This window comes from Pelomonas candidula (assembly GCF_043555985.1).
Classification (GTDB): domain Bacteria; phylum Pseudomonadota; class Gammaproteobacteria; order Burkholderiales; family Burkholderiaceae_C; genus Pelomonas; species Pelomonas candidula.
Map to the genome: position 1 here is coordinate 333124 of NZ_JBIGIC010000003.1, position 53864 is coordinate 386987.

The following is a 53864-nucleotide window of genomic DNA, read 5'->3' on the forward strand; positions in this document are numbered from 1 at the left end:
CCAAGCAGACACAGGGCGCCGGCAACCGCTTCGTCGGCTGCCGCTCCTGGGAGAACTCCGACGACGGCTTCGACAGCCCCGAGCCCGTCACCATCGAGCAAAGCTGGGCCTTCCGCAACGGCCTCAACCTGTGGAGCGACAGCGCCTTCGCCGGCAACGGCAACGGCTTCAAGCTCGGCGGCAACAGCGCGCTGGAGCGCAACCGCATCACGCAGTCCGTCGCCTTCGGCCAGCCCAACAAGGGCTTTGACCAGAACAGCAACACCGGCGGCGTCACGCTGCTGAACAACACCAGCTACGGCAACGGCATCAACTACGGCTTCTGCGGCAGCGTCGCGTCGGGCGAGAAGCACGTCTTCCGCAACAACATCTCGCTGGCCGGCAAGGCGGCCGACAGCGTCTGCAACGCCACCGCCAGCAACAACAGCTGGAACGGCCTCACCGCCAGCAGCAGCGAGTTCGCCAGCCTGGACACCAGCCTCGCCACCGCCGCCCGCAACGCCGACGGCACGCTGCCCGCGAACGCGCTGTTCCGGCTGAGCAGCGGCAGCAAGCTGGTCGACAAGGGAGTCAATGTGGGGCTGCCGTATCTCGGCAGCGCGCCGGATCTGGGGGCGTTTGAGTTGCGGTGATTGACGCTTGATTTCCCCCTGGCATGAAGGCACAAACGAAATGCGGCCGCACCTGGGGCTCGCGGCAGACCAAGCCCCCAGCCCTCACCGCCCCAAGCGGCGTCTCGCAGAATCCGGGCTCACCCTGCCGCCATGAGCCCCCAGCCCGTCTCGACGCCCATCATCTGCCCCCTGTGCGAGCGCCCCATCCCGCCCGCGCAACGCGACGCCCACCACCTCGTGCCCAAGAGCCGCGGCGGGCGGCACACGGAGTACCTGCACCGCGTGTGCCATCGACAGATCCACGCACTGCTGAACGAGACCGAGCTGGCCCGCCAGTACGCCACCGTGGAGGCGCTGCTGGCGCATCCGCAGATCCGAACCTTCGTGGACTGGGTGCGCACCAAGCCCGACGACTTCTTCGTGGCCACGCGCAAGAGCACGCGGTTGCGCCGGCGCTGAGCCCGCAAGCCTGCCGGGGGCAGGGGCATCCGCGCTGGGCCACACTGCGCGGCATCCCAACCGCATCGCCCGAGTCAACATGCCCAAGGCCTACTGGATCGCCCGCGTCGACGTTCATGACGCCGAGCAATACAAGCTCTACGTGCAAGGCAACGACGCCGTGTTCGCCAAGTTCGGCGGCCGGTTCCTCGTCCGTGCCGGCCGGTTCGAGAACCCCGAGGGTACGAGCCGCGGGCGCAACGTGATGATCGAGTTCCCGAGCTACGAGGTGGCGCTGGCCTGCTACCGCTCGCCCGAGTACGCGAAGCAGATCGCGATCCGCCAGGCCGCCGCCGAGGCGGATGTCGTCATCGTCGAGGGCTACGACGGGCCACAGCCGGGCTGACCGGCGCGCGAAAGGGGCGCACGACGCCAAAACCAGCGCACCGACGACAGCGAATGCCCGCCGAAACGCGGGGTTCGCCCCGCACAGGCGCCTTTCCATAATCGCCCCCCAAATCTGCCCGGGGAACGCATGACCAAGAAGAACGTCGAGAACGAGTGGAAGAAGATGTTCCCGAGGGGCTTCTCCGATGGGCAGACGGTGGGCAGCAGCACCATGAAGTCGCTGGCCAAGAAGGGCCTGCTGGCGGGCAGTTCCTCGCTGAGCGTCGCGCAGTTGGCGACCCACACGCCCAGCGTGCTGGCCTTGACGCTGGGGGGCGCCGCCGCCTCGGCCACGGGCATCGGCCTGGTGGTGACCGGCGCGGCGGCCACGCTGACGCTGTCGACGCTGTCGGCGGTGTCCGCGCACAAGACGCTCAAGCACTGCGACGCGCTCGAGAAGATCGACGGCATGCAGGCCTGCTACACCTGCGGTCGCGTCGGGGGCGGCGCGGGCTCCGGCGACAAGGCGGCGCACCAGAAGTTGGGCGGACTGGTGCTCAGCTACATCCTGGCGCAGAAGGGCGAGAAGGCGCTGCGCAAGACGGTCGGCGCCGTGCCCGGCGTGGGGCTGACGGAGACGCTCTACTCCGTCGGGCGATACATGTTCAAGAGCAATCGGGGCGTGGTGCGCAACGAGATGGCCGGCCTGCTGGCCGAGCACCTGATCACGCACAACTGCGGCCTGGCCCAGGCCATCGTCGCGGAGCTGTACTCCTACGAGCAGATGCGCTGGATCATGTTCCAGGACTACGAGGCCGTGCAGTTGTGCCTGGCCGAGAAGATGAAGTCGCGCTGAGCGGAGTCGTCTGACGGCGCAGGCGCGGCGGAATACGGCGCGGTTCGCGCCCGTTTGACGGAAATCAAGCAGCTTGCTGCCCGTACCGCGCAACGATGGCATGCTCACGCCCTGACATCCGCAGTACGTCACCGCCATGCCACGCTCCGCCCCCGCCACCGACCGCCCCCAAACGCTGGGTGAAGAGATCGCCAACGCCATCAGCCACGGGCTGGGCGTTGCGCTGGCCATCGCCGCCCTGCCCATCCTCGTCATCCGCGCGATGCACCACGGCGGCGCGGCGGACGTGGCCGCGGCAGCCATCTTCGCAGCCACGGCCATCCTGCTGTACGGCGTCTCCACGCTTTACCACGCGCTGCCCGCCTCGCTGGCCAACGGCCGCGTGAAGGCCTGGCTGGTGCGGCTGGACCATGCCGCCATCTACGTCTTCATCGCCGGCAGCTACACGCCGTTCACGCTGGGCGTGCTGCACACCGGGCCGGGCGTGACGCTGCTCGTCGCCGTCTGGGCGGCGGCGGCCTTCGGCGTGACGATCAAGCTGCTGAACCGGCTGCGCCACCCCGTCGTGTCCACGCTGCTGTATCTGGCGATGGGCTGGGTCGTCGTGTTCGCCATCGGGCCGCTGGTGGAGCGCATGCCCGGCCCCGGACTGGCGCTGCTGGTGGCCGGCGGCCTGAGCTACACGCTGGGTGCGGTGGTGTTCCTGTTGGACAACCGGCTGCGCTACGCGCACTTCGTCTGGCACCTGTTCGTGCTGGGTGGCAGCGTCTGCCATTTCTTCGCGGCGCTCTGGTACGCCTACCGCTGAAAGCCCCGGCCGGGTGACTTGCTACCGGTAACGGGAGGCCTCGGCAAGCCCCGCCGGGAGCAGAGGACGCGCCGGCGTGTAAAATCCAGCCATAGATTCGCGCAAGACCGTTTTCTCAAGGTCTTATCTGCAGCCCCGCTGGCCATCCCCTGGCTTTTCTTGCGAGCGGCTCGCTTCAGCAACTCCCGGTGAGTGTTCTTGAGTGTTTCTGTCTCTGCACGGCATGTCGCTGGCGGAGGATTCGTTCCATCCAAATATCCCAGAAGGAAACACCATGACTATCGAAACCGGCACCGTGAAGTGGTTCGACGACGGCAAGGGCTTCGGCTTCATCACGCCGTCCAGCGGCGGCAAGGACCTGTTCGCCCACCACAGCGAAATCAAGAACAGCGGCGGCTTCCGCTCGCTGGCCGAAGGCGCGAAGGTGGAGTTCGAGACCAAGCAAGGCCCCAAGGGTCTGCAGGCCTCGAACATCCGCTCGCTCTGAGCAACCTGGGCGCCCTCGGGCTCTCAACACCGCAACGGCCCATCCGGGCCTGCGCGGCAAAAAGAAGAAGAAAATGAACAACAACAAGAACATCGAAGTGGGACGCTATGTCGTCTCCCCCATGACGCAGGCTCGGCACGACGGCGGCTTTGACGCCCTCGTGTCGATCCGGTCCGGCCAGGGTATGGCCAGCGTAGACCGCGTGATGCAGTTCACGCCATGCTTTCAAAGCCCCAAGGCGGCCTTGCGCTATGCCCGGGCCGAAGGCCTGGCTTGGGCGCATTGCCATTGAACTCGCGCGGTCCTTCGCGACCGCACTCGTCGCCGGCACGGCCACGTGCACGGCCTCCCGTCAATTTTTTCGCAACGGAGCCCCACACTTGGCCAAGGAAGAACTGATCGAAATGCAGGGCGTGGTCCACGAAGTCCTGCCCGACTCGCGCTTTCGCGTGACGCTGACCAACGGCCACGAGGTCATCGCCTACACCGGCGGCAAGATGCGCAAGCATCACATCCGCATCCTGGCCGGCGACAACGTGTCGCTGGAGATGTCGCCCTACGACCTGAGCAAGGGCCGCATCACCTTCCGCCACCTGGAAAACCGCGGCCCGCGCCCGACGCAAGGCGGCGGCGCACGGCGCTGAGCGCTCACGGTCACACGACCTGCCCCTGAAATCGGCCGCCATGGTTCGCCCTGGCGGCCGATTGCTTTTGGGCGAGCGCCTTCAGCGCCGGCCGCCGGCAGGCGCTGCCCGCAGCGCCTGCAGTTCGGCCTCCAGCGCCGCGATGCGCGCGTCGCGGGCGTCCAGCGCGGCCTGCACGTCAGCCGCGTCGAACTTCAGCGGGATGTGCTTGGGGCAGTTGGCGTCCCAGGCGCTGACCTCGAACACCAGCACACCCGCGGCGCGGGCCGCGTAGCCGGCCGGCATCAGCCGTTCGAGCAGTGCCGCATCGCCCTCGACGATGCGCGCCCGGCCCCAGACCTTGACGCGCCGGCGCGTGGCGTGGTCGATGAGGAACAGCTGCGCGCGCGGGTTCTCCTCCAGGTTGCCCTGGGTGATGAACTGGCGGTTGCCGTCGAACTCGGCGAAGGCCAGCGTGTGCGCGTCCAGCACGCGGATGAACCCGGCCGGGCCGCCGCGGTGCTGCACATAGGGCTGGCCGTCGGCGCTGGCGGTGGCCAGGAAGGCGCTGTCGCGTTCGGCCAGGAAGGCACGCAGGTCATCGTCGACCTCGGTACGCCAGCCGTGGCCGTCCTCCATGCGCGCATACGAGGCCCGCGAGCCCTTGCGGGCCTGCACAGCCTTCACGCGCGGGCTGAACGCGACGTCGCTGGCCGGCGGGTGGGCGGCGGCCATCACAGCCCCAGCGCCGACAGGCCCGGGTGGTCGTCGGGACGGCGGCCGGCGGGCCAGTGGTACAGCCGCTCGCTCTCGCGGATGGGCAGGTCGTTGATGCAGGCGAGGCGGGTGTGCATCAGCCCCTCGGCATCGAACGCCCAGTTCTCGTTGCCGTAGCTGCGGAACCACTGGCCGCTGTCGTCGTGCCACTCGTAGGCGAAGCGCACGGCAATGCGGTCGCCCTGCGTGGCCCAGAGCTCCTTGACGAGCCGGTAGTCCAGCTCGCGGCGCCACTTCAGCGTCAGGAAGGCCTCGATGGCCTCGCGGCCCTGCAGGAACTGGCTGCGGTTTCGCCAGCGGCTGTCGGGCGTGTAGGCCAGCGCGACGTGGGCCGGATCACGGCTGTTCCAGGCGTCTTCGGCCAGGCGCACCTTCTGCGCGGCGGTCTCGGGGGTGAAGGGCGGCAGGGGCGGGCGGGGCACGGCGTTCTCCTTGAAGACAAGCGAATGGCCGCACGTGGCGGCCCTGGTGGAAGGCGATCAGGCCGCGAGCGGCAGCGCGGCGGGGAAGTCGACGTCGGTGCGGGCGACGTTGTTCAGGTAGTTCGTCCAGGCGTTCAGCGCGACGTGCTGGACGATCTCGACGATCTGCGCGTCGTCGTAGCCGGCAGCGCGGACGGCGTCGAGCTCGGCATCGGCGACATGGCCGCGGTTCGTCGCGACGGCGACGGCGAAGCGCACGGCCGCGTTCGCCTTGGCGTCGGTGGAACCACCCCGGCGGTTGGCGACGATCTCGGCGGCGTCGAGCTTGGCCAGGTGGCTGCCCAGGTAGCTGTGGGCCGCCAGGCAGTAGTCGCAGCCGTTGATCTCGGACACGGCCAGCGCGATGCGCTCGCGGGTGGCGGCCGGCAGGCGGCCCTTGGCCAGCGCGCCGGACATGCCGAGGTAACCCTCCAGTGCCGCCGGGCTGCTGGCGACGGTGCGGAACAGGTTGGGCACGCTGCCGATCTGGGCTTCGACCGCCTTCAGCAGGGGCTGGGCGGCGGCGGGTGCGGTGTCGATGGCGGCGAAGGTGTGCAGGCGGGTGTTCATGGTGGCGTCCTTGAGGGGTTGGTGGGCCGGTTCAAGCCGGTGACTGAACTCTATGAACTCCCGACTTTCGACACTAGACTGCAAAACTGCGATTCACTCTCCCGAAATCTGGAAACATGGACCGCCTCGACGCGATGACCGTCTTTGTCGCTGCTGTCGACGAGGGCAGCCTGTCGGCCGCCGGCCGGCGACTGCAGATGCCGCTGGCCACGGTGAGCCGCAAGCTGGCCGAGCTGGAGTCCCACCTGGGCACGCGGCTGGTCACCCGCAGCACGCGGCAGCTGGCACTGACCGAGGCCGGGCGCGACTACCTCGTGGCGGCGCGCGAGATCCTGGAGCGCGTGGACGAGGCCGAGCGCGGCGCCGCCGGCGTGCAGGCTGCGCCACGCGGCGAGCTCATCGTGGCCGCGCCGCTGGTGTTCGGCCGGCTGCACGTGGTGCCCGTGGTGGCCGACTACCTGGCCCGCTTCGCCGACGTCAACGTGCGCCTGATGCTGAGCGACCGCAACGCCAACCTGCTGGAGGAGCACATCGACGTGGCGCTGCGCATCGGCACGCTGCCGGACAGCGGCCTCGTCGCGCTGCGCATCGGCGAGATCCGGCGCGTCACCTGCGCCAGCCCAGCCTACCTGGCCACGCGCGGCACACCCGCCGCGCCGGACGAGCTGCGCGGCCACTGCTGCGTGAACTTCGAGGGCCTGGGCGGCACGTCATCGTGGAGCTTCCCCGTGGGCGACACGATGCAGCGCGTGGCGGTGCGCACCCGCCTCAGCGTGACGACGGCCGATGCCGCCATCCGCGCGGCCGAGGCCGGCGCGGGCGTCACGCGGCTGCTGTCCTATCAGGTCGCCGACGCACTGCGCGAGGGCCGCCTCGTACGCCTGCTTCCCGAGCATGAGCCGGCGCCCGTGCCGGTCAGCCTGCTGTATTCGCGCCAGGGGCGGCTGCCGATGAAGACGCGCAGCTTCCTGGACTTCGCCACGCCGCGGCTGCAGGCCGCACTGCGCGAAGCCTTGCCCGGCGACTGAGTCAGCCGCCCGCCTGCGCAACGGCGGCGCGCCAGGCGGCCAGCGCCTCGTCGTCGGTCCAGTCGTCCGCCGCCTCGCCAATGACCACCTCTACCATCGCACCGCCCTCGATGCGATGCGAGGCCACTGCCCGCGCACCCAGCCAGAAGCCACGCTGCCGGGCGACGTCCAGCAGCGCCTCGCGCAGCCGCCCGGGCGCGGCCGGCAGGTGGAGCTGGAAGGAGTTGGTCTGCGGCGGCGCGGGCGCGACCTGCCAACCGGGCTCGGCGACCAGCTGCGCTGCCAGCGTCCGCGCCCGCTCGCGCCAGGCGCCCATGTGCGGCAGCCGCCGGCGCAGGCCGTCCAGCGCCGACAGCACCATCGGGTAAAGCGTGTAGACGTTGCCGGCCAGGCGCGTCTGCCAGGGAGCCGTCGCCGCGATGAAATTCTCGGACCCGACGAGCACGCTGCCGGCCAGCCCGCCCAGGCCCTTGTAGAACGACACGTAGACCGAATCCGCCAGCGCGGCGATCTCGGCCAGCGGACGGCCGTAGTGCGCCGCAGCCTCCCACAGCCGGGCGGCGTCGACATGCAACGGCACGCCTACCTGGCGGCACCAGCCGCTGATGAGGGTGAGGTCTTCCCAGCTCGGCAGCAAGAAGCCGCCACGGCGCAGCGGCAGCTCGACGACGACGACGGCCGGATGCTCCGGCTCCGCCATCAGGTCTTCGATGTTGGGCGCGTGGTCCACGCGGCCGATACGTAGCCCCCTCAATCCCATCAATTTCTCGAATGCCTCTGCCTCGTCGACGGCGATGTGGCTCTGCGGATGCAGCGCCACGGGGCCGTCGCCATCGCCGCAGTGCACGCGCAGCGCCGCCAGCTGCGCCGCCACGCCCTTGTGGAAGAAGCGCGCGGCCGGCTTGCCCAGCAGCTCGGCCACCTGGGCCTCCAGCGCCTGCATCGCCTCGCCTTCGCCGTAGACATCCAGCGCCTGCGCGGCCTCGGGCAGCTCGGCCAGCGCCAGCAGTGACTCGCGCATCGAGCGCAGCGGCCGGTGGCCGTTCAGCCAGCGGGTGCAGCGGTTGCGCAGCTCCATCTCGGCATGGGCGGGGCGGGTGGCGGGCACGTCAGTCTCCTGCGGGCCGAGCGCAGGGCCGCTCCCAAGCCGGCCCGCGCTGGCGATGTGCGTGTGGCTCGATGCCACACGCATCGCCGTCCCCCCGGGGGACCGACTGGGCACGCGCGCGTCCAGCGCAGCGAGACCGGGCGAGGGGCGTCATGATGGGCAGACGTGGATCTCGATGGTCGAGTGCACGATTTCCTCGTGCACCGCCAGCCATTCGCGCACCAGCTTCGGCGTCAGCGCGGCGTCGTGCGTGACGAGACTGAGCGCGCAGGAGTAGCTGCCCCGGCCCACGCGCCAGACGTGCAGGTCGGTGATGGCCGTCTCGCCGGCCGCGCCGCGCTCGGTGACGACCTCGCGGATCTCGTCGACGACGGGATGGTCCATCTCGCGGTCGAGCAGCACGACGGCGGTGTCGCGGATCAGCGTGCGGGCCCACAGCGCGACGACGACCGCACCGGCGATGCCCATGGCCGGGTCCAGCCAGTCCCAGCCCATCCACCAGCCGCCGGCAAGCGCCGCGATGGCAGCCACCGACGTGGCGGCGTCGGCGGCGACGTGGATGTAGGCGGACTTCAGGTTGAGGTCGTGGTGGTGATGTCCGTGGTCGTCGTGTCCGTGATCATGGTCATGGTCATGGTGGCCATGGTGGTCATGACCATGCCCGTGGTGGTGGGCGTCTCCCAGGATGAAGGCGCAGACAAGGTTGACGACCAGGCCGACGACGGCGACGGCCATCGCCTCGGGGTAATGGATGGCCTCCGGCTTGAGCAGCCGCTCGACCGAGCTGTAGACCATCAGCGCGACGACGCCCAGCAGCACGATGGCACTGGCGAAGCCGCCCAGGATCTCGATCTTCCAGGTGCCGAAGGCGTAGCGCGAGTCACCCGCGTGCCGGCGGGCGGCGGCGTAGGCCGCGACGCTGAGGCCGATGGCGATGGCGTGGCTGCTCATGTGGAAGCCATCGGCCAGCAGCGCCATCGAGTTGTAGAACCAGCCGGCCACGATCTCGATGACCATCATCGCGGCGGTGATCCACAGCACGCGCCGCGTGCCGCGCTCGCCGGCGGCGTTGCCGGCGTCGAAGGCGTGCTCGTGCCGCCAGGCGGCGAGATCGTGGGTGTGCATCTGGGGATTCCTGACTGCTGGAATCGCGGCATTCTCCGCCCGCTCCGTGACCGCCCTGGGGCCTGGTTCATCGGGGCTCACTAAAATCTCGCCCTTTTTGCTCGCGCGCCCGTGTGAGCGACATGCCCTCCATGCACACCCCCACGACGCAGCCCCACGCGCCCGAGCCCCTGGCCCGGCTGCTGCTGCAATGGGGCGTCGCACCGGTGCGCACGGCGCCGGTGGCCGAGCGGCTGGGCGCCGGGCTGGGCTGGGCGGACGCCATCGGCCTGTCGCAAGTGCTGGCCACGCCGCCGGCCACCGGCACCAACCCGGCAGCGCAACGCGAGGCCAAGGACTGGGCCACCGCCGCGCTGGACCGACTGCAGGCCGAGCTGGCCGCCGCCTTCGACGACGCCGAGCTGGCCGCCGATGCCGCCGCGCCCGCGCCGGAGGGCGTGGCGCTGGCCGACCTGCTGGCGCCGTTCCGGCTGCACCACGCCCAGCAGCAGCGCAGCATGGCCGCACGCATCGCCACGCTGCGCGAGCGGCTGCGCCCCCGGCTGACCGAGGCGTCCGGCGCGCTGGCGCGGCTGGCGCAGCTGGACGCCCTCTTCGAGCGCGCGCTGGCCACCCAGGAGCGCGAGCGCCTGGCCGGCCTGGCGGCGCTGCTGACGAAGCGCGCCGAAAGCCACCACGCAGCCGACCCGCGCCGCTGGCGCACCCGCTTCTGGGCCGACCTGCAGCGTGCGCTGCGGGCCGAGCTGGACCTCCGACTGCAACCGGTGCAGGGGCTTGTCGAAGCCCTGCATCACGCTGGACCCCGATGAACCGCTTCCTGAACGCCCTCTACCCCCTCGCCCTGGCCGCCGGCCTCGCAGGCATCGCCGGCGCCGCGCTGGCCGCCGCGCGACACCACCCGGTCGCCCTGGTGATGACGCTGCTGATCGCGGCCTTTTTCGTGGTCGGCGTGTGGGAGCTGACGGCCTTCCGCCGCGCAAGCCGCGAGCTGGAGGCTGCCCTGGAAAGTGACAACTTCGTCGCCCAGCTGCCCGCCACGCTTCGCGCCGCCGTGCAGCAGCGGCTGGACGGCCTGCGTGTGGCCCTGCCCGGCCTGGGGCTGGCGCCCGCGCTGGCCGGCCTGCTGGTGCTGCTGGGCATGCTGGGCACTTTCATCGGCCTCGTCATCACACTGGGCAGCACGGCCAGCGCCCTGGGCGCGTCCGCCGACCTGGCCGCGCTGCGCACGGCGCTGGGCGCGCCGGTGCAGGGTCTGGGTCTGGCCTTCAGCGCCAGCGTGGCCGGCGTGACCGGCTCGGCGATGCTGGGCCTGATGGTGGCGCTGGCGCGCCGTGAGCGCGTCGCCGTCGTCGCGCTGCTGGACACGGCCCTGCTGGGCAAGCTGCGCCCGCTGACCGCCGCGCATCGCCGCGAGCTGGAACAACAGGCCGCCGACGCCGCCGCCGCTGAAGCCGCGAAGCACAACCAGCTCGAACTCGTCGCCCAGCTGCAGCAGTTCGCGCAACAGATGGCCGACCAGCTCGCCGCGCAGAACGCGAAGTTCCATGGCGAGACCAGCAAGTCCTACGAGAAGCTGGCCGCCAGCGTGGACACGACGCTGCGCACCAGCCTGGCCGAGAGCGCCCGCCTGGCCGGCGCAGCCATCCAGCCCGCCGCCGAGGCCGCGATGGCCGGTATCGCCCGCGAGGCCGCGGCGCTGCACGAGCGCGTGGGCACACAGGTGGCCGAGCAGCTCGGCGCGCTGGGCCGCCGCTTCGAGGCCGGCGCCGCGCAGATCGCCCAGCAGGCCGACGCTGCCGCACACGCCCAGCGCGAGGGCCTGGCTGAACAACGCGCCGCCGCGCTGAAGCTGCTGGCCGACACCGGCGCGCTGACGCAGCAGGCCGTCGACCGCCTCGGCGCGCGCTGGGCCGCCGAGGCGCAGGCGCTGCTGGCCGCCGTGACCGATGCCGCCGCGCGCCAGCAGGCCACCCAGGCCGAGGCCGACACGGCCCGCGCCGCGACGCTGCAGGCGCAGGTCGACGCCCTCGCGGAGCAGCGCCACGCCGCCGGCCAGGCGCTGGCCGACGCCGCCGAACGCTTCGCCGCGCAGACGCAAGGCCTGGTCGACCGCCTGGCCGACGCACAGGCCCGCCAGCAGGCCGCCCAGGCCGAGCTGGACGCGCAGCGCCGCGACGAGGCCCGCGCCGAGGCCGACGCACTGGCCCAGCAACGCGCCGCCAACGAGCAGCTGCTGAACGCGCAGCGCGAAGCCGCCCAGCAACTGCTGGCCGACAGCGGCGCCCGTGCGCAGCAGGCGCTGGCCGAGCTGACCACCGGCTTCGCGGCGCAGACGAAAGACCTGCTGGACCGCATCGCCGACACGCAGACCCGCCACGCCGCGATGCAGGCCGAACTGGACGCCGAAGCCCGCGCCCAGGCCCGTGCCGAGGTCGAGGCGCTCAGCGCCCAGCGCGACGCGAACGAGCAGTTGCTCGCCGCCCAGCGCGAGGCCGCGCAACAGCTGCTGGCCGCCAGCGGCCAGCGCGCGCAGGACGCACTGACCGAGCTGACCGCCGGCTTCGCCGCGCAGACGCAGGGCGCCATCGCCGCGCTGGCCGAGGCGCACACGCAGCTGCAGTCGGCCCACGCGCACAACGACGCCGAGCGCCTGGCCGCGTGGCGCGCCGAGCTGCAGTCGGCCGGTGCCGCGCAGCTGGCGCAGCAGCAGGCGCTGGCCGACGCGCTGCTGCAGCACACGCGCGAACTCGTCGCGCAGAACGAGGCCCAGGCCAAGACGACGCTGACCGAGGCCGGCGAGCTGCTGAAGGCCGCCGGCGAGGCGCCGCGCGCGGCCGTGGAGGTCGTCGCCGCGCTGCGCGAGCAGCTGGCACAAAGCCAGGCCCAGGACCGCGCCGCGCTGGCCGAGCGCGCCCAGCTGATGCAGACCGTATCGACGCTGCTGGCCTCGCTGCAGCAGGCCGCCGGCGAACAGCGCGCCGCGCTGGACCGGCTGCTGGGCGGCGCCGGCTCGCAGGTCGACGCGCTGCTGGGCGGTGCGGCGACGCAGGTGAGCGCGCTGCTGGACGGCACGGCCGCGCACGTCAGCACGCTGGCCGCCAACGCCGCGTCGCAGGTCGAGGCGCTGGTGGGCAGCTCGGCCACGCAGCTCGAGGTGCTGGGCCAGCGCTTCACGGAACAGGCCGGCGCGACCGGCCGGGTGCTGGCCGACGCGGCCACCACCATCGCCGCCAGCGCCGCCGAGATGGGCAGCCTGGGCGAGGGCTTCGGCGCCGCGGTAGAGCAGTTCCAGGGCGCCAACGCGCAGCTGGTGCAGCACCTGGCCGCGCTGGAGGAGCGCCTGTCCGCCGCGATGAACCGCAGCGACGAGCAGCTGGGCTACTACGTGGCGCAGGCGCGCGAGGTCATCGACCTGTGCCTGGGCTCACAGAAGCAGGTGCTGGACGCGCTGCAGAACACGGCGGCCACGAATGGATGAGCCGCTGGAGATCGAACAGGAAGGTGTCGGTGCGCCGGCCTGGGCCGCCTTCGGCGACCTGATGGCCGGCGTGCTGGGCGCCTTCGTGCTGGTGCTGGCCGCGGCGCTCGTCGGGCAGCTGGACCTGGCCAACCAGCTCAAGGCCGAGATGGAGCAGCGCCAGGCCGAGCAGGCCCGCCGCGAGGCACTGGAGCGGGCGCTGGCCGGCCCGCTGGCGGATGGCCGCATCACGCTGGTCGAGGGCCGCATCGGCATCAGCGGCGCGGTGCTGTTCGCGGTCGGGTCGGACCAGCTCCACCCGGACGGCCGCGCCCTCATCAAGAGCCTGGCCGTGCCGCTGCGCACCTACCTCGCGCAGCGCGACGAGATCCTGATGGTCAGCGGCTTCACCGATGACCGCGGGCTGACGACGGCGAAGTTCGCCGACAACTGGGAGCTGTCGGCCCAGCGCGCGCTGACCGTCGCCCGCGCGCTGATGGCCGAGGGCCTGCCGCCGGACGCCGTGTTCGCCGCCGCCTTCGGGCCGCAGCAGCCGGTGGCGTCCAACGACGACGCGTCGGGCCGCGCGCTGAACCGCCGCGTCGAGATCGCGCCCACGCCCCGGCCGAAGCGGGCCGTGGCCGCCTCCGCGCCGTGACGATGGATACCGACGCGCTGGCCGACCCGCTGGCCTGGGTGAACGCCCACGCCGAGGGCGACCCGGTGCGCCTTCGCGTGCTGGAGGCGCTGGCGCGCCGCGCAGCCGCACAGCCGCCGGGCGCGTTGCGCGAGCGGCTGGTGGGCAGGCTGGTGCAGCGCGCCGACGCCGCGCCCGTCGCGCTGCCACGGCGTCGCCCCGAAACCCCACCCTGCCCGCTGGCCGGGCTGGTCGCCCAGCTGCAGACCGCCAGCCCCGAGCTGCGCAGCGTCGCCACGCACCGCCGCACATGGAGCGCGCTGCGCGTACAGCGCCGCTTGGCCGAGGTCGCGGCGCCCGTGCCCGAACACCTGGGCCCGCTGAACAGCCAGGTGCTGGTGACGCGCGCGCTGCAGCAGCTGCAGGGCCTCGCGCCGGACTACCTGCAGCGCCTGCTGACGCAGGTCGACACGCTGGCCGCGCTGGCGCCGCTGCAGGTCGCCGCCGACGCCGAGAAGCCGGCCCGCCCGGCTGCAAAAACAGCCGCCAGGAAGGCCTCGCCGCGCAAGCGCTGAGCCGCGTCATCGGCAGGCCGCACTGCGCGGGAAGCTTCATACGCCACCTGAATCAGGCTCAGGACAGCACTTATTGGAACAATGTTCCAAAACAACGAAATTCCGTTTCGTTTGGCGCAATACGAAGTTTTGGATACCCCGACCGTCAATGACCGACGGGCTGGAGCCGCTGTTCAACTCCCCCGCTTTGCCCTTGCCTGTCTCTCCAGGACAACGTTGTCGCGCTGGCGCCCCGCAGCCGGGCTCGCGGCTGCTGTGACTCGACAGCAAAGACTGGAGACAAGGAATGAACGGTAATTCGATGACGCGCCGCCTGTGGCGCGGTTTGGTGGCGCTGGCTCTCGTGGCCGTGGCCGGCACCGCCGCTGCGGCGCCGGGCGTGCGCACGGTGCCCGCGTGCACCAAGGTCAACATCAGCGCCACCATCGAGGTGGCCGCCGGCGAAACCTGGGACGGCGTGGCGAAGTACGGCAAGTGGGTCTGCCTGGTCGGCACGGCGTCCAACATGAAGGGCGACCAGAGCGAGAGCCAGATCCCGATCTTCAAGCTGAACAACGGCTCGACGGTCAAGAACGTCGTCATCGGCGACGGCTCGCTGGGCAGCGGCACCAACCTGGCCGCCGGTGGCGCCGACGGCGTGCACTGCTACGGCGTGTGCAACATCACCAACGTCTACTGGGCCGACGTCGGCGAGGACGGCGCCACGCTGAAGGCGCTCAGCGGTGTCACCGGCAAGCTGACCATCACCGGCGGCGCGGCCTTCAAGGCGGCCGACAAGCTGTTCCAGCACAACGGCAACGGCACCATCGTCATCACCGACTTCTACGCCGACAACATCGGCAAGCTCTACCGCTCGTGCGGCAACTGCTCGACGCAGTACGCCCGCAAGGTGACGGTGTCGGGCGTTCGCCTGGGCACCGTCAACGTGGCCGTGCTGGGCGTGAACAGCAGCTACGACAGCAAGTCGGGCATCGCCGGCAAGTACGACGTCGCGACCATCACTGACCTCGTCTACAGCGGCTCCAAGCCCAAGTGCGAGGGCTATGTCGGCACCGGCTCGGGCAACGAACCGGTAAAAGACACCAGCACCAGCAACGTTGCCCGCTCCTGCATCTTCAAGTGATGAGCACCCGTCCGCTGGCCTGGCTGCTGGCGGCGGCAGGCGGCCTGGCAGCGCTGGCCCTGGCGCTGCCAGGTGCCGAACCGGCCGGCACCGCCGCTGCAGTCAGGGCGGACGGGCCCGTGCCTCCGCGCGCCGTGCTCCGGCGCCCGCTGGCGCTGATCGCGGCGGGGTCAACCGACCTCGCCGCGGCCCCGCCCGCCGGCATCGACACGCCAGCACCCGACGCCGAGGCCACGCTGCCGCAGCTCGAGGCCCTGGCGCGCCGCTGGCCCGACCGCGCCCTGCCGCTGTACGAGCAGTTGCTGGACCGCTGGGCTGCGCAACGCCGGTTCCCGCAGGCCGTGCTGGCGCTGGCACACGCACCGCTGGACGACGACACCCGCGACCGGCTGCGGCAACGACTGCTGACTCGCTGGGCCGAGACCGCCCCGGACCAGGCCGCCCGCTGGGCGCTGAACACGCCAGGCCAGGCCGCACTGCTGGCGCCGCTGCAGGACCGCTGGCTGCAGCAGGACGCGCGCTCGGCCACCGTCTTCGCCAGCACGCTGCCGCCCGGCGAGCAGCGCCAGGCGCTGCTGGACGAGAGCCTGTCGCGCTGGCTGGCGCAGGACGGCCCCGCCGCGCGCGACTGGCTGCGCTCGCAGGGCCCGCGGCCCGAGCTGGACGAGGCCATCGCCCGCCACGCCGGCGCGGACGAGCTGGCCCGCAACGCCCCCTTCGAGGCCATGGACCTGGTGGCCCGCATCGCCACGCCCGAGCGCCGCTGGCAGGCCTGGCAGGCGCTGGTGCAAAGCCTGCACGACATCGACCCCGGCCAGGTGGCTCCGCTGCTGGCCCAGGCCCCCGGCCTGACCCCGGCGGACCGCGCGCGGCTGCTGGGTGAACTCGACTAGGCGCCACGCGCAGAAACGCCGAGACTGCGCGCATGCCACCCGTCCTCTACTTCTCCCGCAACCCCAACCCTCGCCTGGCCGTCGCGGCAGCGCGCCACCTGAACGCGCCGGTGACCTACGAGTTCGCCGCGCCGCTGGCGCCGGGCCAGGACGAGAAGTTCCGGCCGCTGAACCCGTCGCTGCGCGTGCCCATCCTGGTGGAGGACGGCCGCTCGTTGTGGGAGGCCGACGCCATCGCCTGCCGGCTGTCGCAACTCGTCGGCTCGGACTTCTGGCGCACAGGCGCCGAGCTGCCGGACATGATCCGCTGGGTCAGCTGGAGCCGCGACAACTTCATGCACGCCTGCGACATGGTGCATTTCGAACGCGGCACCAAGCAGCGCTACCAACTCGGTGCGCTGGACGAGGCGCTGGTCGCCCGTGGCCTGCATCGCTTCCACGACACGGCCGCCATCCTGAACGACCACCTCGCGAAACAGGACTGGCTGCTGGCCAGCGGCCTCAGCTACGCCGACTTCCGCATGGCCGTCTTCCTGCCCTACAACGACGTGGCGAAGCTGCCGCTCGGCGACTACCCGGCGCTGGCCGCGTGGAACCAGCGGCTGCTGGCGCTGCCGGCCTGGGCCGACCCGTTCGAGGGGCTGGAAGCGCCGGCGCTGCCGCCGATCCCGGGCTGACGCCGCCGCGGCCGCGCGCCCATCACCTGCCGTCATACCCGCCACGGCGCTGGTCATGGCAACGCCGGGTTGACGAGCCCCGGCCGGCCCGCGGTGCGCTGCAACAATCGGCGCTCGGCCACCGCCACCTCACGCATGAAGTTCCTCTCCCGCGTTCTCGCCGTCCCGGCCACCGTCGCCGTCCTGCTGCTCGCCGCCTGCGCCAGCGCGCCGCTTCCGTCTCCCCAGGGGCAGCCGGTCGCGCCGCCCCCCACCGCCACCACGCCCGCGGCCCCCACCGCGCCAGCGCTGGCCATCCGCCCGCCGCGCATCGACCGCAGCTACACCTCGCAGAACCAGGACAGCCGCGCGCTCTACATCGTGCTGCACTACACCGTCATCGACTGGGAGAAGTCGCTGAAGGTGCTGACGACCGGCGGCCAGGTGTCGGCCCACTACCTGGTGCGCGACAACCCGGTGGCCAGCTACGCCCTCGTCGACGAGAACCGTCGCGCCTGGCACGCGGGCGCCAGCTTCTGGGCCGGCAACACCAACCTGAACTCGGCGTCCATCGGCATCGAGATCGTCAACCCGGGCTTCACCGACACGCCGGCCGGCCGCGTCTATGCGCCGTTCCCGCAGGCCCAGATCGACGAGGTCATCGCCCTCGTGCGCGACATCCAGAAGCGCCACGCCGTGCGGCCCGAACGCATCATCGGCCACGCCGACATCGCCCCCGGCCGCAAGCAGGACCCGGGCCCGATGTTCCCGTGGAAGCAGCTGGCCGACGCCGGCCTCATCCCCTGGCCCGACGGCCCGCTGGTGGCCTTGAAGACGCTGGAGAACGAGGTCGCGCCGCACGACGTCGCGTGGCTGCAGGAGCGCCTCGCGCGCATCGGCTACAACGTGTCGCACTCCGGCCAGATGGATGCGATGACCAAGGACGTCATCTCCACCTTCCAGATGAAGTACCGCCCCAGCGACATCTCCGGCACGCCCGACGCCGAGACGGCCGCGCTGATCGAGGTGGCGTCCACGCCCAGCGCGATGCACGTCGCCGGCGCAGGCGACACCGAGACGCGGCCGTACACCTCGCGCTGGTAAGCCGCCGAATGCTGGCCTTCCTGCTCAAACGCCTGGCCACGCTGGTGCCGACGCTGATCGGCATCACGCTGGTCGCGTTCGGGCTGATCCGCCTGGTGCCGGGCGACCCCATCGAGGTCATGATGGGCGAGCGCCGGCTGGACCCGGAGACCCACGCCGCCCTCGTCAAGCGCATGGGGCTGGACCAGCCGCTGCCGGTGCAGTACGCGGACTACGTCACCAAGCTGCTGCACGGCGACCTGGGCCAGAGCCTCGTCAGCCGCGAGCCGGTCAGCCATGAATTCGCGTCGCTGTTCCCGGCGACCGTGGAGCTGGCCGGCGCCGCGCTGGTGTTCGCGGTGGGCCTCGGGCTGCTGCTGGGCGTCAGCGCAGGGCTGAAGCGCGGCTCGCTGCTGGACCAGGGTGTCATGGGCGTGGCGACCATCGGCTATTCGATGCCGGTGTTCTGGTGGGGGCTGATCCTCATCATGTTCTTCTCCGTGCAGCTGGGCTGGACGCCGGTGTCGGGCCGCATCGGCATCGAGTTCGACCCCGAACGCGTGACCGGCTTCATGCTCATCGACGCGGCGCTGTCGGACGAGGAAGGCGCGTTCAGGTCGGCACTGATGCACCTCGTGCTGCCGGCACTGGTGCTGGGCACCAGCACGCTGGCGGTGGTGGCGCGCATGACGCGCTCGTCCATGCTCGAAGTGCTGCGTGAAGACTATGTGCGCACGGCCCGCGCCAAGGGCCTGTCGCCGGCCCGCGTGGTCATCGTGCACGCGCTGCGCAACGCGCTGATCCCGGTGCTGACTGTGGTGGGCTTGCAGACCGGCAGCCTGCTCGCCGGCGCCGTGCTGACCGAGACCATCTTCTCGTGGCCCGGCATCGGCAAATGGCTGATCGACTCCATCGGCCGGCGCGACTACCCCGTCGTGCAGGCCGGCATCCTGATCTCGGCGCTGACGTTCATAGGCGTGAATCTGGTCGTGGATGTGCTGTACGGGGTCGTGAATCCGCGCATCCGGGGAGGTGGGCATTGAGGATGGCCACGTGATTGCACATTTCAAAACCTGGTCGGATTTGTGGGTGGGCAGCGGACTCGGGTTGCTCCTCGTGCCTTGCGTTCTCATCGCCTTCGGCTGGCAGGAAATCTCTGAACTCGAAAACCTCGACGCCACCCAAGGCAGTCGCTTCTCGGCGGTCGTGTCACGACAAGGAAAGACCTTTGTCTTCGATACGGCAGGAAAGAGCCGTATCAGCTGCTTCGCCGATCACTGCGGGTATCCCGACGCAAATCTCGACATCGGCGTCCCCAGGAACTACGTGATGGCGGGTGGGTGGCTACTCAGCGTGGAGCGCGACGGCACATTCATCGACGTGCGCAGCACTACGTTGCACCGGAAGCGCGGCTCGCTCCGCTTCGGCGCAATGCTCGCTGCACTATCGCTGCCCTGCTTCGTGCTCGCATACGTGATGCGAGGCAGCCCGCTACCGGCCAGGCTGCAGTCGAAGGCAAAGATATCCAAGCCATGACCGCTGTCGCCACGCCCGTCGATCCCCCCGGCCCCCTGCGCGAGTTCTGGCTTGGCTTCACCACCAACCGCGGCGCCTTCGTCGCGCTGATCGTCTTCGCTCTGATCGCCGTCGCTTCGCTGTCGGCGCCGCTGATCGCGCCGCACGACCCCATCGAGCAGTACCGCGACTTCATGCTGGTGCCGCCCGCGTGGATGGACGGCGGCAGCGCGCGCTTCCTGCTGGGCACCGACGAGCTGGGGCGCGACATGCTGAGCCGGCTGCTGTACGGCGGCCGCGTGTCGCTGGGCATCGGCTTCGCCTCCGTGCTGATGTCGCTGCTGCCCGGCGTGCTGCTGGGCCTGCTCGCAGCGTTCTTCGAGCGCTGGCTGTCACCGGCCATCATGCGCGTGATGGACATCGTGCTGGCGCTGCCGTCGCTGCTGCTGGCTATCTGCGTCATCACCATCCTGGGCCCCGGCCTCGTCAACACCGTCATCGCCATCGCCATCGGCGCGCTGCCTGGCTATGTGCGGCTGACGCGCGCGGCAGCGCTGGGCGAGATCGGGCGCGACTACGTGACGGCCAGCCGCGTGGCCGGCGCCGGCGTGTGGCGATTGATGTTCGTCACCGTGCTGCCCAACTGCCTGGCGCCGCTGATCGTCAACGCCACGCTGAGCTTTTCATCGGCGATTCTGGAGACGGCGGGGCTCGGATTTTTGGGCCTGGGCGTGCAGGCGCCGACGCCGGAGTGGGGCACGATGCTGTCGTCCGCACGGGACTACATCGCGCGGGCCTCGTGGGTGGTCACGCTGCCGGGGCTGACCATCCTCGTCACCGTGCTGGCGATCAACCTGATGGGGGATGGGTTGCGGGACGCGCTCGATCCGAAGTTGAAGAAGGTGGCGTGATGGATGGCTCGCCTCTTCGTTGCTTCGGCTTGCTGGCCAGGCCCGTGCCGGGAGTTCGCCCCGGCGGGCGACCTACTTTCTTGTGCGGACAAGAAAGTAGGCAAAGAAACCGCCCCTGCAAAACCGGCCCTGCGGGCTCCCCTGCGATGCTCGCAAGCCCAGGCCCGCGCAGAACTCCCTGCGTTCGCTACGCTCACTCCGGTCAGACAGCTGCGCGGAGTCAGCACTTGAAGCGCGCTGCGCGCGCGCCTGGGCTTGCTGCGCGTCTCGGCGGTTTTAAAGGGGAAGCCCCGAAACAGCCGAACAGCCAACGGCCAAACCCGAAAGCCGGCGGGCGCCGGCTGTTCATTCACCCCCCTTTTAGCGCCGCCGAGGAGCACAGCGGCTTGCAACCGCGCGCGCAGCGCGCCTCCAGCTCTGACTCCGCGCGGCTGTTTGAGCGCAGCGTAGCGAAGCGAGTTCCGCGCGCGGTTGCAAGCCGCGAGCACCGCAGGGTAGCCCGCTGCGAAGCAAAGGGCCGGCGCGGTCAGGGGCGACTTTTTGCCTTCTTTTTGGTCGCTCAAAAAGAAGGTCGCCCGCCGGGGCGAACTCCCGGCATGGCCCTCGCCACAAACACAAAGCAGCGATGAGCCTCCTGACCATCCGCAACCTCAAAGTCCAGTTCGGCACCTTCCCCGCCGTCGACGGCGTCGACCTCACCCTCGACCCCGGCGAGCTGCTGGGCATCGTCGGCGAGTCGGGCTCGGGCAAGTCGGTCGGCATGCTGGCCGTCATGGGCCTGATCGACGCCCCCGGCGTCGTGACCGCCGATGCGCTGGAGTTCAACGGCCGCGATCTGCTCAAGCTCACCCCCCGCGAGCGCCGCCAACTGATCGGCCGCGACGTGGCCATGGTGTTCCAGGACGCGCTGACCAGCCTCAACCCCAGCTACACCGTCGGCGCGCAGATCGCCGAGGTGTTGAAGGCCCATCTGGGCCTGAGCGGCAAAGCCGCGAAGCAGCGCGTCGTCGAGCTGCTGGAGCAGGTCGAGATCCCCGACGCCGCCAACCGCGCCAACGCCTACCCGCACCAGCTCTCGGGCGGCATGAACCAGCGCGTGATGATCGCGATGGCCATCGCCTGCAACCCCAAGCTGCTGATCGCCGACGAGCCGACGACGGCGCTGGACGTGACCATCCAGGCCCAGATCATGGCGCTGCTGCTGAGGCTGCAGCGCGAGCAGGGCATGGGGCTGATCATGATCACGCACGACCTCGCCGTCGTCGCCGAGATGGCCCAGCGCGTGGCCGTCATGTACGCCGGCCAGATCGTCGAGACCGGCCCGGTCCCCGCGCTGTTCGACGCGCCGCGCCATCCGTACACGAACGCGCTGCTGGCGGCGATCCCCGAGCACAACAAGGGTGCGACGCGCCTGTCCGCGCTCCCCGGCATCGTGCCCGGCGCGCTGGACCGGCCGGCGGGCTGCCTGCTGTCGCCCCGCTGCCCGCACGTGCAGCCGCGCTGCGTGGCCGAGCGGCCGGCGCTGAAGCAAGGCGTGCGCTGCTTCTTCCCGGTCGAGGGGGCAGCGCATGTCTAAGGATGGCAGCCCCCACGCATCGCCTGCGGCGACGCTGCCCCCCGAGGGGGCGTCGCCGGCTTGGGACGGCCCGGCGCTCGGCTTGCTCCTGCAAGCCGACGACCTGACCAAGCACTACGCCGTCAGCCGCGGCCTGTTCAAACCCAAGGCAACCGTGAAAGCGCTCAACGGCGTGAGCTTCACGCTGGCACCGAAGAAGACGCTGGCCGTCGTCGGCGAATCCGGCTGCGGCAAGAGCACGCTGGCGCGGCAACTGACGCTGATCGAACCGCCCACGCGCGGCTCGCTGAAGATCCGCGGCGTCGACGCGTCGAGCGCCGACGTGAAGGCGCTGCGCCGCGATGTGCAGATGGTGTTCCAGAACCCGTTCGCGTCGCTGAACCCGCGCAAGACCATCGCCACGACGCTGGCCGAGCCGCTCCTCATCAACACGCCGCTGAGCGCCGCCGAGCGCCGCGAACGCGTCGACGCGCTGGCGACCAAGGTGGGCCTGCGGCCCGAGCACCTGCGGCGCTACCCGCACATGTTCTCGGGCGGCCAGCGCCAGCGCATCGCCATCGCGCGGGCCATGATCCTGAATCCGGGCATCGTCGTCGCGGACGAGCCGGTATCGGCGCTGGACGTCTCCATCCAGGCCCAGATCCTGAACCTCTTCATGGACCTGCAGGACGAGTTCGGCACGGGCTATGTGTTCATCTCGCACAACCTGTCGGTCGTGGAGCACGTGGCCGACGAGGTCATGGTGATGTATCTCGGCGCGGCAGTGGAGGTGGGCGACAAGCGCACGCTGTTCGCGTCACCGCTGCACCCCTACACGCGCGCCCTGATGAGCGCCACGCCGGCGCTGAAGAAGGCGGACCGCCGCGAACGCATCGTCATCCACGGCGAACTGCCCAGCCCGCTGAACCCGCCGACGGGCTGCGCCTTCCACAAGCGCTGCCCGCTGGCGATGCCGCGCTGCGCGCAAGAAGCGCCGCTGCTGCGCGACGTGGATGGCAGACGCGTCGCCTGCCACACGGTCTGATTTAAATCGAGGACTGGCGCCGGGCCGCCCCAAGCCGGCCCGCAGGCGATGTGCAAGCGGCTCAATGCCGCTTGCATCGCCGCCCCCTAGGGGAACCGACTGGGCTCGCCGCGTTCAGCAGGCGAGACCAGGCGAGGGGCTGACATGTCAGCGGTCACGCTTCTTCGAGACCTCGTTGCCGACCACGCCGCCGGCTGCCGCGCCCAGGGCGGCGCCGGCGGTCGTGCCGGTCACGGCGCCACCGATGACGGCACCGGCCGTGGCGCCGACGACAGTGCTGGCTTCACGGTGCGACATGCCCGCGCAGGCGGTCAGGGCCAGCGTGGCGGCAGCAGCCACCGCGATCACGGCCACACGCCAGTAGGTGGCGCCGGATTCGGGACGGAGAAACGTGGTGTTCATGATCAGCTCCTTGTTCAGGGTCTTGTCACGACTCCACTTTGGGCGCCCGCGATCCGGCCCGGGACCGGCCGGCGAGCCGGCGCCCTGTCGGACGGCATCCCGCGCCGGCCTCAGTAAAAAAGCCACCCGGAGGTGGCTTTCGGTGTCGCGTCAGCGGCGCTTCACTTGGGTGCCGAGGCAGCCGCGTCGGCCGTGCACTTCTTGATGTGGGCCGTGGCCGCCGCGCCGTGCAGCTTCTTGTCGGCAGCGGATTTCTCGCAGGCCGCGTTGGCGGGCGCAGCAGCGGGCGCCGATGCTGCCGCGCCACCGGACAGGCATTCCTTCATGAAGGCCTTGCGCTCGTCGCCCTTCTTGCCGTTGGTCTTGGCTTCGGCATTGCAGGCTTTCATCTTGTCCTGCTGGGGCGTGGCCTGGGCACCGAACGCGACGGCGGCACAGGCGAGCAGGAGGGCAAATCGTTTCATCGGGTGACTCCTTCCAGAGAAGTGGTGGGGGCTCGTGGATTCAAGCATGAGGCCGGGGGGCTGCCAAGCCGTTCGAGCCCGGTGTGTCGTGCAGCATCACAGGATGCGCCGCGGATGCGCCAGCGCCTCGTGCGCGGCATGCAGGCGGCGCACCAGCACGCGGATGAAGGCGCGGTCGAAGCGGTGCTGGCATTCGGGGCTCAGCAAGCCCAGCGATTCGGGCTCGAAGCAGATCGTCGTGCACTCCTGCGTCACCTTGATGTCGGTGCTGTGGCGGCGCAGGTCGGGGTTGGGCGCGAGGTAGGCCATCTCGCCGACGGATGTGCCTTGGCCCAGTGTCGCGACCAACCGGTTGTCGCGCCACACCTGCACCTCGCCGCGCGCGATGATGTGGAAGCTGCTGCCCTCCTGGCCGCGCTTGAAGAGCGCGTGGCCGACCGGGTAGCGCCGCCAGCGCGCGCGCCGCACGACCTCCCACAGCTGCACGTCGCCGAACTCGGAGAAGAACTCCAGCGCCCGCAGCATGTTGAAGCGCTCCGAGTCACGCACCTCGCCCAGCCGGTTCATCGGGATCTGCTGGCCGGACACCAGGCCGGACAGCGCCTGCGCGAAGCCGTCCCAGTCGGCAAAGCGTTCTTGCGGCGCCTTGGCGAGCGCGCGCTGCACGACGGCATCCAGCGCCTCCGTGACGCCTTCGCGCTGGCCCATCAACGGCAGCGGCACCTGGTGGTAGATCTGATGCATCAGCGCCATCTGATGCGGCGCGTCGAACGGCGGGCGGCCACCGATGAGGTGGTACAGCACGGCGCCCAGCGCGTAGATATCGGCGCGGCAGTCCACGTCGCCGCCGTCGATCTGCTCGGGCGGCATGTAGGCCAGCGAGCCGACGCGGTGGATCTGCGTGGAGTCGGCGTTCAGGTTCAGCGCCGAGCCGAAGTCGCTGACCTTCACGTCGACGACCTGGCCGGAGGCGTCTAGCACGGCCAGCAGATTGGCCGGCTTCACGTCGCGGTGGATCAAGCCCTGGCGGTAGACGTAGCCCAGCGCCATCGCGCACTTGAACGCCACTTCGACGATCTGGTCCAGCGGCAGCAGCCGGTCGCTGCGGCAGAAGTGCTTGAGCGTGACGCCCGGCACGTACTCCATGACGAGGTAGGGCGAGGATTCCTCGGCCACCGCGTCCAGGATGGCGACGACGTTGGGATGGTGCAGCTGCCCGGCCAGCGCGGCCTCGGCGCTGAAGAAGCGGTTGCTGAAGTCGCTGGCCGGCGCATCCGGCACGGGCGCCCAGCTGCGCATGCGCTTGATGGCCACCTCCTTGCCGTCGCTGAACGGGTCACGCGCCAGGAACACGTCACTGGTCGCACCCTCGCCCAGGCGCCTGAGCACCTGGTAGCGGCCGATGTGGGAAGGCAGGTCGTCTGCAGGGACACTCACGCGGGGCATGATACGGGCCGCCCACGGAGGTGCATCCCCCTTGTTCTCCCACATCTTTGTCGCCACAAACGACTTCGAGCGCGCCCTCGCCTTCTACCGCCCGCTGCTGGCCGGCCTCGGCGTGACGGAACGTTTCTGCGACCCCGCCCGCCCCTGGGCCGGCTGGCAGAGCACGCCGGGCCCGCGCCCGCTGCTGTTGCTGGGCGCGCCGTTCGAGGGTCGGCACGAGCCCGGCAACGGCCAGATGGTGGCGCTGCTGGCCGCCTCGCGCGCCCAGGTCGACACCGCCCACGCGACGGCGCTGGCCCGGGGTGGCCGCTGCGACGGCCCGCCCGGGCTGCGCCCGCAGTACCACGCCCACTACTACGGCGCCTACTTTCGCGACCCCGACGGCAACAAGCTCTGCGTGGCCTGCCATGATCCCGATCCGGCGACAGCCGGCTGAGTCGGCGCGTCCGGCGGCCCGTGCGTTCAAGGTCGGCCTCCTAGAATCCTGTCCATGATCCAAGCCAAGCAGGCGCTGCTCGCCGCACTCGCCGACTCTCTGCAAGAAATCGCCCCCGGCTCCAACGCCGTCGCGGCCTTTGAATCCCCCAAGCAGGCCGCCCATGGCGACTTCGCCTGCACCGTGGCCATGCAGCTGGCCAAGCCGCTCAAGGCCAACCCGCGCGAACTGGCCACGCGCCTGATCGCGTCGCTCGAAGCCCGGCCCGCCTTCCAGACCTGGGTGCAGGCGCTGGAGATCGCCGGCCCCGGCTTCATCAACATCCGCCTCAAGCCCGCCGCCAAGCAGGCCGTCGTCGCCGAGGTGCTGGCCGCCGGCCCCCGGTTCGGCCACCGCGCACCGACCGGCAAGCACGTCATGGTGGAGTTCGTCTCCGCCAACCCGACCGGCCCGCTGCACGTGGGCCACGCCCGCCAGGCCGCATTGGGCGACGCGATCTGCTCCGTCTTCGCGAGCCAGGGCCACGACGTGACCCGCGAGTTCTATTACAACGACGCCGGCGTGCAGATCGCCACGCTGGCCAACTCGACGCAGATGCGGCTCAAGGGCGTCAAGCCCGGCGACGCCGACTGGCCCGAGGCCGCCTACAACGGCGACTACATCCAGGACATCGCCGACGCCTTCCTGCGCAAGGAGACCGTCAAGGCTGATGACCGCGAGTTCACCGCCTCCGGCGACGTGAACGACCTCGACGGCATCCGCCAGTTCGCCGTGGCCTACCTGCGCCACGAGCAGGACCTGGACCTGCAGGCCTTCGGCCTCAAGTTCGACAACTACTTCCTCGAGACCAGCGTCTACAAGGGCGGCCAGCTGGAGGCGGCGGTGCAACGCATCATCGACGCCGGCAAGACCTTCGAGGAAGGCGGCGCGCTGTGGTTCAAGTCCACCGACTACGGGGACGACAAGGACCGCGTGATGCGCAAGTCCGACGGCGGCTACACCTACTTCGTGCCCGACGTGGCCTACCACGTCAACAAGTTCGAGCGCGGCTACACGCAGTGCATCAACATCCAGGGCACCGACCACCACGGCACCATCGCCCGCGTTCGCGGCGGCCTGCAGGCGCAGGGCCTGGGCATCCCGCAGGGCTTCCCGGACTACGTGCTGAACAAGATGGTCACCGTCATGAAGGACGGCGCGGAGGTCAAGATCTCCAAGCGCGCCGGCTCCTACGTGACGCTGCGCGACCTGATCGACTGGACCAGCCGCGACGCGGTGCGCTTCTTCCTCATCAGCCGCAAGGCCGACACCGAGTTCGTCTTCGACGTCGACCTCGCGCTGAAGCAGAACGACGAGAACCCGGTGTTCTACGTGCAGTACGCGCACGCACGCATCTGCTCCGTCATCCGCAAGTGGGGCGGTGACCCATCCGCACCGGCCGACCTGAGCCTGCTGACCGCGCCAACCGAAGAGGCGCTGATGCTCAAGCTCGCGGCCTACCCCGACATGCTCACAGGCGCCGCCGCCGGCATCGCGCCGCACGACGTGGCCTTCTACGCCCGCGACCTGGCCGGCGCCTACCACGCCTACTACGCCGCCGAGCGCGTGCTGGACCAGGCGCCCGAGCTGACCCGCGCCCGCGTGGCGCTGCTGTCTGCCACCCGCCAGGTGCTGGCCAACGCGCTGGGCATGCTGGGTGTCAGCGCGCCCGAGCAGATGAGCCGCGATATCGCTGAAACCACCCCGGAGACCGAATGAGTTCTGCATCCAAGCCCGCCGGCCAGAAAAGCCAGAAGGGCGGCTTCGTACTGGGCCTGATCGTGGGCCTGCTGGTCGGCCTGGCCGTCGCCCTCGGCGTGGCGCTCTACATCACCAAGGTGCCCATCCCCTTCGTGAACAAGGTGCCGCAGCGCACGGCGGAGCAGGACGCCGCCGAGGCCGAGCGCAACAAGAACTGGGACCCGAACGCGCCGCTGGCCGGCAAGGCCGCGCGCAGCGCCAGCGGCGTCGTCAACGCGCCGGTGACGCCAACCGCACCGCCGCCGGCCACGACGGCAAGCGCCCCCGTGGCCACCGCCAGCGCCCCGGCTGTGCTGCCGCCCGTGGCGACCGCGCAGCCCAAGCCCGTGGCCACCAAGCCCGAGGCCACGACTGCAGCGGCGCCCGCCTCGGCCCCGGCCGGAGCCGAGGCCTACGTCTACTTCGTGCAGGCCGGCGCCTTCGCCCGCCCCGAGGAGGCCGAGGCCCAGAAGGCCAAGCTGGCCATCCAGGGCTTCACGGCCAAGGTCATGGAGCGCGAGCAGAACGGCCGCACCGTCTACCGCGTGCGCCTGGGCCCCAACGACACCCGCGAGGCCGCCGAAGACCTGCAGCGCAAGATCGAGGGCGCCGGGTTCGAGGCCAACCTCGTCCGCGTGCAACGCTGAACTCCTGAAGGACCATTGAAGTCATGAAGCGCCGAGATTTCTCCGCCCTGCTCGCCACCACGCCCCTCGCGGGCGTCGCGGGCAGCGCCCTCGCCCAGGGCGGCCCGATCGAGGGCCGCCAGTACGTCGTGCTGGGGCAGCCGCTGCCCACGCCAGCCGGCAAGATCGAAGTCGTCGAGTTCTTCTGGTACGGCTGCCCGCACTGCTACGTCTTCGAGCCGCTGGTCGAGAACTGGGCCCGCCAGCTGCCGGCCGACGTGACCTTCCACAAGGTGCACGTGGCCTTCCGTGCCAACTGGAAGCCGCACCAGCGCATGTTCTATGCGCTGGAGGCCCTGGGCAAGGAGGCCCAGGCCCGCCCCGCCATCTTCAACGCCATCCACCAGCAGGGCCAGGACCTGGAAGACGCCAAGAGCCAGGCCAAGCTGCTGGCCTCCCTCGGCGTGGACGCCGGCAAGTACATGGACGCCTACAACTCCTTTGGCGTGCAGACCAAGGTGGCCCAGGCCGACAAGCTGGTGGAAGCCGCCCGCCTGGAAGGCGTGCCGACGCTGGCCATTGGCGGCCGCTTCCTCACCTCGCCCAGCCAGGCCGGCATGGGCCAGCGCGCCACCGAGCAGGAGCTGGGCCAGCGCGCGCTGCAGATTGCCGATTTCCTCATCCAGCGCATTCGCGCCAAGGCCTGACCATGAAGCGTCGTGACGCCACCCTCACCCTGGCTGCGGCCGGGCTTGCCTCCACCACGCCGGCCGCCTGGGCCCAGGGCGGGCCCGTCGAGGGCCGACACTACCAGCGCCTGGCCCAGCCGCTGCCCGGCGCGCCGGGCAAGGTCGAGGTCATCGAGTTCTTCTTCTACAAGTGCCCGCACTGCTTCGCGTTCGACCCGCTGCTGGGCGACTGGCTGCACCGGCTGCCGCCCGACGTGACGTTCCGCCGCATCCCGGTGGGCCAGCAGGCCATGCTCAAGCTGCACGCGCGCATGTTCTACGCGCTGGAGGCCATGGGCGCCCTGACGCCCACCGTGCACGCCGGCATCTTCAACGCCTTCCACCGCATGGGCATCGACGCGACGGATGAAGCCGGCGTCGTGGATCTCGTTGGCAAGCTGGGTGTGGACCAGGCCAAGTTCAAGCAGGCCTTCTCGTCCTTCGGCGTGCAGGGCAAGCTGGCCCAGGGCCAGAAGATGGCCGAACTTGCCGGCGCAGACAGCGTGCCGACGCTGGTCATTGGCGGCCGCTACCGCACCGGTCCCGGCCTGGCCGGCGAGCCCAGCCAGAGCGAAGCCGCCAACGGACAGGCGGCGCTGGCCGTCGCGGATTTCCTGATCAAGTTGTCGCGAGGGAAAGGCTGAGCGCGGTTGCAGGCCCCTAGAATGGCCTGCAACTTCCGTGCCGCCATGCCCCGCCACCTGATCCCGCTCGTCCTCGCGATCGCCACCTTCGCCGCCCAGGCGGAGAAGGCCGACCGACTCAAGCCGTTCACGCTGTCGTCGGACAAGCCGGGCCAGATTGACAACGTCAACCAGCGCACCGAGCTGCAGGGCAACGTCGTCATCACGCGCGGCAGCCTGATGCTGCGCGCCGAGAAGGTCTACGTGCGCGAGACGCCGGACGGCTACTACCAGCTGTCCGCCAGCGGGGTCGCCGGCCAGCCGGTCAGCTTCCGCCAGGGGCGCGACACGCCCGGCGAGTCCATCGAGGGCCAGGCCGAGCAGCTGGAATACGACACCCGCACGGAGACCGTGCGCTTCATCGGCAACGCCGAGGTGCGCCGCGCCCGTGGCACCGCCGTGGCGGAGCAGGTTTCGGGCGCCGTCATCGTCTACGACAGCCGCACCGAGGTCTTCACGCTGGAGGGCGGCAGCGCCTCGCCCAACCCGAACGGCCGCACCCGCATCGTCATGATGCCGCGCGCGCAGCCGGGCGACGACGCTGCGTCCGCGCCGCCTGCGGCCCTGCCGCTGAAGCCGTCGACGACGCTGCAGCCGGGCAAGTCTTCGTGATGGACGAGGCGTCCACCCGTTCGCCGGCCGGTTCGGCCGCCTGCGGCAGCCGGCTCGAAGCCGAGGGCCTGGCCAAGACCTACGGCGTCCGCAAGGTCGTCAAGGACGTGCACGTGCGCGTGGACTGCGGTGAGGTCGTGGGCCTGCTGGGCCCCAACGGCGCCGGCAAGACGACCAGCTTCTACATGATCGTGGGCCTGGTGCGCTCGGACGCCGGCGTCATCCGCATCGACGGCGCCGAAGTGCAGCGCCTGCCCATCCACCAGCGCGCACGGCTGGGCCTGAGCTACCTGCCGCAGGAAGCCTCCATCTTCCGCAAACTCACCGTCGAGCAGAACATCCGCGCGGTGCTGGAGCTGCAGCAGGACGACAAGGGCCGCGCGCTCGGCAAGGCGCGCATCGACGAGCTGCTCAACGGCCTGCTGCACGACCTGTCCATCGAAGGCCTGCGCGACAGCCCCGCGCCCGCGCTGTCGGGCGGCGAGCGCCGCCGCGTCGAGATCGCCCGGGCGCTGGCCACGCAGCCGCGCTTCATCCTGCTGGACGAGCCCTTCGCCGGCGTCGACCCGATCGCCGTGCTGGAGATCCAGCGCATCATCGGCTTCCTGAAGGGCCGCGGCATCGGGGTGCTGATCACGGACCACAACGTCCGCGAGACGCTGGGCATCTGCGACCGCGCCTACATCATCAGCGAGGGCGCCGTGCTCGCGGAGGGCACGCCCGACGAGATCGTGGCCAACGCCGACGTGCGCAAGGTCTACCTCGGCGAAAACTTCAGGATGTAGAGGATGGTGAGCCCCTCGCCCATCCTCGCGTCGCTGAATGCGAGCGAGTCCGGTCGGTCCCCCGAGGGGACGGCGATGCTTGCGGCATCGAGCCGCAAGCACATCGCCAGCGCGGGCCGGCTTGGGAGCGGCCCGGCGCTCGGCCCGAATGCGCCACACGCAGGCTGCGCACCATGAAGCAGACCCTCCAGGTACGCCTCAGTCAGCACCTGGCGCTGACGCCCCAACTGCAGCAATCCATCCGCCTGCTGCAGCTGTCGACGCTGGAGCTGCACCAGGAAGTCGAGCAGATGCTGGCCACGAACCCGCTGCTGGACACCGAGGAGGAGTTCACCGTCAGTGCCCCCGAGCTGGCCACCAACGCACCGGCAGAGAGCGGCACCGAGGCCTCGGCCGGCGAGTCCGAGGGCGGCGACGCGCCCGAGCTGAGCGCCGAGGACTTCGGCGGCACCGAGCGCGAGGACTGGGAGAACGGCACCGAGCGCGACGACTTCGACGGCATCCGCGAGCTGCCCAGCAGCAGCGGCGCCGGCATGGGCGACGACGATGGCGAGCGCGAGAGCCAGGAATCCGCCGAGACGACGCTGGCCGAGCACCTGGCCCAGCAGCTGGCCGGCAAGAGCCTGTCGCCCGAGGACCGTGCCGCCGTGCAGGTGCTGATCGAGTCGCTGAACGAGGACGGCTACCTCGAAGACCCCATCGAGGACATCGCCGCCGCGCTGGCGCCCGATGACGATGAGGATCGCGAGGAACTGCTGGACCACCTGCGCATCGCTCTGCGGCTGCTGCAGAGCCTGGACCCGGCCGGCATCGCCGCGCGCGACCTGTCCGAATGCCTGGTGCTGCAACTGCGCACCCAGCCCAGGAGCCCGGCGCAGGTCATCGCCATCCTGATCTGCAAGAGTCATCTGGAGCTGCTGGCCCGGCGCGACATGCGCCGCCTGATGAGCGAGACCGGCGCCGACGAGGCACTGCTGCGCGAAGCGCAGGTCATGATCACGCAGCTGGAGCCCAAGCCCGGCCGCCGCTTCGCGCAAGGCGCCGCCGCGGCCATCGTGCCCGACGTCATCGTGCGCAAGGTGGGCCGCGAGTTCCGCGTGATGCTCAACCCCGAGGTGGCGCCCAAGCTGCGCATCAACGAGCTCTACGCCAACGCACTGCGCGCCACGCGCGGCGGCATCAGCAACTCGCCGCTGGGCGGGCAGCTGCAGGAGGCGCGCTGGTTCATCAAGAACATCCAGCAGCGCTTCGACACCATCCTGCGCGTCAGCCAGGCCATCGTCGAGCGCCAGCGCGGCTTCTTCACGCACGGCGAACTGGCGATGAAGCCGCTCGTGCTGCGCGAGATCGCCGACGAGCTGGGCCTGCACGAGTCCACCATCTCGCGCGTGACGACGGCCAAGTACATGGCGACGAGCTGGGGCACGTTCGAGCTGAAGTACTTCTTCGGCTCGGGCCTGAGCACGGAAGCCGGCGGCGAGGCGTCCAGCACGGCCGTGCGCGCGCTGATCAAGCAGTTCGTCGCCGCGGAGGACACCAAGAAGCCGCTGTCCGACAGCGCCCTCGCGGCCATGCTCGAGGAGCAGGGCATCCAGTGCGCGCGGCGCACGGTGGCCAAGTACCGCGAAGGCATGAAGATCGCGCCGGCGAATTTGCGCAAGGCGCTGTAGCGCGCCCCTCGCCCAGTCGCGTGCCGCTGAACGCCGGCAGGCCTGACCGGGACCACTCCGCGGCGGCGCCGCAGAGCTTCGGCAGGCTCAGGCCGTCCACTGGACGCTCTGTGTCCGGCCTCAGCCCCCGAGGGGACGGCGATGCCTACGGCATCGAGCCGCAAGCACGTCGCCAGAGGGGTCGGCTTGTGAGCGGCCCGGCGCTCAGCCCGAAATACGACGTTCAGTCGCCCGGATGGCGGCTCAATCCTTCGACTTCCCCGTCTCCGGTGCCAGCGGCTCGAACACGAAGCGCATGCCGCGCGTGTAGCTTTCCGCCTTGGTGCCCGCATGCCGCTCGCCGTCGATGACGCGGGTTTGATACACCAGTTCCGGGTGCTTCAGCGTCGGCAGCAGCGCCTGGTAGCGCTGGATGCCGGCGAAGAAAGCGGGCCATTCGTTCTCGGCGCCGGTCACATACAGCCGCGCCTTGATGGGCTTGCCCGTCGCGGCATAGGCCTTGGCCTGGCCGATGATCCAGTCGTTGCCGACGACCACCGCCGGGCTGGCCGCGATGTAGCCCTTGAACAGATCGGGCCTGGCGTACATCGCATACAGCGTGAACAGCCCGCCCAGTGAGCTGCCGGCCAGGTAGCGCTGCGCCGGGTCGCCGCGGTACTCGCGCTCCACCAGCGGGAAGATGTCCTTCTCCAGCGAGGCGAGGAACTTGTCGGCGTTGCCGCTGCTGTCGCTCAGCGGGTTGTCGCGCACAGGAGACAGTTCCCAGTTGCGCAGCTCGCCGTAGTCGAGGTTATCGCCGGCATAGCCCAGGCCCACGGTGATGAACTCCGGCACGACCTTGTCGTAGTTCAGGTTGTTGTACGAACTGACGACGGTCGGGAAGTCCCAGTAGCCGTCGGTCACGTAGAGCACCGGGTAGCGGCGCCCGGGCTCCTTGGCGAACGAGGCCGGCAGGTGGATGTGCAGCTGATAGGTGCGGCCATTGGCGTTCTTCGGCAGCGCGCGCAGCAAGGTGTTCGGGATGCTGTGCGGCGGGTAGGCCGGTGCCGGGTCGGCAGCCTGCGCCTGCAGCGCGCCGAACACGAGGGCCAGGGTCAGGACGAGTCGCTTCATGGCAGGGTTGAGCCGTGGATAACGCTATCCAGTTTAGGGGCGGCGACAATGCCCGGGTGAGCCTGCCCAACAAGTTATCCCTCTTCGTATCCTGCCCCGGTGGCGTCGAACCGCTGCTGGAAGAGGAACTCAAACGTTTCCTGCCGCCCGGCGTGCGCAGCAAGGTCGAAGCCTTGCGCGGTGGCTGCGGCCTGATCGGCACGGCCGAGGACGTGCTGCGCATCAACCTCGAAAGCCGCCTCGCGCAGCGCGTGCTGGTCGAGCTGATCGAAGGCCCGTACCGTCACGAGGAAGACCTCTATTCGCTGGCCCGCCGCGTCGACTGGCGCGACTGGATCACGCCGCGCCACACCATCCGTGTCGACACCGTCGCCCAGCGCTCGCCGCTAAAGAGCCTGAACTTCACGACGCTGCGCATCAAGGACGCCATCTGCGACCAGCTGCGCGAGCACACCGGCGAGCGCCCCAGCGTGGACACGCACTCGCCCGACCTGCCCGTGCTGCTGCACGTCGGCCCCGAGCGCGCGGCCATCTACGTGGACACCTCCGGCGAGCCGCTGTTCAAGCGCGGCTGGCGTGTCGACAAGGGTGACGCGCCGCTGAAGGAAACGCTCGCCGCTGCGATGCTGGCCGCCGCCGGCTGGCGCGGCACGGCCGAAACAGGGGGCGCGCTGCACGACCCCTGCTGCGGCTCCGGCACCATCCCCATCGAGGCCGCGCTGATCGCCTGCGACTCCGCCCCCGGCCTGCTGCGCCGTTTCGCGTTCGAGCGGCAGATCGCGTTTTCCACGCCTGCCCTGAAAGCGGTTTGGGGCGAGATGGCCCAGGCCGCCCGCGCGCGCATCCACCCGCCGGCCGTGCCCATCTACGCCAGCGACGTGGCCTTCCGCATGGTCGACTTCGCGCGCCGCAACGCCGAGCGCGCGGGCGTCGCGCAGTACATCCAGTTCAATGGCGGTGACGCACTGGAGCGCCCCGCACCGCAGCTGCCGGACGGCATGCCTGGCGCCATCGTCATGAACCCGCCCTACGGCGAGCGCATCGAGGTGCGAGGCAAGGCGGCGATGACGCGCGACGCAGGCGGCAGCGAGGAAAGGGATGCGGGCGACGACTTCTTCCCGCGTCTGGCCGCTCACTGGAAGCGCCAGTACACCGAGAACCCCGCCGGCTGGACGGCCTGGATGCTCAGCCCCGACATGAAGCTGCCGAGCAAGATGCGGCTGAAGGAAACCCGTCGCGTGCCGATGTGGAACGGCCCCATCGAATGCCGGCTGTTCCGCTTCGACCTCGTCAAGGGCTCGGCCCGCAAGCCCGCCGCGGACGGCGATGCAGCGTGAGCTGATCGCCGCCGCGCTGGCAATCGCCGCCGTCGCCGCCCACGCAGACTGTCGCGTGGTGTTCGGCCAGGGACGCAACCTGCGGCAGCTGGGCGGCCCGGACTGGGACGACATCAACCAGCGCTTCAACACCGCCGTCGTCGACGCGCTCGACGGCCACGACCAGCAGCATGCCTATCCGCTGACGATGGCCAGCGCGCAGACCGACGTGCAGGCCATCGGCCGCACGCTGCTGAAGCAGGCTGACCAGCAGGGCTGCCGCACGCTGGTCGAGACGGCGGTGTTCACCGACGACCAGGGCACGCTGGTGCTGCGCCTGCGTGCCTACCCGCTGCTGCCTGAGATCGGCGACGGCGGCGCCGTCGTGGGCCTGCGCTTTGGCACACCGTCGTTTGTCACGCAACGCGAACTGCCGCCGGCCGCCGTGCTGCGCATGAAGACCGAGGAACTGGCCGCGCGCATGGCGGCCGAATACCTTCAGCGCGACGCGCGCTGACCGATGGCCAGCCAGGCCAGCGCCGCCGCGCACAGCGCGATGGGCACGAGGCTGGCCCAGTTCATCCACCGCCAGCCGCCGGTCGTGACCAACGCCCCGGACGAGAACGACGTCAGCGTCATCGTCGCGTAGACGCCCGTGTCCATCAGCCCCTGCGCGCGCGTCTTCTCCTCGGGCCGGTAGGCCTGCGTGAACAGCGTCGTGCCGCCGATGTAGAGGAAGTTCCAGCCAACGCCCAGCAGGAACAGCGCGCCGAGGAAGTGATCCAGGTCCTGCCCCGACAGCGCGAACATGACGCAGCCGAGGTTCAGCAGCACGCCCGTCGCCATCACCGGCAACACGCCCACGCGGCGGATCAGCGGCCCGGTGAAGAAGCTCGGCACGAACATGCCCAGCACATGCCACTGCAGCACAAGGCCCGCGTCGCCGAATGGCAGGCCGCACTGCCCCATCGCGATCGGCGTGGCGGACATCAACAGACTCATGACGCCGTAACCAAGCGCACTCGCCGCCAGCGCGACGAGGAAGACGGGCTGGCGCACCAGCTCGCGGGTCGAACGGCCTCCGGCGCCGGGCGCCGGCCGGGTCAGCGGCGGGAAGTCGATCAGCGAGATCAGCACCAGCCCCATCAGCGCAACGCCGATCAACAGCAGGTAGGCGCCCGCGAACGGCGCCACCAGCAGGTCCCTGCTCTCGCGCGCCAGCGTCGGGCCAATAAAGGCGCCCAGACAGCCGCCGCCCAGCACCCACGAGATGGCCGCCTCGCGCTTGCCCGGCGCGACGATCTCGGTTGCCGCGAAACGGTAGAGCGCCGCGTTGGCACTGTAGTAGCCACCCACCAGCGTCGCCGTGACGACGCCCCAGAACTGCTGGTGCGTCACGCTCCACAGCGCCAGCGAGCTGCTGGCGATGCCGACGAGCAGGCCGATCTGGAAGCCGCGCCGACGCCCGAAGCGCAGCTGATGACGCCCCACCAGGCGCGCCATCAGCGCGCCGCCGCCGACGTAGGCGCAGATCGGCAGCGTCGCCATCCACGGCACGGGCGCCAGCGCGAGACCGACGAGGCCATTGATGGCCACGAGGCAGATGTTGTTGGTGAGAAAGAGGCCCTGCGCGAGGACCAGCAGCGCGAGCTTGCGGTTCAAGACAGCGCCAGCCAGGACAGCACGGCCAGCGGTGCCGTGTCGGCTCGCAGCACGCGGGGCCCCAGCGAGACGGCCGAGAAGCCGCGCGCACGCGCAGCGTCCTCTTCGGCGTCGCTCAAGCCACCTTCGGGACCGCTGAGGAACAGCGCGCGTCGCTGCGGGAACGCCGCCAACGGCGACGCCGCCCGCGGGCTCAGCAGCCCGCGCCATTCGTCGTCGACGGGCGCCGGCAACGCCGCCAGCCAGGCCGCCAGCAGCAGCACCGGCTCGACGCGCAGCGGCACCGTGCGTCCGCTCTGCTCGGCCGCCGCGATGGCAACGCCCTGCCAGTGCGAGCGCTTCTTGTCGGCACGCTCGCCCGACAGGCGCAGCACCGATCGTTCGCCCACCAGCGGCTGCAGCGCCGCGGCGCCCAGCTCGGTGGCCTTCTCGACGAGAAAGTCCATGCGGTCGTTGGCCGGCATGACGACGGCCAGCGTCACCGCACGTGAAAGTTCACGTTGAGGCTGTTCGGCCGCGAGCAGATCCACCCGCACCTCGCTGCGCCCCATCGCCGTGACCTCGGCCTGCCATTCGGGGCCGCTGCCGTCGAACAGCGTCAGCTCGTCGCCCGGCTGCAGCCGCAGCACCTGCACATGGCGCGCAGCTCCCGCCGGCAAAGAAATCTCGCCAGGCTGGACCAACGGGGTGTCAACAAAGAATCGAGGCAAGGCCGTAGTGCCTTTTTCGGGCCGAGCGCCGGGCTGCTCCCAAGCAGGCCCGTCTGGCGATGTGCGAGCGGGGCACGCCCCGCGAGCATCGTCGTCCCCTCGGGGGATCGGTCAGGCCTGCCCGCGTTCAGCGGCGCAGGACTGGACGAGGGGTCAACTATTTAGCGGCGATCTGCGCGTCCAGCTCCTTGCAGGACGGCGAGCACACGGGCTGGGATTTGCCGAGCAGCTTCTTGGACTTCAGCATCGCGCGGGGGCGATGCTTGCCGCAGAGGAAGCACGACATCGTTGCTGCGCCGAAAGAGGAGGTCGCCGCGAAGGGCGAGCCCGGGGCTTTGGAGCGGTAGCGCAGACCATCCGCTTCGATGGTGGTCTTGGTGGTTTCTTTGGCCACGCTGGTCCTGTCGAAGAGTTGTAAGAGGTAGCGCCAGACAGGCGCACGGGCCCTGTATTTTCCACCATGTCGGAAAGACCCGGCCTAGGGCTTTCAACACCCCTTGAAATGAGCCGGCCTTTTTGCCGCCCAGGCGGCCTGTCCTTCGAGCAAATCCTGCGAGTCGCGCGCTCTCAGGATGTCGGCCGCAAGCTGCTGCTCATCGACCCGCCCCGCGGCGATGGCGTTCAGGTGCTGCTTCATCGGCAGCAATGACAGCGGTGCCATGGCCAGCAGTTCGGTCGTCAGCGCCGCGAGCGCGGCGTCCAGCGTGTCGACGTCGGGCAGCAGCTGGTCCAGATAGCCCCGGGCCAGCAGCGCCGCCGCGTCCAGCGTGCGGCCTGCCAGCAGCACCTGCTTGGCCGTCGCGAGCCCCAGCCGCTCGACGAAGCGGCGCAACCCGCCGGCGTAGAAATGCAGGCCCACACGCGCCGCCGGGATGAACAGCTCCACGGCCGGCGCGCCCAGGCGGAAGTCGCAGGCCAGCGCCAGGTCGGCCGCGCCGCCGTAGACACCGCCGTGCAGCCGCGCCACGGTGATGGGCCGGGCCGCCTCCAGCGCATCAGCCAGTTCGCCGAAGCGCGCGCCGGCGTCCACGGCAACCAGTGCGCCCAGGTCGAAGCCGCTGCAGAAATGCCGCCCCTCGCCAGCCAGCACCAGCACACGCACGGCGTCGTTCGCATTCACGTCTGCGATGAAGCCGCGCAGCGTGGCGAGGTCGTCCACCGTCAGGCGGTTGGCCTGGCGCGGCCGGCGCAGCGTGATGCGGGCGACACCGGCGGCCACCTCCAGCGATGGAGCGTAGCCGCTCACGCGCGCCGCCTCGCCACGCGGTTGTGCCAGGCGTAGCCGTCGTTCAGCCGAGCGAAGGTCGCACCCCGCTCCGCCTCGGCCAACTCACGCAGCGCCTGGGACTGGGTGGGGCGCAGCCGGGCATCCTGATGCAGCACGATCTCGGCGATCAGCGCCCAGTCCACCGCCAGTTCGGCCGGCCACAGCAGAGCGTCGGGCGGCAGCTGGGCCTGCAACTGATGCAGCGCGCCGAAAGCCGTCTCCGCGGCGACCAGGGCGGCCAGCTCCGGCCAGCGCCCCAGCAGCGGCGCGTCCAGCCGTTGCGGCGACCACAGCGCGCACAGCCACTGCGGCGCGTGGTTCTCGACGACGGGGCCGCGGGTCGCCTGCACGACTTCGGCGCTCGCGCCACGTACGCGCCGCACCAGCGCCGTCCAGGAGTTCGGCTGCCACCCGGCCAGCAGCCGCGCATCCCCCTGGGCCGGCCGCGCCGGCAGTTGCACCTGGGGGATGTCGTTGAGCGGCGGCGGCGGGGGCACCTGGGGCAGCTCGATGTCCTCGACGTCCTGCATCGCGTAGCCGCGCGCCTGCAGGCGGGCCTTCTTGACCTCGTCCAGCGTTGCGCGGCCGGCGGCCAGCAGCCGGCCCACGTCCAGATCCAGCGGCGCCGGCGCGGGCGCTCGCCAGCCGTCGAGGACATGCGCGGGATCGAAGTCGTCAGGGGTGGACATGCCGGTGCGGAGTTACGCGATTGTGACGACGACGTAAGCTCGCCCCCTTGCCTCCGCCCCCCTAATCACCATGCCGATGTTCACCCGCCGCCACCTGCTGGGCCTGGCCCTGGCTGCCGCCCTCTCTGCCTGCTCGACGACACCGCCGCCCGCAGCCGCACCCCAGCCGCCTCGGCCCAAGCTCATCGTCCTCGTCGCCATCGACGGTCTGCCGATCCGCCAGGTGACCGGCTACCGCGACCAGCTCGCACCGGACGGCTTCGCCCGCTTCCTGGATCACGGCCGCTGGTTCTCCGACGCGCACTACGAGCACGGCCACACGGTCACGGCGGCTGGCCACTCGATCATGCTGAGCGGCGCCTACCCGCAGCGCAGCGGCATCATCAGCAACGAGTGGCGCGACCCGGCCACCGGCGCGCCGGTCTACAACACCGGCGACGCGGACTACACCTACCTCGACAACCCGACGAAACCGCTGTCAGGCACCAGCCCGCGCAACCTCAAGGTCGAGACGCTGGGCGACGTGCTGCGCACGCGCTCGCCGGCATCCAAGGTCATCGGCATCTCCGGCAAGGACCGCGGCGCCATCCTGCCGGCCGGCCACAAGGGCACCGCCTACATGTACATGGGCGAGACCGGGCAGTTCTCGTCCAGCACCTACTACATGGCCGCGCTGCCGCAGTGGGTCAAGGACTTCAACGCCGCCAAGCCCGCCGACGCCTTCTTCAAGAAGACCTGGGCGCCGCTGTTGCCCGAATCTGCCTACGCCCGCTCGGCGCCGGACGGCCAGCCCTGGTACCTCGCCAGCGGCAACGGCAACCGCCTGCCCGCCATCGTCGGCGACAAGATGGACGCGCCCACGCCGCGCTTCTACGAAAACCTGCTGGCCTCGCCGTTCGGCGACGAGCTGACGCTGGCCTTCGCCCGCGCCGCCGTAAAGAACGAACAGCTGGGCCAGCGCGGCGTGCAAGACATCCTGTCGGTGAGCCTGTCCAGCCACGACTACGTCAACCACGCCTTCGGCCCCGAGTCGCGGCTGTCGCACGACCACCTGTTGCACCTGGACCGCCATCTGCAGGCCTTCTTCCAGTTCCTCGACCAGGAAGTGGGCGCCGGCAATTACGTGCTGGCACTGACGGCCGACCATGGCTTCACCGACTCGCCGGAGTGGTCCGCCAGCAAGGGCCTCGATGCCGGCCGGTTCGCCTCGGCGCCGTCGCTGGCCATCGTCAACACCGCGCTGGCCGCCAGGTTCGGCGTCGACAAGCTGGCCTGGGGCTTCTCCGCCGCCGGCCTGCTGCTCAACGAGCAGCTCGCCGCCGAGAAGGGCCTGAACTTCGCCGACGTGCAGGCAGCGGCCCGCGAGGAGCTGCTGAAGCTGCCGGGCGTGGCCGCCGTCTTCACGCGCGAGCAACTGCTGGGCAACGACACGACGACGCCCTACCTGGAGGCCATGCGCAAGTCCTTCGACCCGACGCGCGCCGCCCAGCTGCAGATCGTGCTGAAACCTAACTGGATTCAAAGCTACCGCCCCACCGGCAGCAGCCACGGCAGCCCCTACGAAGTCGACAACCACGTGCCCTTGTTGTTCTGGGGTCCGGGCTATGTCGGCCAGGGCGAAGTGAAGACGCGCGTGCAGATGGCCGACCTCGCGCCCACGCTCGCCGGCATCGCCGGGCTGCCCGCGCCCGCGCAGGCGCAGGGCAAGGATCTCCAGCTCAGGCCCTGAGCAGCAGTTCCGTCGCCGATTCGCCCCACTGCGCCTCGGTCAGGCTCAAGGCCCCAAGGCGCTCGCACAGCGCTGCCGCCTGGGCCGGGCCGGTGGACGGCAACATCAGCAGCAGCCGGCCATCGGCCAGCAGCGCGCAGCCGTCCTCGCCGCGGATGCGCGCCAGCAGTGCCTGGGCATCGGCTCCGGGCGACGTCGTCGCAACGCACAGCGGCCAGGCGCGGGAGTCGCTGAGCAGCGACTGCAGCAACGCCAGCCCTGCCTGGGTCGACAGCAACTGCCCCGATGGCGGCCGCGGCCGGCTCAGGGCACTGATGTCGACGCCCGTGCAGACGCAGCCGCCGTCGGGCGTGGGCTGCTCCACCCACCAGAGCCGGCGGCCATCCTGCCAGGCCTGCTCGTAGCCCCCGCGCACCTCGCGCTGGCGGCGCAAGGGCGGATCGACCGGCCCGATACCGGCATCCCATGCCGCGTCCGCGATCTCGGCCCGCGTCGCCGGCTCGCCGTTGCCCAGGCCCCAGGCGGCGCGATAGGCGGCGTTGGCCTGCACCAGACGGCCATCGGCGTCGAACAGGGCCAGCATCAGCGGGCCGTCGGCCAGCGTCTGCCACCAGAGGTCACTTGGTTTCACCCTGGCGATTGGAACTCACCTGCGGTGGATTTCCCCCGAGCCGCTGACGCTTTGACGCAACTGCGGCCGGCCGGCGTAGCTCAGGTCGCCCGAACCACTCAACTTGGCGTCCAGTTGCTCGGTGACGCCCAGCGCCACATCGCCCGAGCCATGCAGCTCGACGCGCGCCGTGCGGCCGGCCAGCGCGCCGGCGTCGACATCCCCCGAACCGCTGATCTTCCAGCTCTGCTGCTCGGCGCGGCCAGCCACGCGCACGTCACCGGAGCCGCTGATGTCGACGTTCAGCTCTTTCAGCTCAACCTGGCCCAGTTGCACGTCGCCCGAGCCGACGACGCTCAACGCCAGGCTGTCGCCCTTGAAGCGCTCCACCGACAGGTCGCCGGAGCCCTGGATGGCCACGGCCTGCAGCGCGCGAGCATCGACCCGCACCATCGGTGCCGAGCGGGTCGTGAAGCCGGCATCGCGCTTGAGGCGCACGAACAGCGTGTCGCCCTCCACCACCGTCTCGACCAGCGGCTCGATGTTGTCGTCAGCGGCGACAATGGCTTGGTCACTGCCCGCCTGGGCCAGCCGCACATCGACGGGCCCGTCGACGCGCAGCTTCGTGAACGCCGCCAGCGCGCGCTGCTTCTCGACGCGGACACCCGATCCCTTGACGCGGTTGCGGCCGCTGCCGTACTCCATCGGGCCGCTGAAATGGGCCGTCCAGCCGTCCGCATCCTTGCGGATGCGCAGGCGCCAGTCGTTGTCGCCGGCCAGGGCGGCGCTGGAAGCGAGGGTGGCGGTCAGGATCAGCAGGGCAAGGCGGTTCATCAGGGACTCCCGGTTTGGCGATGCGGCGGCAGTGTGGCCAACAGGCCCCAGGCTTGCCCGCGCCAGGCGACGGACTGCAGATCCGCGGGCATGGGCCGTAGGATGGGCCGATCTGCCAGGAGACGCGCATGAAGTGGGAAGGCCAGCGTGAAAGCGACAACGTCGAGGACGCCCGGGGCGGCGGGGGCGGCCTGCCCATCGGCGGCCGCGGGCTGGGCCTGGGCGGCATCGTCATCGCGCTGATCGCGTCCTGGGTGCTGGGCATCAATCCGTTGACGCTGCTGGGCGCGCTTCAGGGCGGCGGTGGTGGCGGCACACCCGCCGTACAGGCGCCGGCCGGCGATTCGCACGCCCAGGACCCGGCCTACCGCTTCGTCAAGGTCGTGCTGGCCGACACCGAGGACGTCTGGGGCGCCTATTTCCAGCAGCGCGGCCAGACCTACCCCCGCCCCAAGCTGACCGTCTTCCGCGGCCGCATCGCCACTGCCTGCGGCAGCGGGGAGTCCGCCATGGGCCCGTTCTACTGCCCGGGTGACCACAAGGTCTACATCGACCTGGGCTTCTATGACACGCTGCGCGAACGCCTCGGCGCCCCGGGCGATTTCGCCCAGGCCTACGTCATCGCCCACGAAGTGGGCCATCACCTGCAGAACCTGATGGGCACGACCGGAAAGCTCGACCAGGCGCGCGGCCGCGTCTCCGAGCGCGAGGCCAACGCGATGAGCGTCCGGCTGGAGCTGCAGGCCGACTGCTACGCCGGCGTCTGGGCCACGCTGTCGCAGCGCGGCAAGGGCTGGCTCGAAGCCGGCGACATCGAGGAGGCGCTGAACGCCGCCAGCCAGATCGGCGACGACACGCTGCAAAAGCGCGCCCGCGGCACCGTCGTGCCCGAAAGCTTCACCCACGGCAGCAGTGCCCAGCGGGTGCGCTGGTTCAAGCGCGGCCTGGAGGCCGGCGACCTGAAGGCGTGTGACACCTTTTCGTCAACCGCCCTCTGAAGCGCCAAATTCCCCTACAAACCGCCCACCCAATCGAGGGGGCGGGGGATGACCCTCTCCGGGCTTTGTGTGAAACACTTCCATCCAAATCACCGACCCCTCCACTAGGATCGGCCCCTTTCCAGAGCAGCGCAAAAAAGCCAATCCACGAGGCCCACTGTCATGAGCGAACGCCAACTCCACGACCCCCAGCCGACGCCGCAGGCGCCGGCCCCCGTCGACGCGTCCGCCGGCGAACTGGCCTCGGCACGCCGCCGCCGCTTCATCAAGGCCGGCGCCGGCATCGTTCCCGTGGCGCTGACGCTGAGCAGCCGCCCGGTGCTGGCCACCACGCAAGGCAAGTGCTTCTCGGCCTCGGCCTGGGGTTCCATCCAGAACCTGGTGGGCACCAACGCCAGCCAGTACACGCGCAAGGCCACCAACGCGCCGACGGTGAACTGCTACACGCTGACCGAATGGTGCGCCACCAGCTACGGCAACCCGACCTGCGCCGGCTGGAAGGTCTCGTCCATCAGCTGCGCGAACCTGAGCCTGTCGACCGTCAAGGCCTACACCGTCGCCAAGGCCTGCGGCAGTTCCGGTGGCACGGCCGGCGTGGCCGGCACCAGCTCCGTCTGGACCATGCTGACCGGCACGACCTGCTCCTCCGCGCAGAAGGCGATGCTGGTGGCCTGGCTGAACTTCCGCATCAGCACCGCGACCAGCACGGACGTCTGCGTCATCGACAGCTTCTCGACCAACCAGCTGACGACGCTGGGCAACATCGTGGCGGCCGGCGGCGGCACGGGACCTGATGGCAAGACGTGGACGCCGACCGACGTCCAGAACTACCTGCAGAACAACTACATCGGCCGCCTGAGCTGAGCCGCATGCGCCGGTACACCGAGGACGCGCGGCTTCAAACCCAGCTCTGATCGGCGCTGCGCCGCAGATGCAGGCCCCTTTGTGGATCATCCATCGCTCGGCCGATATTTCCTGGCGTGACTGGGACGGCCTGGGCGCGGTCTACAACGACGCTTCCGGCGATACCCACCTGGTCGACGCCCTGTCCATCGAATTCCTGGAACTGCTGCGCGGGCAGCCGTTGTCCGTTGCGCAGCTGGTCGAGCAACTGGCCGACGCCATCCCCGACCAGATGGACGTCGAGACGGCGACCGCCTTTTTCGACCGGCAGCTGCGCTCGCTGAGGGATCTGGGGCTCGTCGAGCAGATCGTCGCGCCGGCATGAAAGTCCGTGACCTGGCCCTGGGCGACCTGCGCCGACGCCTGGCCCGCGGCGAGCTGGTGCTGAAGGTGCCCCCCTTCGTCGCCCGCCTGCGCTCCGACGTCGACCGCGTGGCCGAGGACTTGGCGCTGCTTTACTCGGACTTCGAGCTCGGCACGCCTGAGGACTTTGCGGACTTCCACCTGGAAGTGCGTCGCGAGGGCGGCCTGCGCCGCTGGGTCAAGCCCATGGCGCGCTTCTTCGCCGACGGCGAGCCGGCCTTCAGCCAGTTGCCCGCGGAGCAGGGCTTCCACATGATCGAGTGGGGCCTGAACTGGGCCGTGAGCACGATGGCCCACCCCTACCTGTCCTACCACGCCGCCGCGCTGGAGCGCGACGGCCGGGCCCTGGTCATGCCCGCGCCGCCCGGCTCGGGCAAGAGCACGCTGACCGCGGCGCTGGCGCACCGCGGCTGGCGGCTGATGACGGACGAGATCACGCTGTACGACCTGGCATCCGGCCAGGTCAGCGGCATGGGGCGGCCCGTCAATCTGAAGAACACCTCCGTCGAGCTGATCCGCCAGTTCGCGCCTCAGGCCGAGCTGACGCGCCCCGTACCGGACACCGCCAGGGGCACGCTCGCACTGATGAAGGCGCCGGCGGACAGCGTGGCCCGCATCATGGAGCCGGCCCGGCCGGCCTGGATCGTCATGCCCCGCTACAAGGCCGGCGCCGCGCCGGTGCTGAACGACGTCCCCAAGGCCCGCATGCTGCTGCTGCTGGCGGAGCAGGCATTCAACTACGACCTCCACGGCCGCGGCGGCTTCGAGGCCACGGCCGACCTCGTCGACCGCTGTGCCTGCCTGGACTTCGAGTACTCGACGCTGGACAACGCCGTGCAGCGCATCGATCAACTGGCGGAGCAGGCATGACGGACCGGTCCGCGCCGTTGCTGCTGCGCGTGCTGCTGGCGCCGACGTCAGCACTGGCGCTGCGCCCGCTGGAGTGGGACCTGCTGCTGCGCCAGGCTCGCCGGGGCGTGCTGCTGGCCCGGCTGGCCGTCACGCTGAAGCCCTGGCTGGAGCAGGTTCCGCCCGGCCCGCGACACCACCTCCACGCCGCGCTCATGACGGCCGAGCGCCAGGCCAAGCTGACCCACTGGGAGGTGAGTCGCATCCAGGCCGCACTGCAGCCGCTGGGCGTCGAGCCAATACTGCTCAAGGGCACGGCCTACCTGATGGCCGGGCTGCCGGCCAGCCAGGGCCGTGTCTTCGGGGACATCGACATCCTCGTGCCCAAGGCGCGCATCGCCGACATCGAAGCGGCGCTGTTCGAGCACGGCTGGCGCTTCCAGGACGACCTCGACGCCTACGACGAGCGCTACTACCGCGAGTGGATGCACGAGATCCCACCGCTGACGCACGAGCAGCGCGGCAGCAGCCTGGACGTCCACCACACCATCCTGCCGCCGTCGGCGCGCATCAAGGTCGACACGGCGGCGCTGTTCGAGGACGCACGCGAGCTACCCGACAAGCCGGGCGTGCGCGTGCTGGCACCGGTGACCATGGTGCTGCACAGCGCTGCCCACCTGTTCCACGAGGGCGAGCTCGAGAAGGGCCTGCGCGACCTGTTCGACCTTGACGCCCTGCTGCGCGACTTCGGCCGCGATCCGGACTTCTGGGCCCGCCTGGTGCCGCGCGCCCGCGCACTGGGGCTGAGCCGGCCGCTGTTCCTCGCGCTGCGCTACACAGCGCGCTGGCTGGGCACCCCCGTGCCGGGCGACGTCGTGCAGGCGGCTGCGGCCGACGCGCCGGCTGTCCAAGGCTTGATGGATGCCTGCTACGACCGCGCGCTGATGCCCGACCACCTCAGTTGCGACAGCGCCCTCACCGGCAGCGCCCGGCTGGCGCTGTACGTGCGCTCTCACTGGCTGCGCATGCCCACCGGACTGCTGCTGCTGCACCTGGCCCGCAAGGCCTGGATGCGGATGCAGCCCGCGAAGGAAGCGCCGGCCGAGGCCTGACAGCGGCTGTGAGCCGCCCAAGCCCTCCTCGGTGATCCGCGAGTTCCCCCCCGCCGACTGGTGCACGCTGGGCAACGCCAGCGCCGGCATGGGCGCGCTGATCCAGTTGGTGCTGCCGTTCGGGCTGTCCGGCTCGTTGACGGTGAGCCGGGTCCGGATTCCCAGGCTTCAGGCAGTCCGGCGCGACAACCAGCTCAGCGGCGAGTCCTGCGGGGCGACGCGCCCGGACTGCGACTCCAGGAAGTCACTGGGCGGCTGCTGGCGATATTCGCTGATGTCGCCGCCATCCAGGCAGGCGTCCAGGCCAAATGCAGTGCCCAGGTCGGCCGGGTCCGGCTCGCTGCGAACGGCAGCGCCACGGCGGAAAAAACGCAGCGCTGGAACGAATCGCATGGCGAACCTCTTTGTCTCTGCATCTGTAGCTGACAACCTCATCAGCTTGTGCGCTCAGTGTGAGCGATGCATATGACAAGTGAACGCCGCAACTGTCAGTAAATATTGCCTCTGCTGGGATTTCCACACGTTCAGGGTGGGTCGACGCCCCGTAGACAGCGTTTTCCGTTGCCGATTCGCATCACGGCCTAACGTTGCAAGTTTGCAAAAGCCCGACAACTCCCTAGCTCCATCGGTCCAAATTGCTGCGGATGCGCTTAAGCTGCGCGCCTTCCTAGAAGTTCGGGCTTTCCCTTATGACCTCAGCAGCACTGAAATGGATCGCCAACGGCATGATCGGCCTCGTCGTGGCCGGCACGCTGTGGATGGCGCATGCGGTGCAGCCCGGCAGCCCGGGCGCAGTGATGGTGGCGCAGGCGGCTCCCCTGCCGGCCGAGGGCGCGTCCGCCCCCGTGCGTCGCTGATCAACCCAGCGCCTTTCGGGCACCTTCGGCCAACGCCAGGCCGATCTGATCCAGCAGCGCGCCACGCGCCTGCAACTGCCATTGGTGCCAGTAGAGCGCCACATCGACCCCCACCTCCGGCCGCAATATCGCCAGTTGCCCCACCTCCACGAGAGGCCGCACCTGGATCTCGGGCGCCACCCCCACACCCCACCCCATCACCGCGGCAGCCACGTAGGCCTCGCTGGACGGCACGAAGCGTTCACGCAGGCGCGGCGCGCGCACGCCAAAAGCCTGTGCAATCCACTGCTGCTGGCTGTCATCCTTGCGGTTGAAGACGAGGAACGGCGTATCGGCGAAGTTGCCGGCGTGCAGTCCGTCCGGCAGCTGTGCCGCCAGGAATCCCGGGCTGGCCACCGCCACGTAGCGCATGACACCCAGCGCCTGCACGCGGCAGCCCTGCAGCGCCTCGGCCACGGTCGACACGCAGCCCAGCACGGCGCCCTGGCGCAGGCTGTCGTGCGTGAAGTCCTGGTCGTCGACGACGATCTCCAGCCCGTAGCCTTCGCGCAACCCCCGCTGCACCAGCGCATCCAGCGCCGGCAGCACCCAGGTCGCCAGGCTGTCCGCGTTGACGGCAATGGCCAGGCGCGACTGCGGCGCGACGCGCTCGCCGAGTTCGCGCGCCACGTCCACGCGCAGCGCCTGCAACTGGCGGGCGAAGCGCAGCAGCACCTTGCCCGCCTCGGTCAGCCGCAGCGGGCGTGAGCGCACGACCAGCGGCTGGCCGACCTGGCTCTCCAGCGAGCGCAGCCGCTGCGACACGGCGCTCTGTGTGATCGACAGGCGCTGGGCCGCACGCTCGAAGCCCTGTTCGTCGGCCAGCGCGGCCAGGCAGTCCAGCGCGGCGGGGTCGAAGTCGTTCATAAGACTGACTAATGTATGACGAAGAATATGAATCCTTCTTCTTGAACGGAAGGCGACTGCCGAGAATCGCCGGATGCCCGCCGCCACGCTCGCCACCAGCACCGCGCCCGCCGTCTTCGCGCAGGGCTGGGCGATGGGGGCCGGCCTCATCCTGGCCATCGGTGCGCAGAACGCGCTGGTGCTGCGCCAGGGCCTGCGGCGCGAGCACGTGGGCGCCGTCGTCGCGGTCTGCACGCTGTCGGACTGGCTGCTGATCGCGCTGGGCGTGTTCGGCCTGGGCGCGCTGATCCAGGGCAGCCCGCTGCTGCTGGAGGTGTTCCGCTTCGGCGGCGCGGCCTTCCTGCTGGGCTACGCGCTGCTGGCCGCCAAGCGCGCGTGGCGGCCGGCCGCCGGTCTGAGCGCCGCCGGCACGGCGAGCAGCCTGGGCGCGACGCTGTCGGCCGCCTTCGCCTTCACCTACCTGAATCCCCACGTCTACCTGGACACCGTCGTGCTGCTGGGCGGCCTGGGCGCGCGCCAGCCGCCGGAGCTGCGCGCGGCCTTCGCGCTGGGCGCCGGCGTGGCGTCGGCGATGTGGTTCAGCCTGCTGGGCTTCGGCGCCGCCGCAGCCGCACCGAAGCTGCAAAGTGCCAACACCTGGCGCGTCATCGATGCACTCGTTGCTTTGCTGATGACGGGCCTGGGTTTACAACTCCTCCTGCAACCGCTCTAGGCGACACCCTCTCATGAAGATCGTTGTTCTCGGCGCCGGCATCATCGGCATCGCCACCGCCTGGTACCTGCTGGACGAAGGCCACGAGGTCGTCGTCGTCGATCGCCAGCCGGACGCTGCGCTGGAGACCAGCTTCGCTAATGGCGCGCAGATCTCGGTCAGTTTCTGCGAGCCCTGGGCCAATGCCGGCGCGCCGTTCAAGGTGGCCAAGTGGCTGCTGCGCGACGACTCGCCGCTGCTGTTCCGCCCCCGGCTGGACCCCAACCAGTGGCGCTGGGGCCTGGCCTTCCTGATGCAGTGCACGAACGCCGCGTTCGAGCGCAATGTCGAGGAGCTGGTGCAGCTGGGCCGCTACTCGCACGAGTCGCTGAAGGCGCTGGTGGCGAGCACGGGGATCGAATACGAGCGGCTGGAGCGCGGCATCCTGCACTTCTTCTCCAGCCAGGCCGACTACGACAACGGCGCCAGCGGCGCCGAGATCATGCGCCGCCACGGCGTGGACCGCCGCGTGCTGACCCGCGACGAGGTGCTCAAGGTGGAGCCGGCGCTGGCGGGCTTCGGCGCGCATGTCTACGGCGGCACCTACACGCCCAGCGACGAGAGCGGCGATGCCAAGGTCTTCACGCAGAAGCTCGCCCAGCTGTGCGCGGCGCGCGGTGCGCAGTTCCTGTACGAGCACGACATCCTGGGCCTGCAGCGCGTTGGCGACGGCATAGAAGCCGTGCGGATCGCCGACGTGCGCAGCGGCGAGCGCAAGACCTTGAAGGCCGACGCCTTCGTCGCCGCGATGGGCTCGTACACGCCCGCGCTGGTACAGCCGCTGGGCGAGCACCTGAACATCTACCCGGCCAAGGGCTATTCGGCCACGCTGCGGCTGAAGCGGCCCGAGGCGGCCAGCGTAGTCAGCCTGCTGGACGACAGCCGCAAGATCGCGATCTCGCGCCTGGGCGACCACATCCGCATCGCCGGCACGGCAGAGCTGTCCGGCTTCGACCTGAACCTCACGTCACCCACGGCCCGCGTGCGCTGCGCGGCGCTCGTCAAGCGCTACGAGGAGCTCTTCCCGGGTGTAGCCGACACGAGCGAGCCGAACTTCTGGACCGGCCTGCGCCCGAGCACGCCGACCAACATCCCCTACATCGGCCGCAGCACGAAGGCTCGCAACCTGTGGCTCAACGCCGGCCACGGCACGCTGGGCTGGACGCACGGTGCCGGCTCGGGCCGGGCGATGGCCGAGCTGATCGCGGGCCGCAGGCCGGCCATGCAGTTCGGCTTCTACGGCAGCGTCTGATCAAAGCGTCTTCAGCAGCGCCTCGACTTCCTTCTGCTGCGGGAACTTCGAGCCCAGCTTGGCCAGGCTCTGCAGTTCCGTCTTGGCCCCGGCCTTGTCGCCGGACTGCAGCAGGATCTGCGCGAGGTTGAGCCGGTAGCTGGGTTGGTCGGGCTGGTCGCCGATCAGTTGGCGCTGCTGGCTGATGGCCTTGCTGAAATCCTTCTCGTTGGCCAGCACGGTGGCGTAGGTGTCGCGCAGTGCGCCGTCATCGGGGTTGAGCTTGAGGCCGCGCTCGGCCAGCTCGCGCGCCCCCGGCTTGCCGGCCTTGCTGCGCAGCCAGGCGACGTTGTTGATCAGCGGGATGGCATCGGGGCTGCGCTTGAGCAGAGCCTCGTAACGGGCCAGCGCGCCCTCCGTGTCGCCGCGTGCCAGCGTCAGGTCGGCTGTAGCGGTCATGAAGGTCATGTCCTGCGGGTGCGCCGCCTGCCACTGGCTCTCGAAGGCCAGTGCCTCGTCGCGCTTCTTGGCGTTCAGCAGCACGGCGAACAGGCGCACCGCGGCGTCACCCGGTTCCGGCAGCGCGCTGGCCTTGCGCAGCAACGCAATGGCGGCGTCGTTGTGCTGGCGGCTCAGCTCGACATCGGCCTCGGTGACCAGTGCGAAGGCCTCGCGCGGGTACTTCTTCTGGCGTTCGTGCAGCGCAGCGATGGCCTCGTCGGCACGCCCCTGGCGCACGGTCAGCTGGATCAGCAGGCGCTGGGCCACGAGCGAGCCCGGTTCGGCCTCCAGCGCGCGCTTGACCTCGCGCTCGGCGCCCGCGTAGTCCTTCTCGATGACCCGCAGCTGCGCCAGGCCCAGCCACCCGAAAGCACGCGTGGGCGCCAGCGACGTCAGCCGCGTGTAGGTCTTGCCGGCCTGGGCCTTGTCGCCGCTGGCGAGTTGGGTGCGCGCCAGGCGCTCCAGCAGGTCGGGGTTGAGCGGCTGGGCGGCCGAGGCTTCCTGCGCGGCCTGCGCGGCGGCGGCGGTGTTGCCCAGGCGCAGCTGGTGGTCGATCAACGCCAGGCGCAGGCCCACCTCGTTGGGCTCCTCGCGCACGGCGGTGGACAGCACCTCGGTCACGCGCGCCATCGGTGCCCGCGTCTGCACCAGCAGTTCGGCCAGGGCCAGGCGGGCCTGGGGTGAATGCGCCTGGCTGGCGATGAAGGCCTCCAGCCGCTTGATGGCCGCGTCGCTATGCTGCGCCTGCAGGTCGATGGCCACGAGGCCCAGCACGGCCGGCAGGTAGCCGGCATCGGTCTTGAGCGCGGCGTCGAAGGCGGCCTGCGCGGCGGCCGTGTCCTTGCGCACGAGCTGGATGCGCCCACGCAGCCCGTTCGGGATCGGGCTGTCCTTCATCTTGGGCGCCAGCTTGTCGATGGCGGCCAGCGCACCGGTCAGGTCCTGCCGGCGCATCAGCGTGTTGACGACCATCAGGTCATAGCTGCTGCCGCTGTCCTTGGCGGCGAGCTCGCGCAGCTGGTTCAGCGCCGCGTCGGCCTTGGCACGGCCGGCAGCGCCGGGCGCCGCGGTGTCGCGGGCGATGGCGGTCAGCGCCAGCGCGGCCTGGGTCTTGGCATCGTCGGGACGCAGCTTGGCGGCGGCGCCGAAGTACTGGTCGGCCCCCTCGAAATTGCCCTGCATCAGCTGCGCCTTGCCGGCCAGCAGCAGCGTCTCGGCGTCGGCCTTGCCGCTCTCCAGCACCGGGCGCAGCGTCTCCAGCGTCTTGGCCGGCGCGCGGGTCTGCAGCTGCAACGAGGCGAACTGGCGGCGCAGGCCGGCGTCCTCGGGCGCGAGCTTGACGGCCTGGTTCAGCAGGTTCTCGGCGTCGGCCAGCTCGCCCAGCTGCTGGTGGGCCCCCGCGGCCAGACGCAGCAGCGGCAGGTAGCTGGGCATGACCTTGAGCAGCGGCAGCGCCAGCTCCTTGGCCTTGGCGGCGTCGTTGCGGGCCAGCGCCAGTTGCGCCTGCAGGAAGCGGCCCTGCGGCTTCTTGGCCAGCGCCGGCGGCATGCCGTCGATGAGCTTGGCAGCCGCGTCGAGCTGCTGGCGCCCGAAGGCCAGGCGCACCAGCAGCGAGCGGGCTTCGTAGTTGCCCGGGTCCAGGTCCAGCACCCGGGCCAGCAGCGGTTCGGCTTCATCGACCTTGCCGCGCGCCAGCAGCACCTCGGCCTTGAGCTGCAACGCCTTGTAGGCCTTGGGCGAGCGCTGCAGCAGTTCGTCCAGCGCGGCCAGGGCTTCGTCGGGGAAGCCGCCGGCCAGCTTGGTGCGGGCGTTGGCGATGACGGCACCTTCGGAGTCCGGCGCCAGCTGCAGGGCCCGCGCGGCGGCCACCTTGGCCAGCGGCAGGTTGCCTTCGACGAGGAAGGCCTGCGTCAGGTGCTGCTGCAACGTCGACATGGCCTGCGGATCGGCCAGGCTCTGATCGGCGAACTCGCCGATGACCTTGCGCGACTGGCCCGAGTTCAGCAGCGTCTGCGCCAGCAGCGGCACCAGCTCGTCGCGCGGCGCGCCCTTCTCCAGCGCGCGGCGCAGCTCGATCTCGGCGCCGGCCAGGTCGCCGGACTCCAGCAGCATCTTGCCGAGTAGATGGCGGCCCTGGGCGCTCTCGGGGTTCTTCTGGAGCAGGTTCTTCAGCTCGATGATGGCGCCCGCCGCGTCCTTCTGCTCGATGCGTTTCTGCGCGGCGGCGAGCATGTCCTGCTCGGAGCGTTGGCTGCAGGCGGCCAGGGCGGCAGCCAGAAGGATCGGGGCGAAATAGCGCGTCTTCATCGTGTCTCCGGAAACAGGCGCGCGATTGTGTTCCTAGAATGCCCCGCCCTTCTCAGGGCTGGCCACCAGGCCGGCCAGATGACACGAAACGCGCCATGAATGCCGCACCTGCTTTTTGCGCCATCGACTTCGGCACGTCGAATTCCGCCGTCGCAGTCCCCGACACCGCCTCGGCCATGCGCCTGGTCGAGCTGGAACCGGGCCAGCGCACCATGCCCACCGCCGTCTTCTACTTCGCCGAGGGCCGGCACGACGCCGACGGTCCGCCGCGCGCCTTCGGCCGCGCCGCCGTGGCCGCCTACATCGAGGGCCACGACGGCCGGCTGATGCGCTCGATGAAGAGCATCCTCGGCTCGCCGCTGATCGACCAGACCACCGACGTCGGCGGAGGCCGCGGCGCCAAGTACTCGGACATCGTCTCGGGCTACCTGAAGCGCCTGCGCCGCCTGGCCGGCGAGCCGACACGCGCCGTGCTGGGCAGGCCGGTGTTCTTCGTCGACGGCGAGCCCGAGCGCGACGCCACGGCCCAGGCCCAGCTCGAAGCCTGCGCCCGCGCGGTGGGATTCCACGAAGTGCACTTCCAGTACGAACCCATCGCCGCGGCGTTCGATTTCGAGCAGCAGGCCATCCGCGAAGGCAAGGGCGAGCAGATCGTGCTGGTGGCCGACATCGGCGGCGGCACGAGCGACTTCTCCATCGTGCGCGTCGGCCCCGAACGTGTGCAACGGCTGGCGCGCCGCGACGACATCCTCGCCAGCCACGGCGTGCACATCGCCGGCACCGACTTCGACCG

The 53864-nt window shown here is 70.4% G+C and carries 61 protein-coding genes (2 of these 61 only partly in view); 42 read left to right on the forward strand and 19 right to left on the reverse strand.

All coding sequences use genetic code 11. The annotated features are described in order from the left end of the window. The 8 genes from ACG04R_RS07725 to infA form a co-directional block, all read left to right on the forward strand. Positions 1 to 632: the 3' end of a right-handed parallel beta-helix repeat-containing protein gene (locus tag ACG04R_RS07725; RefSeq protein WP_394407731.1), read on the forward strand. 634 nt of this gene lie to the left of the window's left edge; only the last 632 of its 1266 coding nucleotides appear in the window; the start codon falls outside the window, past its left edge; the stop codon is at positions 630 to 632. A gap of 132 nt (positions 633 to 764) precedes the next feature. Further along, positions 765 to 1073 carry an HNH endonuclease gene (locus ACG04R_RS07730; protein ID WP_394407733.1) on the forward strand — a complete coding sequence of 103 codons (309 nt, stop codon included), beginning with the start codon at positions 765 to 767 and terminating at the stop codon, positions 1071 to 1073. 79 nt (positions 1074 to 1152) lie between these two features. Beyond that, positions 1153 to 1458 carry a DUF1330 domain-containing protein gene (locus tag ACG04R_RS07735; protein WP_394407735.1) on the forward strand — a complete coding sequence of 102 codons (306 nt, stop codon included), beginning with the start codon at positions 1153 to 1155 and terminating at the stop codon, positions 1456 to 1458. Positions 1459 to 1587: 129 nt separating this feature from the next. Beyond that, positions 1588 to 2295: a hypothetical protein gene (locus ACG04R_RS07740; RefSeq protein WP_394407737.1), complete on the forward strand. Its 708-nt coding sequence runs from the start codon at positions 1588 to 1590 to the stop codon at positions 2293 to 2295. A 136-nt stretch (positions 2296 to 2431) separates the two neighbouring features. Next, complete coding sequence (trhA, locus tag ACG04R_RS07745; protein WP_394407739.1) at positions 2432 to 3103, forward strand: PAQR family membrane homeostasis protein TrhA; 672 nt, start codon at positions 2432 to 2434, stop codon at positions 3101 to 3103. A 280-nt stretch (positions 3104 to 3383) separates the two neighbouring features. Further along, entirely contained in the window at positions 3384 to 3590 is a 207-nt protein-coding gene (locus ACG04R_RS07750; RefSeq protein ID WP_394408294.1) for a cold-shock protein, read from the forward strand. A gap of 73 nt (positions 3591 to 3663) precedes the next feature. Continuing rightward, on the forward strand, positions 3664 to 3882 hold the full coding sequence (locus tag ACG04R_RS07755; protein WP_394407741.1) for a hypothetical protein: 219 nt from the start codon (positions 3664 to 3666) through the stop codon (positions 3880 to 3882). 88 nt (positions 3883 to 3970) lie between these two features. Beyond that, positions 3971 to 4234, forward strand: coding sequence for a translation initiation factor IF-1 (infA, locus tag ACG04R_RS07760; RefSeq protein WP_394407743.1), 264 nt, complete (start codon positions 3971 to 3973; stop codon positions 4232 to 4234). Between the two features lie 81 nt (positions 4235 to 4315). Here the strand turns inward: infA and ACG04R_RS07765 are convergent, their stop codons facing one another. Genes ACG04R_RS07765 through ACG04R_RS07775 form a run of 3 tightly spaced genes read right to left on the reverse strand, consistent with a single transcriptional unit; the run spans position 4316 to position 6021 of the window. Continuing rightward, the gene (locus ACG04R_RS07765; RefSeq protein ID WP_394407745.1) at positions 4316 to 4948 is read right to left on the reverse strand and encodes a pyridoxamine 5'-phosphate oxidase family protein; all 633 of its coding nucleotides are present in this window, start codon (positions 4946 to 4948) and stop codon (positions 4316 to 4318) included. Then, positions 4948 to 5412 (reverse strand): nuclear transport factor 2 family protein, encoded by a 465-nt coding sequence (locus ACG04R_RS07770; RefSeq protein WP_394407747.1) that lies wholly within the window; start codon positions 5410 to 5412, stop codon positions 4948 to 4950. Before ACG04R_RS07770 ends, ACG04R_RS07765 begins: the two co-directional genes overlap by 1 nt. A 57-nt stretch (positions 5413 to 5469) precedes the next feature. Next, entirely contained in the window at positions 5470 to 6021 is a 552-nt protein-coding gene (locus ACG04R_RS07775; protein WP_394407748.1) for a carboxymuconolactone decarboxylase family protein, read from the reverse strand. A 116-nt stretch (positions 6022 to 6137) separates the two neighbouring features. On the opposite strand from ACG04R_RS07775, the gene ACG04R_RS07780 reads away from it, so the two are divergent. Then, positions 6138 to 7049 carry a LysR family transcriptional regulator gene (locus ACG04R_RS07780; protein ID WP_394407750.1) on the forward strand — a complete coding sequence of 304 codons (912 nt, stop codon included), beginning with the start codon at positions 6138 to 6140 and terminating at the stop codon, positions 7047 to 7049. 1 nt (position 7050) lies between these two features. Here the strand turns inward: ACG04R_RS07780 and ACG04R_RS07785 are convergent, their stop codons facing one another. Together ACG04R_RS07785 and dmeF are read right to left on the reverse strand one after the other, a co-directional pair. Continuing rightward, positions 7051 to 8157 (reverse strand): threonine aldolase family protein, encoded by a 1107-nt coding sequence (locus ACG04R_RS07785; protein ID WP_394407752.1) that lies wholly within the window; start codon positions 8155 to 8157, stop codon positions 7051 to 7053. Between the two features lie 150 nt (positions 8158 to 8307). Then, a complete protein-coding gene (dmeF, locus tag ACG04R_RS07790) occupies positions 8308 to 9282 on the reverse strand; it encodes a CDF family Co(II)/Ni(II) efflux transporter DmeF (protein WP_394407754.1) in 975 nt (324 codons plus the stop codon). Between the two features lie 131 nt (positions 9283 to 9413). Between dmeF and ACG04R_RS07795 the strand changes: the two genes are divergently transcribed. The 13 genes from ACG04R_RS07795 to ACG04R_RS07855 all read left to right on the forward strand — a co-directional run bounded on the left by ACG04R_RS07795 (position 9414) and on the right by ACG04R_RS07855 (position 22732). Continuing rightward, positions 9414 to 10091 (forward strand): DUF3348 family protein, encoded by a 678-nt coding sequence (locus ACG04R_RS07795; RefSeq protein WP_394407756.1) that lies wholly within the window; start codon positions 9414 to 9416, stop codon positions 10089 to 10091. Beyond that, complete coding sequence (locus ACG04R_RS07800; RefSeq protein WP_394407758.1) at positions 10088 to 12760, forward strand: coiled-coil domain-containing protein; 2673 nt, start codon at positions 10088 to 10090, stop codon at positions 12758 to 12760. The genes ACG04R_RS07795 and ACG04R_RS07800 overlap by 4 nt, the downstream gene beginning before the upstream one ends. Continuing rightward, a complete protein-coding gene (locus ACG04R_RS07805; RefSeq protein ID WP_394407759.1) occupies positions 12753 to 13397 on the forward strand; it encodes an OmpA family protein in 645 nt (214 codons plus the stop codon). Before ACG04R_RS07800 ends, ACG04R_RS07805 begins: the two co-directional genes overlap by 8 nt. A 2-nt stretch (positions 13398 to 13399) precedes the next feature. Further along, entirely contained in the window at positions 13400 to 13951 is a 552-nt protein-coding gene (locus ACG04R_RS07810; RefSeq protein ID WP_394408297.1) for a DUF2894 domain-containing protein, read from the forward strand. Positions 13952 to 14237: 286 nt separating this feature from the next. Further along, positions 14238 to 15074 (forward strand): pectate lyase, encoded by an 837-nt coding sequence (locus ACG04R_RS07815; RefSeq protein WP_394407761.1) that lies wholly within the window; start codon positions 14238 to 14240, stop codon positions 15072 to 15074. Then, positions 15074 to 15967: a hypothetical protein gene (locus ACG04R_RS07820; protein WP_394407763.1), complete on the forward strand. Its 894-nt coding sequence runs from the start codon at positions 15074 to 15076 to the stop codon at positions 15965 to 15967. The genes ACG04R_RS07815 and ACG04R_RS07820 overlap by 1 nt, the downstream gene beginning before the upstream one ends. A gap of 32 nt (positions 15968 to 15999) precedes the next feature. Beyond that, positions 16000 to 16644, forward strand: coding sequence for a glutathione S-transferase family protein (locus ACG04R_RS07825; protein WP_394407764.1), 645 nt, complete (start codon positions 16000 to 16002; stop codon positions 16642 to 16644). Positions 16645 to 16779: 135 nt separating this feature from the next. After that, positions 16780 to 17727, forward strand: a complete 948-nt coding sequence (locus ACG04R_RS07830; RefSeq protein ID WP_394407766.1) for an N-acetylmuramoyl-L-alanine amidase — start codon at positions 16780 to 16782, stop codon at positions 17725 to 17727. An 8-nt stretch (positions 17728 to 17735) separates the two neighbouring features. Next, positions 17736 to 18749 (forward strand): ABC transporter permease, encoded by a 1014-nt coding sequence (locus ACG04R_RS07835; RefSeq protein ID WP_394407768.1) that lies wholly within the window; start codon positions 17736 to 17738, stop codon positions 18747 to 18749. Between the two features lie 10 nt (positions 18750 to 18759). After that, positions 18760 to 19242, forward strand: coding sequence for a hypothetical protein (locus ACG04R_RS07840; protein WP_394407770.1), 483 nt, complete (start codon positions 18760 to 18762; stop codon positions 19240 to 19242). Further along, positions 19239 to 20132 carry an ABC transporter permease subunit gene (locus ACG04R_RS07845; RefSeq protein ID WP_394407772.1) on the forward strand — a complete coding sequence of 298 codons (894 nt, stop codon included), beginning with the start codon at positions 19239 to 19241 and terminating at the stop codon, positions 20130 to 20132. Before ACG04R_RS07840 ends, ACG04R_RS07845 begins: the two co-directional genes overlap by 4 nt. A gap of 625 nt (positions 20133 to 20757) precedes the next feature. Beyond that, a complete protein-coding gene (locus tag ACG04R_RS07850) occupies positions 20758 to 21708 on the forward strand; it encodes an ABC transporter ATP-binding protein (RefSeq protein WP_394407774.1) in 951 nt (316 codons plus the stop codon). 82 nt (positions 21709 to 21790) lie between these two features. Further along, positions 21791 to 22732 (forward strand): peptide ABC transporter ATP-binding protein, encoded by a 942-nt coding sequence (locus ACG04R_RS07855; RefSeq protein WP_394407776.1) that lies wholly within the window; start codon positions 21791 to 21793, stop codon positions 22730 to 22732. Positions 22733 to 22879: 147 nt separating this feature from the next. Here the strand turns inward: ACG04R_RS07855 and ACG04R_RS07860 are convergent, their stop codons facing one another. The 3 genes from ACG04R_RS07860 to ACG04R_RS07870 all read right to left on the reverse strand — a co-directional run bounded on the left by ACG04R_RS07860 (position 22880) and on the right by ACG04R_RS07870 (position 25044). Beyond that, entirely contained in the window at positions 22880 to 23134 is a 255-nt protein-coding gene (locus ACG04R_RS07860) for a glycine zipper domain-containing protein (protein WP_394407778.1), read from the reverse strand. A gap of 161 nt (positions 23135 to 23295) precedes the next feature. Further along, complete coding sequence (locus ACG04R_RS07865) at positions 23296 to 23598, reverse strand: PsiF family protein (protein WP_394407780.1); 303 nt, start codon at positions 23596 to 23598, stop codon at positions 23296 to 23298. A 96-nt stretch (positions 23599 to 23694) separates the two neighbouring features. After that, a complete protein-coding gene (locus tag ACG04R_RS07870; RefSeq protein WP_394407782.1) occupies positions 23695 to 25044 on the reverse strand; it encodes a serine/threonine-protein kinase in 1350 nt (449 codons plus the stop codon). Between the two features lie 31 nt (positions 25045 to 25075). Here ACG04R_RS07870 and ACG04R_RS07875 point away from each other — a divergent pair, with 31 nt between their 5' ends. The 8 genes from ACG04R_RS07875 (at position 25076) to ACG04R_RS07910 (ending at position 32363) form a co-directional block, all read left to right on the forward strand. Next, positions 25076 to 25480 (forward strand): VOC family protein, encoded by a 405-nt coding sequence (locus tag ACG04R_RS07875; RefSeq protein ID WP_394407784.1) that lies wholly within the window; start codon positions 25076 to 25078, stop codon positions 25478 to 25480. 54 nt (positions 25481 to 25534) lie between these two features. After that, a complete protein-coding gene (argS, locus tag ACG04R_RS07880) occupies positions 25535 to 27238 on the forward strand; it encodes an arginine--tRNA ligase (protein ID WP_394407786.1) in 1704 nt (567 codons plus the stop codon). Beyond that, the gene (locus tag ACG04R_RS07885; protein WP_394407788.1) at positions 27235 to 27906 is read left to right on the forward strand and encodes an SPOR domain-containing protein; all 672 of its coding nucleotides are present in this window, start codon (positions 27235 to 27237) and stop codon (positions 27904 to 27906) included. The genes argS and ACG04R_RS07885 overlap by 4 nt, the downstream gene beginning before the upstream one ends. A 23-nt stretch (positions 27907 to 27929) precedes the next feature. Then, entirely contained in the window at positions 27930 to 28592 is a 663-nt protein-coding gene (locus ACG04R_RS07890) for a thiol:disulfide interchange protein DsbA/DsbL (RefSeq protein ID WP_394407790.1), read from the forward strand. 2 nt (positions 28593 to 28594) lie between these two features. Next, positions 28595 to 29257: a thiol:disulfide interchange protein DsbA/DsbL gene (locus tag ACG04R_RS07895; protein WP_394407792.1), complete on the forward strand. Its 663-nt coding sequence runs from the start codon at positions 28595 to 28597 to the stop codon at positions 29255 to 29257. 45 nt (positions 29258 to 29302) lie between these two features. After that, positions 29303 to 29908, forward strand: a complete 606-nt coding sequence (gene lptA, locus ACG04R_RS07900) for a lipopolysaccharide transport periplasmic protein LptA (protein ID WP_394407794.1) — start codon at positions 29303 to 29305, stop codon at positions 29906 to 29908. Continuing rightward, positions 29908 to 30693 (forward strand): LPS export ABC transporter ATP-binding protein, encoded by a 786-nt coding sequence (gene lptB, locus ACG04R_RS07905; protein ID WP_394407796.1) that lies wholly within the window; start codon positions 29908 to 29910, stop codon positions 30691 to 30693. The genes lptA and lptB overlap by 1 nt, the downstream gene beginning before the upstream one ends. Positions 30694 to 30866: 173 nt before the next feature. Next, complete coding sequence (locus tag ACG04R_RS07910; RefSeq protein WP_394407798.1) at positions 30867 to 32363, forward strand: RNA polymerase factor sigma-54; 1497 nt, start codon at positions 30867 to 30869, stop codon at positions 32361 to 32363. A 243-nt stretch (positions 32364 to 32606) separates the two neighbouring features. Here ACG04R_RS07910 and ACG04R_RS07915 read toward each other — a convergent pair whose 3' ends face one another. After that, a complete protein-coding gene (locus ACG04R_RS07915; RefSeq protein ID WP_394407800.1) occupies positions 32607 to 33476 on the reverse strand; it encodes an alpha/beta hydrolase in 870 nt (289 codons plus the stop codon). A gap of 56 nt (positions 33477 to 33532) precedes the next feature. Between ACG04R_RS07915 and ACG04R_RS07920 the strand changes: the two genes are divergently transcribed. Together ACG04R_RS07920 and ACG04R_RS07925 are read left to right on the forward strand one after the other, a co-directional pair. Then, a complete protein-coding gene (locus tag ACG04R_RS07920; RefSeq protein WP_394407802.1) occupies positions 33533 to 34813 on the forward strand; it encodes a THUMP domain-containing class I SAM-dependent RNA methyltransferase in 1281 nt (426 codons plus the stop codon). Beyond that, positions 34803 to 35309 (forward strand): hypothetical protein, encoded by a 507-nt coding sequence (locus tag ACG04R_RS07925; protein ID WP_394407804.1) that lies wholly within the window; start codon positions 34803 to 34805, stop codon positions 35307 to 35309. The genes ACG04R_RS07920 and ACG04R_RS07925 overlap by 11 nt, the downstream gene beginning before the upstream one ends. Here the strand turns inward: ACG04R_RS07925 and ACG04R_RS07930 are convergent. From ACG04R_RS07930 to ACG04R_RS07950, 5 genes are all read right to left on the reverse strand, one after another. Beyond that, on the reverse strand, positions 35291 to 36454 hold the full coding sequence (locus tag ACG04R_RS07930) for an MFS transporter (RefSeq protein ID WP_394407806.1): 1164 nt from the start codon (positions 36452 to 36454) through the stop codon (positions 35291 to 35293). The two genes, ACG04R_RS07925 and ACG04R_RS07930, sit on opposite strands and share 19 nt — an antisense overlap. Next, a complete protein-coding gene (locus ACG04R_RS07935) occupies positions 36451 to 37164 on the reverse strand; it encodes a 16S rRNA (uracil(1498)-N(3))-methyltransferase (RefSeq protein ID WP_394407808.1) in 714 nt (237 codons plus the stop codon). The genes ACG04R_RS07930 and ACG04R_RS07935 overlap by 4 nt, the downstream gene beginning before the upstream one ends. Positions 37165 to 37321: 157 nt before the next feature. Next, complete coding sequence (locus ACG04R_RS07940) at positions 37322 to 37558, reverse strand: hypothetical protein (protein ID WP_056266878.1); 237 nt, start codon at positions 37556 to 37558, stop codon at positions 37322 to 37324. Positions 37559 to 37651: 93 nt separating this feature from the next. Continuing rightward, the gene (locus tag ACG04R_RS07945; protein ID WP_394407810.1) at positions 37652 to 38410 is read right to left on the reverse strand and encodes an enoyl-CoA hydratase/isomerase family protein; all 759 of its coding nucleotides are present in this window, start codon (positions 38408 to 38410) and stop codon (positions 37652 to 37654) included. After that, positions 38407 to 39120: a hypothetical protein gene (locus ACG04R_RS07950; RefSeq protein WP_394407812.1), complete on the reverse strand. Its 714-nt coding sequence runs from the start codon at positions 39118 to 39120 to the stop codon at positions 38407 to 38409. The genes ACG04R_RS07945 and ACG04R_RS07950 overlap by 4 nt, the downstream gene beginning before the upstream one ends. Before the next feature lie 70 nt (positions 39121 to 39190). Here ACG04R_RS07950 and ACG04R_RS07955 point away from each other — a divergent pair, with 70 nt between their 5' ends. Next, entirely contained in the window at positions 39191 to 40849 is a 1659-nt protein-coding gene (locus ACG04R_RS07955) for an alkaline phosphatase family protein (RefSeq protein ID WP_394407814.1), read from the forward strand. On the opposite strand, the gene ACG04R_RS07960 is transcribed toward ACG04R_RS07955, so the two are convergent. Both ACG04R_RS07960 and ACG04R_RS07965 read right to left on the reverse strand, forming a co-directional pair. Next, entirely contained in the window at positions 40839 to 41480 is a 642-nt protein-coding gene (locus ACG04R_RS07960; RefSeq protein WP_394407816.1) for a hypothetical protein, read from the reverse strand. The genes ACG04R_RS07955 and ACG04R_RS07960 overlap by 11 nt on opposite strands. A gap of 15 nt (positions 41481 to 41495) precedes the next feature. Further along, positions 41496 to 42293, reverse strand: coding sequence for a head GIN domain-containing protein (locus ACG04R_RS07965; protein WP_394407818.1), 798 nt, complete (start codon positions 42291 to 42293; stop codon positions 41496 to 41498). A 128-nt stretch (positions 42294 to 42421) separates the two neighbouring features. On the opposite strand from ACG04R_RS07965, the gene ypfJ reads away from it, so the two are divergent. The 5 genes from ypfJ (at position 42422) to ACG04R_RS07990 (ending at position 46518) form a co-directional block, all read left to right on the forward strand. After that, positions 42422 to 43291, forward strand: a complete 870-nt coding sequence (ypfJ, locus tag ACG04R_RS07970) for a KPN_02809 family neutral zinc metallopeptidase (protein ID WP_394407820.1) — start codon at positions 42422 to 42424, stop codon at positions 43289 to 43291. 162 nt (positions 43292 to 43453) lie between these two features. Further along, positions 43454 to 44155, forward strand: a complete 702-nt coding sequence (locus ACG04R_RS07975; RefSeq protein ID WP_394407821.1) for a hypothetical protein — start codon at positions 43454 to 43456, stop codon at positions 44153 to 44155. A gap of 67 nt (positions 44156 to 44222) precedes the next feature. Then, positions 44223 to 44519 carry an HPr-rel-A system PqqD family peptide chaperone gene (locus ACG04R_RS07980; RefSeq protein WP_394407823.1) on the forward strand — a complete coding sequence of 99 codons (297 nt, stop codon included), beginning with the start codon at positions 44223 to 44225 and terminating at the stop codon, positions 44517 to 44519. After that, positions 44516 to 45427: an HprK-related kinase A gene (locus ACG04R_RS07985; protein WP_394407825.1), complete on the forward strand. Its 912-nt coding sequence runs from the start codon at positions 44516 to 44518 to the stop codon at positions 45425 to 45427. The genes ACG04R_RS07980 and ACG04R_RS07985 overlap by 4 nt, the downstream gene beginning before the upstream one ends. Beyond that, positions 45424 to 46518 carry a nucleotidyltransferase domain-containing protein gene (locus ACG04R_RS07990; protein WP_394407827.1) on the forward strand — a complete coding sequence of 365 codons (1095 nt, stop codon included), beginning with the start codon at positions 45424 to 45426 and terminating at the stop codon, positions 46516 to 46518. The genes ACG04R_RS07985 and ACG04R_RS07990 overlap by 4 nt, the downstream gene beginning before the upstream one ends. 168 nt (positions 46519 to 46686) lie before the next feature. Here the strand turns inward: ACG04R_RS07990 and ACG04R_RS07995 are convergent, their stop codons facing one another. Then, positions 46687 to 46911, reverse strand: coding sequence for a hypothetical protein (locus ACG04R_RS07995; RefSeq protein ID WP_394407829.1), 225 nt, complete (start codon positions 46909 to 46911; stop codon positions 46687 to 46689). 296 nt (positions 46912 to 47207) lie between these two features. On the opposite strand from ACG04R_RS07995, the gene ACG04R_RS08000 reads away from it, so the two are divergent. Continuing rightward, positions 47208 to 47375, forward strand: coding sequence for a hypothetical protein (locus ACG04R_RS08000; protein WP_394407831.1), 168 nt, complete (start codon positions 47208 to 47210; stop codon positions 47373 to 47375). Here ACG04R_RS08000 and ACG04R_RS08005 read toward each other — a convergent pair whose 3' ends face one another. Continuing rightward, positions 47376 to 48281 (reverse strand): LysR family transcriptional regulator ArgP, encoded by a 906-nt coding sequence (locus tag ACG04R_RS08005; RefSeq protein ID WP_394407833.1) that lies wholly within the window; start codon positions 48279 to 48281, stop codon positions 47376 to 47378. It lies immediately after the preceding gene. Between the two features lie 73 nt (positions 48282 to 48354). Here ACG04R_RS08005 and ACG04R_RS08010 point away from each other — a divergent pair, with 73 nt between their 5' ends. Further along, positions 48355 to 48993 (forward strand): LysE/ArgO family amino acid transporter, encoded by a 639-nt coding sequence (locus tag ACG04R_RS08010; protein WP_394407835.1) that lies wholly within the window; start codon positions 48355 to 48357, stop codon positions 48991 to 48993. Positions 48994 to 49006: 13 nt separating this feature from the next. Further along, positions 49007 to 50284: a D-amino acid dehydrogenase gene (locus ACG04R_RS08015; protein WP_394407837.1), complete on the forward strand. Its 1278-nt coding sequence runs from the start codon at positions 49007 to 49009 to the stop codon at positions 50282 to 50284. Here the strand turns inward: ACG04R_RS08015 and prsT are convergent, their stop codons facing one another. After that, complete coding sequence (gene prsT / locus ACG04R_RS08020; protein ID WP_394407839.1) at positions 50285 to 53071, reverse strand: XrtA/PEP-CTERM system TPR-repeat protein PrsT; 2787 nt, start codon at positions 53069 to 53071, stop codon at positions 50285 to 50287. It lies immediately after the preceding gene. 95 nt (positions 53072 to 53166) lie between these two features. On the opposite strand from prsT, the gene ACG04R_RS08025 reads away from it, so the two are divergent. Further along, on the forward strand, positions 53167 to 53864 hold the 5' portion of the coding sequence (locus ACG04R_RS08025; protein ID WP_394407841.1) for an Hsp70 family protein. The gene runs 592 nt beyond the window's last position; the window shows 698 of its 1290 coding nt (coding positions 1-698); it begins with the start codon at positions 53167 to 53169; its stop codon lies off the right edge, out of view.

Excerpts from the sequence above, each read along its gene's own strand:
- ACG04R_RS07895 (WP_394407792.1), top strand. The coding sequence starts at position 28,595 with ATGAAGCGTCGTGACGCCACCCTCACCCTGGCTGCGGCCGGGCTTGCC.
- lptB (WP_394407796.1), top strand. The coding sequence starts at position 29,908 with ATGGACGAGGCGTCCACCCGTTCGCCGGCCGGTTCGGCCGCCTGCGGC.
- ACG04R_RS07915 (WP_394407800.1), bottom strand. The coding sequence starts at position 33,476 with ATGAAGCGACTCGTCCTGACCCTGGCCCTCGTGTTCGGCGCGCTGCAG.
- ACG04R_RS07850 (WP_394407774.1), top strand. The coding sequence starts at position 20,758 with ATGAGCCTCCTGACCATCCGCAACCTCAAAGTCCAGTTCGGCACCTTC.
- ACG04R_RS07870 (WP_394407782.1), bottom strand. The coding sequence starts at position 25,044 with ATGCCCCGCGTGAGTGTCCCTGCAGACGACCTGCCTTCCCACATCGGC.
- ACG04R_RS07810 (WP_394408297.1), top strand. The coding sequence starts at position 13,400 with ATGGATACCGACGCGCTGGCCGACCCGCTGGCCTGGGTGAACGCCCAC.
- ACG04R_RS07740 (WP_394407737.1), top strand. The coding sequence starts at position 1,588 with ATGACCAAGAAGAACGTCGAGAACGAGTGGAAGAAGATGTTCCCGAGG.
- ACG04R_RS07965 (WP_394407818.1), bottom strand. The coding sequence starts at position 42,293 with ATGAACCGCCTTGCCCTGCTGATCCTGACCGCCACCCTCGCTTCCAGC.
- ACG04R_RS07765 (WP_394407745.1), bottom strand. The coding sequence starts at position 4,948 with ATGGCCGCCGCCCACCCGCCGGCCAGCGACGTCGCGTTCAGCCCGCGC.
- ACG04R_RS07775 (WP_394407748.1), bottom strand. The coding sequence starts at position 6,021 with ATGAACACCCGCCTGCACACCTTCGCCGCCATCGACACCGCACCCGCC.
- ACG04R_RS08015 (WP_394407837.1), top strand. The coding sequence starts at position 49,007 with ATGAAGATCGTTGTTCTCGGCGCCGGCATCATCGGCATCGCCACCGCC.
- argS (WP_394407786.1), top strand. The coding sequence starts at position 25,535 with ATGATCCAAGCCAAGCAGGCGCTGCTCGCCGCACTCGCCGACTCTCTG.
- ACG04R_RS07830 (WP_394407766.1), top strand. The coding sequence starts at position 16,780 with ATGAAGTTCCTCTCCCGCGTTCTCGCCGTCCCGGCCACCGTCGCCGTC.
- ACG04R_RS07755 (WP_394407741.1), top strand. The coding sequence starts at position 3,664 with ATGAACAACAACAAGAACATCGAAGTGGGACGCTATGTCGTCTCCCCC.
- ACG04R_RS07815 (WP_394407761.1), top strand. The coding sequence starts at position 14,238 with ATGAACGGTAATTCGATGACGCGCCGCCTGTGGCGCGGTTTGGTGGCG.
- ACG04R_RS07885 (WP_394407788.1), top strand. The coding sequence starts at position 27,235 with ATGAGTTCTGCATCCAAGCCCGCCGGCCAGAAAAGCCAGAAGGGCGGC.
- lptA (WP_394407794.1), top strand. The coding sequence starts at position 29,303 with ATGCCCCGCCACCTGATCCCGCTCGTCCTCGCGATCGCCACCTTCGCC.
- ACG04R_RS07845 (WP_394407772.1), top strand. The coding sequence starts at position 19,239 with ATGACCGCTGTCGCCACGCCCGTCGATCCCCCCGGCCCCCTGCGCGAG.
- ACG04R_RS08005 (WP_394407833.1), bottom strand. The coding sequence starts at position 48,281 with ATGAACGACTTCGACCCCGCCGCGCTGGACTGCCTGGCCGCGCTGGCC.
- trhA (WP_394407739.1), top strand. The coding sequence starts at position 2,432 with ATGCCACGCTCCGCCCCCGCCACCGACCGCCCCCAAACGCTGGGTGAA.
- ACG04R_RS07980 (WP_394407823.1), top strand. The coding sequence starts at position 44,223 with ATGCAGGCCCCTTTGTGGATCATCCATCGCTCGGCCGATATTTCCTGG.
- ACG04R_RS07805 (WP_394407759.1), top strand. The coding sequence starts at position 12,753 with ATGGATGAGCCGCTGGAGATCGAACAGGAAGGTGTCGGTGCGCCGGCC.
- ACG04R_RS07825 (WP_394407764.1), top strand. The coding sequence starts at position 16,000 with ATGCCACCCGTCCTCTACTTCTCCCGCAACCCCAACCCTCGCCTGGCC.
- ACG04R_RS07860 (WP_394407778.1), bottom strand. The coding sequence starts at position 23,134 with ATGAACACCACGTTTCTCCGTCCCGAATCCGGCGCCACCTACTGGCGT.
- dmeF (WP_394407754.1), bottom strand. The coding sequence starts at position 9,282 with ATGCACACCCACGATCTCGCCGCCTGGCGGCACGAGCACGCCTTCGAC.
- ACG04R_RS07985 (WP_394407825.1), top strand. The coding sequence starts at position 44,516 with ATGAAAGTCCGTGACCTGGCCCTGGGCGACCTGCGCCGACGCCTGGCC.
- ACG04R_RS07890 (WP_394407790.1), top strand. The coding sequence starts at position 27,930 with ATGAAGCGCCGAGATTTCTCCGCCCTGCTCGCCACCACGCCCCTCGCG.
- ACG04R_RS07795 (WP_394407756.1), top strand. The coding sequence starts at position 9,414 with ATGCACACCCCCACGACGCAGCCCCACGCGCCCGAGCCCCTGGCCCGG.
- ypfJ (WP_394407820.1), top strand. The coding sequence starts at position 42,422 with ATGAAGTGGGAAGGCCAGCGTGAAAGCGACAACGTCGAGGACGCCCGG.
- ACG04R_RS07925 (WP_394407804.1), top strand. The coding sequence starts at position 34,803 with ATGCAGCGTGAGCTGATCGCCGCCGCGCTGGCAATCGCCGCCGTCGCC.
- ACG04R_RS07735 (WP_394407735.1), top strand. The coding sequence starts at position 1,153 with ATGCCCAAGGCCTACTGGATCGCCCGCGTCGACGTTCATGACGCCGAG.
- ACG04R_RS07730 (WP_394407733.1), top strand. The coding sequence starts at position 765 with ATGAGCCCCCAGCCCGTCTCGACGCCCATCATCTGCCCCCTGTGCGAG.
- ACG04R_RS07865 (WP_394407780.1), bottom strand. The coding sequence starts at position 23,598 with ATGAAACGATTTGCCCTCCTGCTCGCCTGTGCCGCCGTCGCGTTCGGT.
- ACG04R_RS07950 (WP_394407812.1), bottom strand. The coding sequence starts at position 39,120 with ATGTCCACCCCTGACGACTTCGATCCCGCGCATGTCCTCGACGGCTGG.
- ACG04R_RS07975 (WP_394407821.1), top strand. The coding sequence starts at position 43,454 with ATGAGCGAACGCCAACTCCACGACCCCCAGCCGACGCCGCAGGCGCCG.
- ACG04R_RS07995 (WP_394407829.1), bottom strand. The coding sequence starts at position 46,911 with ATGCGATTCGTTCCAGCGCTGCGTTTTTTCCGCCGTGGCGCTGCCGTT.
- ACG04R_RS07820 (WP_394407763.1), top strand. The coding sequence starts at position 15,074 with ATGAGCACCCGTCCGCTGGCCTGGCTGCTGGCGGCGGCAGGCGGCCTG.
- ACG04R_RS07835 (WP_394407768.1), top strand. The coding sequence starts at position 17,736 with ATGCTGGCCTTCCTGCTCAAACGCCTGGCCACGCTGGTGCCGACGCTG.
- ACG04R_RS07780 (WP_394407750.1), top strand. The coding sequence starts at position 6,138 with ATGGACCGCCTCGACGCGATGACCGTCTTTGTCGCTGCTGTCGACGAG.
- ACG04R_RS07990 (WP_394407827.1), top strand. The coding sequence starts at position 45,424 with ATGACGGACCGGTCCGCGCCGTTGCTGCTGCGCGTGCTGCTGGCGCCG.
- ACG04R_RS07955 (WP_394407814.1), top strand. The coding sequence starts at position 39,191 with ATGCCGATGTTCACCCGCCGCCACCTGCTGGGCCTGGCCCTGGCTGCC.
- prsT (WP_394407839.1), bottom strand. The coding sequence starts at position 53,071 with ATGAAGACGCGCTATTTCGCCCCGATCCTTCTGGCTGCCGCCCTGGCC.
- ACG04R_RS08000 (WP_394407831.1), top strand. The coding sequence starts at position 47,208 with ATGACCTCAGCAGCACTGAAATGGATCGCCAACGGCATGATCGGCCTC.
- ACG04R_RS08010 (WP_394407835.1), top strand. The coding sequence starts at position 48,355 with ATGCCCGCCGCCACGCTCGCCACCAGCACCGCGCCCGCCGTCTTCGCG.
- ACG04R_RS07800 (WP_394407758.1), top strand. The coding sequence starts at position 10,088 with ATGAACCGCTTCCTGAACGCCCTCTACCCCCTCGCCCTGGCCGCCGGC.
- ACG04R_RS07910 (WP_394407798.1), top strand. The coding sequence starts at position 30,867 with ATGAAGCAGACCCTCCAGGTACGCCTCAGTCAGCACCTGGCGCTGACG.